General features: G+C 69.2%; 63 protein-coding genes and 1 tRNA gene (2 of these 64 cut by a window edge). 24 read left to right on the top strand and 40 right to left on the bottom strand.

What is annotated here, in order from left to right; genetic code table 11:
• The 3 genes in view from dacZ to BMW35_RS15760 are tightly spaced (at most 1 nt apart) and all read left to right on the top strand, a layout consistent with a single transcriptional unit that may run on beyond the window.
• On the top strand, positions 1 to 612 hold the 3' portion of the coding sequence (gene dacZ, locus BMW35_RS14295) for a diadenylate cyclase DacZ (protein ID WP_089670211.1). It extends 201 nt beyond the left edge of the window; 612 of the gene's 813 nt are visible here — the last part of the coding sequence; the start codon falls outside the window, past its left edge; its stop codon occupies positions 610 to 612.
• A gap of 1 nt (position 613) precedes the next feature.
• Positions 614 to 1,390 (top strand): mechanosensitive ion channel domain-containing protein, encoded by a 777-nt coding sequence (locus tag BMW35_RS14290; protein WP_089670210.1) that lies wholly within the window; start codon positions 614 to 616, stop codon positions 1,388 to 1,390.
• Positions 1,390 to 2,001 (top strand): hypothetical protein, encoded by a 612-nt coding sequence (locus BMW35_RS15760; RefSeq protein ID WP_089670208.1) that lies wholly within the window; start codon positions 1,390 to 1,392, stop codon positions 1,999 to 2,001. The genes BMW35_RS14290 and BMW35_RS15760 overlap by 1 nt, the downstream gene beginning before the upstream one ends.
• Here BMW35_RS15760 and BMW35_RS14280 read toward each other — a convergent pair.
• Together BMW35_RS14280 and BMW35_RS14275 are read right to left on the bottom strand one after the other, a co-directional pair.
• Positions 1,998 to 2,519 (bottom strand): acyltransferase, encoded by a 522-nt coding sequence (locus BMW35_RS14280; protein WP_089670207.1) that lies wholly within the window; start codon positions 2,517 to 2,519, stop codon positions 1,998 to 2,000. The genes BMW35_RS15760 and BMW35_RS14280 overlap by 4 nt on opposite strands.
• Positions 2,519 to 2,701 carry an HEWD family protein gene (locus tag BMW35_RS14275; RefSeq protein ID WP_089670206.1) on the bottom strand — a complete coding sequence of 61 codons (183 nt, stop codon included), beginning with the start codon at positions 2,699 to 2,701 and terminating at the stop codon, positions 2,519 to 2,521. The genes BMW35_RS14280 and BMW35_RS14275 overlap by 1 nt, the downstream gene beginning before the upstream one ends.
• Positions 2,702 to 2,777: 76 nt before the next feature.
• On the opposite strand from BMW35_RS14275, the gene BMW35_RS14270 reads away from it, so the two are divergent.
• Positions 2,778 to 3,752, top strand: coding sequence for a Gfo/Idh/MocA family protein (locus BMW35_RS14270; RefSeq protein ID WP_089670205.1), 975 nt, complete (start codon positions 2,778 to 2,780; stop codon positions 3,750 to 3,752).
• Positions 3,753 to 3,770: 18 nt separating this feature from the next.
• Here the strand turns inward: BMW35_RS14270 and BMW35_RS14265 are convergent, their stop codons facing one another.
• From BMW35_RS14265 to BMW35_RS14250, 4 genes are read right to left on the bottom strand one after another with little or no spacing between them, the layout of a single operon-like run.
• Positions 3,771 to 6,197, bottom strand: a complete 2,427-nt coding sequence (locus BMW35_RS14265; RefSeq protein ID WP_089670204.1) for an ATP-dependent DNA helicase — start codon at positions 6,195 to 6,197, stop codon at positions 3,771 to 3,773.
• Between the two features lie 51 nt (positions 6,198 to 6,248).
• Complete coding sequence (locus BMW35_RS14260; protein ID WP_089670203.1) at positions 6,249 to 6,692, bottom strand: hypothetical protein; 444 nt, start codon at positions 6,690 to 6,692, stop codon at positions 6,249 to 6,251.
• Positions 6,693 to 6,734: 42 nt separating this feature from the next.
• A complete protein-coding gene (locus BMW35_RS14255; protein ID WP_089670202.1) occupies positions 6,735 to 7,739 on the bottom strand; it encodes a DUF5784 family protein in 1,005 nt (334 codons plus the stop codon).
• Between the two features lie 41 nt (positions 7,740 to 7,780).
• Complete coding sequence (locus BMW35_RS14250) at positions 7,781 to 8,404, bottom strand: hypothetical protein (protein WP_089670201.1); 624 nt, start codon at positions 8,402 to 8,404, stop codon at positions 7,781 to 7,783.
• 105 nt (positions 8,405 to 8,509) lie between these two features.
• On the opposite strand from BMW35_RS14250, the gene BMW35_RS14245 reads away from it, so the two are divergent.
• Positions 8,510 to 8,594 (top strand) — tRNA-Leu (locus BMW35_RS14245).
• A gap of 195 nt (positions 8,595 to 8,789) precedes the next feature.
• Here the strand turns inward: BMW35_RS14245 and BMW35_RS15755 are convergent.
• A complete protein-coding gene (locus tag BMW35_RS15755) occupies positions 8,790 to 8,936 on the bottom strand; it encodes a hypothetical protein (protein WP_177170857.1) in 147 nt (48 codons plus the stop codon).
• A gap of 180 nt (positions 8,937 to 9,116) precedes the next feature.
• Between BMW35_RS15755 and BMW35_RS14240 the strand changes: the two genes are divergently transcribed.
• The 3 genes from BMW35_RS14240 to BMW35_RS14230 are packed head-to-tail and all read left to right on the top strand — an operon-like array spanning position 9,117 to position 11,580.
• Entirely contained in the window at positions 9,117 to 9,914 is a 798-nt protein-coding gene (locus tag BMW35_RS14240; RefSeq protein ID WP_089670200.1) for an inositol monophosphatase family protein, read from the top strand.
• A 34-nt stretch (positions 9,915 to 9,948) separates the two neighbouring features.
• Positions 9,949 to 10,398 (top strand): Lrp/AsnC family transcriptional regulator, encoded by a 450-nt coding sequence (locus BMW35_RS14235; protein WP_089670199.1) that lies wholly within the window; start codon positions 9,949 to 9,951, stop codon positions 10,396 to 10,398.
• Between the two features lie 39 nt (positions 10,399 to 10,437).
• Positions 10,438 to 11,580 carry a DUF63 family protein gene (locus tag BMW35_RS14230; RefSeq protein WP_089670198.1) on the top strand — a complete coding sequence of 381 codons (1,143 nt, stop codon included), beginning with the start codon at positions 10,438 to 10,440 and terminating at the stop codon, positions 11,578 to 11,580.
• Positions 11,581 to 11,919: 339 nt separating this feature from the next.
• Here BMW35_RS14230 and BMW35_RS14225 read toward each other — a convergent pair whose 3' ends face one another.
• The 5 genes from BMW35_RS14225 to BMW35_RS14205 are packed head-to-tail and all read right to left on the bottom strand — an operon-like array spanning position 11,920 to position 17,336.
• Positions 11,920 to 13,569 (bottom strand): tRNA uridine(34) 5-carboxymethylaminomethyl modification radical SAM/GNAT enzyme Elp3, encoded by a 1,650-nt coding sequence (locus tag BMW35_RS14225; RefSeq protein WP_089670197.1) that lies wholly within the window; start codon positions 13,567 to 13,569, stop codon positions 11,920 to 11,922.
• Between the two features lie 39 nt (positions 13,570 to 13,608).
• Positions 13,609 to 15,804 carry a DHH family phosphoesterase gene (locus BMW35_RS14220; protein ID WP_089670196.1) on the bottom strand — a complete coding sequence of 732 codons (2,196 nt, stop codon included), beginning with the start codon at positions 15,802 to 15,804 and terminating at the stop codon, positions 13,609 to 13,611.
• 51 nt (positions 15,805 to 15,855) lie between these two features.
• Positions 15,856 to 16,119 carry a hypothetical protein gene (locus BMW35_RS14215; protein WP_089670195.1) on the bottom strand — a complete coding sequence of 88 codons (264 nt, stop codon included), beginning with the start codon at positions 16,117 to 16,119 and terminating at the stop codon, positions 15,856 to 15,858.
• Positions 16,120 to 16,142: 23 nt separating this feature from the next.
• The gene (locus BMW35_RS14210; protein ID WP_089670194.1) at positions 16,143 to 16,745 is read right to left on the bottom strand and encodes a YIP1 family protein; all 603 of its coding nucleotides are present in this window, start codon (positions 16,743 to 16,745) and stop codon (positions 16,143 to 16,145) included.
• Between the two features lie 3 nt (positions 16,746 to 16,748).
• Positions 16,749 to 17,336: a thymidine kinase gene (locus BMW35_RS14205; protein WP_089670193.1), complete on the bottom strand. Its 588-nt coding sequence runs from the start codon at positions 17,334 to 17,336 to the stop codon at positions 16,749 to 16,751.
• A gap of 171 nt (positions 17,337 to 17,507) precedes the next feature.
• On the opposite strand from BMW35_RS14205, the gene BMW35_RS14200 reads away from it, so the two are divergent.
• A complete protein-coding gene (locus BMW35_RS14200; RefSeq protein WP_089670192.1) occupies positions 17,508 to 17,945 on the top strand; it encodes a universal stress protein in 438 nt (145 codons plus the stop codon).
• A 3-nt stretch (positions 17,946 to 17,948) separates the two neighbouring features.
• Here the strand turns inward: BMW35_RS14200 and BMW35_RS14195 are convergent, their stop codons facing one another.
• The 11 genes from BMW35_RS14195 to BMW35_RS14155 all read right to left on the bottom strand — a co-directional run bounded on the left by BMW35_RS14195 (position 17,949) and on the right by BMW35_RS14155 (position 25,595).
• Positions 17,949 to 18,260, bottom strand: coding sequence for a DUF7521 family protein (locus BMW35_RS14195; RefSeq protein ID WP_089670191.1), 312 nt, complete (start codon positions 18,258 to 18,260; stop codon positions 17,949 to 17,951).
• A gap of 26 nt (positions 18,261 to 18,286) precedes the next feature.
• Complete coding sequence (locus tag BMW35_RS15750; protein WP_177170856.1) at positions 18,287 to 18,439, bottom strand: hypothetical protein; 153 nt, start codon at positions 18,437 to 18,439, stop codon at positions 18,287 to 18,289.
• A gap of 130 nt (positions 18,440 to 18,569) precedes the next feature.
• Complete coding sequence (locus BMW35_RS14190; protein WP_089670190.1) at positions 18,570 to 19,577, bottom strand: sodium:calcium antiporter; 1,008 nt, start codon at positions 19,575 to 19,577, stop codon at positions 18,570 to 18,572.
• Between the two features lie 120 nt (positions 19,578 to 19,697).
• Complete coding sequence (gene trxA / locus BMW35_RS14185; RefSeq protein ID WP_089670189.1) at positions 19,698 to 20,057, bottom strand: thioredoxin; 360 nt, start codon at positions 20,055 to 20,057, stop codon at positions 19,698 to 19,700.
• A gap of 208 nt (positions 20,058 to 20,265) precedes the next feature.
• Positions 20,266 to 20,670 carry a helix-turn-helix domain-containing protein gene (locus tag BMW35_RS14180; RefSeq protein WP_089670188.1) on the bottom strand — a complete coding sequence of 135 codons (405 nt, stop codon included), beginning with the start codon at positions 20,668 to 20,670 and terminating at the stop codon, positions 20,266 to 20,268.
• Positions 20,671 to 20,779: 109 nt separating this feature from the next.
• Positions 20,780 to 21,808, bottom strand: coding sequence for a sulfite exporter TauE/SafE family protein (locus BMW35_RS14175; protein ID WP_089670187.1), 1,029 nt, complete (start codon positions 21,806 to 21,808; stop codon positions 20,780 to 20,782).
• Complete coding sequence (locus BMW35_RS15745; RefSeq protein ID WP_177170855.1) at positions 21,805 to 21,954, bottom strand: DUF7512 family protein; 150 nt, start codon at positions 21,952 to 21,954, stop codon at positions 21,805 to 21,807. The genes BMW35_RS14175 and BMW35_RS15745 overlap by 4 nt, the downstream gene beginning before the upstream one ends.
• Positions 21,955 to 22,125: 171 nt before the next feature.
• Entirely contained in the window at positions 22,126 to 23,301 is a 1,176-nt protein-coding gene (locus tag BMW35_RS14170; RefSeq protein WP_089670186.1) for an inorganic phosphate transporter, read from the bottom strand.
• Positions 23,302 to 23,306: 5 nt separating this feature from the next.
• A complete protein-coding gene (locus BMW35_RS14165; RefSeq protein WP_089670185.1) occupies positions 23,307 to 23,768 on the bottom strand; it encodes a YeeE/YedE family protein in 462 nt (153 codons plus the stop codon).
• A gap of 67 nt (positions 23,769 to 23,835) precedes the next feature.
• A complete protein-coding gene (locus tag BMW35_RS14160; RefSeq protein ID WP_089670184.1) occupies positions 23,836 to 24,393 on the bottom strand; it encodes a YeeE/YedE family protein in 558 nt (185 codons plus the stop codon).
• 8 nt (positions 24,394 to 24,401) lie between these two features.
• Positions 24,402 to 25,595 carry an MBL fold metallo-hydrolase gene (locus BMW35_RS14155; RefSeq protein WP_089670183.1) on the bottom strand — a complete coding sequence of 398 codons (1,194 nt, stop codon included), beginning with the start codon at positions 25,593 to 25,595 and terminating at the stop codon, positions 24,402 to 24,404.
• 246 nt (positions 25,596 to 25,841) lie between these two features.
• Here BMW35_RS14155 and BMW35_RS14150 point away from each other — a divergent pair, with 246 nt between their 5' ends.
• The gene (locus tag BMW35_RS14150; protein WP_089670182.1) at positions 25,842 to 26,087 is read left to right on the top strand and encodes a sulfurtransferase TusA family protein; all 246 of its coding nucleotides are present in this window, start codon (positions 25,842 to 25,844) and stop codon (positions 26,085 to 26,087) included.
• A 2-nt stretch (positions 26,088 to 26,089) separates the two neighbouring features.
• On the top strand, positions 26,090 to 26,659 hold the full coding sequence (locus BMW35_RS14145; protein ID WP_089670181.1) for a DsrE/DsrF/DrsH-like family protein: 570 nt from the start codon (positions 26,090 to 26,092) through the stop codon (positions 26,657 to 26,659).
• 145 nt (positions 26,660 to 26,804) lie between these two features.
• Here BMW35_RS14145 and BMW35_RS14140 read toward each other — a convergent pair whose 3' ends face one another.
• Entirely contained in the window at positions 26,805 to 27,023 is a 219-nt protein-coding gene (locus BMW35_RS14140; RefSeq protein WP_177170854.1) for a YgaP family membrane protein, read from the bottom strand.
• 135 nt (positions 27,024 to 27,158) lie between these two features.
• Here BMW35_RS14140 and BMW35_RS14135 point away from each other — a divergent pair, with 135 nt between their 5' ends.
• Positions 27,159 to 27,599, top strand: a complete 441-nt coding sequence (locus tag BMW35_RS14135; protein ID WP_089670179.1) for a DUF302 domain-containing protein — start codon at positions 27,159 to 27,161, stop codon at positions 27,597 to 27,599.
• A 40-nt stretch (positions 27,600 to 27,639) separates the two neighbouring features.
• Here the strand turns inward: BMW35_RS14135 and BMW35_RS14130 are convergent, their stop codons facing one another.
• Complete coding sequence (locus tag BMW35_RS14130; RefSeq protein ID WP_089670178.1) at positions 27,640 to 28,563, bottom strand: HhH-GPD family protein; 924 nt, start codon at positions 28,561 to 28,563, stop codon at positions 27,640 to 27,642.
• Between the two features lie 89 nt (positions 28,564 to 28,652).
• Here BMW35_RS14130 and BMW35_RS14125 point away from each other — a divergent pair, with 89 nt between their 5' ends.
• The 4 genes from BMW35_RS14125 (at position 28,653) to BMW35_RS14110 (ending at position 32,329) form a co-directional block, all read left to right on the top strand.
• Positions 28,653 to 29,378 carry a LolA-like protein gene (locus BMW35_RS14125; RefSeq protein WP_089670177.1) on the top strand — a complete coding sequence of 242 codons (726 nt, stop codon included), beginning with the start codon at positions 28,653 to 28,655 and terminating at the stop codon, positions 29,376 to 29,378.
• Positions 29,379 to 29,448: 70 nt separating this feature from the next.
• Entirely contained in the window at positions 29,449 to 29,763 is a 315-nt protein-coding gene (locus BMW35_RS14120; protein WP_089670176.1) for a ribbon-helix-helix protein, read from the top strand.
• A 1-nt stretch (position 29,764) separates the two neighbouring features.
• Positions 29,765 to 30,208, top strand: coding sequence for a plastocyanin/azurin family copper-binding protein (locus tag BMW35_RS14115; RefSeq protein ID WP_089670175.1), 444 nt, complete (start codon positions 29,765 to 29,767; stop codon positions 30,206 to 30,208).
• 132 nt (positions 30,209 to 30,340) lie between these two features.
• The gene (locus tag BMW35_RS14110) at positions 30,341 to 32,329 is read left to right on the top strand and encodes a methyl-accepting chemotaxis protein (RefSeq protein WP_089670174.1); all 1,989 of its coding nucleotides are present in this window, start codon (positions 30,341 to 30,343) and stop codon (positions 32,327 to 32,329) included.
• 19 nt (positions 32,330 to 32,348) lie between these two features.
• Here BMW35_RS14110 and BMW35_RS14105 read toward each other — a convergent pair whose 3' ends face one another.
• The gene (locus BMW35_RS14105; protein ID WP_089670173.1) at positions 32,349 to 33,725 is read right to left on the bottom strand and encodes a class-III pyridoxal-phosphate-dependent aminotransferase; all 1,377 of its coding nucleotides are present in this window, start codon (positions 33,723 to 33,725) and stop codon (positions 32,349 to 32,351) included.
• A 55-nt stretch (positions 33,726 to 33,780) separates the two neighbouring features.
• Positions 33,781 to 35,100 (bottom strand): MgtC/SapB family protein, encoded by a 1,320-nt coding sequence (locus BMW35_RS14100; protein ID WP_089670172.1) that lies wholly within the window; start codon positions 35,098 to 35,100, stop codon positions 33,781 to 33,783.
• Positions 35,101 to 35,224: 124 nt separating this feature from the next.
• Here BMW35_RS14100 and BMW35_RS14095 point away from each other — a divergent pair, with 124 nt between their 5' ends.
• Positions 35,225 to 36,475, top strand: coding sequence for an AI-2E family transporter (locus tag BMW35_RS14095; protein ID WP_089670171.1), 1,251 nt, complete (start codon positions 35,225 to 35,227; stop codon positions 36,473 to 36,475).
• Positions 36,476 to 36,485: 10 nt separating this feature from the next.
• Here the strand turns inward: BMW35_RS14095 and BMW35_RS14090 are convergent, their stop codons facing one another.
• Complete coding sequence (locus BMW35_RS14090; RefSeq protein ID WP_089670170.1) at positions 36,486 to 36,737, bottom strand: hypothetical protein; 252 nt, start codon at positions 36,735 to 36,737, stop codon at positions 36,486 to 36,488.
• A 1-nt stretch (position 36,738) separates the two neighbouring features.
• A complete protein-coding gene (locus BMW35_RS14085; protein ID WP_089670169.1) occupies positions 36,739 to 37,017 on the bottom strand; it encodes a PadR family transcriptional regulator in 279 nt (92 codons plus the stop codon).
• A gap of 143 nt (positions 37,018 to 37,160) precedes the next feature.
• Here BMW35_RS14085 and BMW35_RS14080 point away from each other — a divergent pair, with 143 nt between their 5' ends.
• Complete coding sequence (locus BMW35_RS14080) at positions 37,161 to 37,442, top strand: amphi-Trp domain-containing protein (RefSeq protein WP_089670168.1); 282 nt, start codon at positions 37,161 to 37,163, stop codon at positions 37,440 to 37,442.
• 230 nt (positions 37,443 to 37,672) lie between these two features.
• On the opposite strand, the gene BMW35_RS15740 is transcribed toward BMW35_RS14080, so the two are convergent.
• The 4 genes from BMW35_RS15740 to BMW35_RS14065 form a co-directional block, all read right to left on the bottom strand.
• On the bottom strand, positions 37,673 to 37,819 hold the full coding sequence (locus tag BMW35_RS15740) for a hypothetical protein (protein WP_177170853.1): 147 nt from the start codon (positions 37,817 to 37,819) through the stop codon (positions 37,673 to 37,675).
• 44 nt (positions 37,820 to 37,863) lie between these two features.
• Positions 37,864 to 38,775, bottom strand: a complete 912-nt coding sequence (locus BMW35_RS14075) for a DUF1028 domain-containing protein (RefSeq protein WP_089670167.1) — start codon at positions 38,773 to 38,775, stop codon at positions 37,864 to 37,866.
• Between the two features lie 31 nt (positions 38,776 to 38,806).
• Complete coding sequence (locus BMW35_RS14070) at positions 38,807 to 39,322, bottom strand: DUF7528 family protein (protein WP_245708180.1); 516 nt, start codon at positions 39,320 to 39,322, stop codon at positions 38,807 to 38,809.
• A 167-nt stretch (positions 39,323 to 39,489) separates the two neighbouring features.
• Complete coding sequence (locus BMW35_RS14065; protein ID WP_089670166.1) at positions 39,490 to 40,788, bottom strand: alpha/beta hydrolase family protein; 1,299 nt, start codon at positions 40,786 to 40,788, stop codon at positions 39,490 to 39,492.
• A 93-nt stretch (positions 40,789 to 40,881) separates the two neighbouring features.
• Here BMW35_RS14065 and BMW35_RS14060 point away from each other — a divergent pair, with 93 nt between their 5' ends.
• Positions 40,882 to 41,586, top strand: a complete 705-nt coding sequence (locus BMW35_RS14060; protein ID WP_089670165.1) for a DUF7117 family protein — start codon at positions 40,882 to 40,884, stop codon at positions 41,584 to 41,586.
• Between the two features lie 18 nt (positions 41,587 to 41,604).
• Here BMW35_RS14060 and BMW35_RS14055 read toward each other — a convergent pair whose 3' ends face one another.
• From BMW35_RS14055 to glyA, 3 genes are all read right to left on the bottom strand, one after another.
• Positions 41,605 to 41,787, bottom strand: a complete 183-nt coding sequence (locus BMW35_RS14055; protein WP_089670164.1) for a hypothetical protein — start codon at positions 41,785 to 41,787, stop codon at positions 41,605 to 41,607.
• 83 nt (positions 41,788 to 41,870) lie between these two features.
• On the bottom strand, positions 41,871 to 42,764 hold the full coding sequence (locus tag BMW35_RS14050) for a bifunctional methylenetetrahydrofolate dehydrogenase/methenyltetrahydrofolate cyclohydrolase (RefSeq protein ID WP_089670163.1): 894 nt from the start codon (positions 42,762 to 42,764) through the stop codon (positions 41,871 to 41,873).
• A 166-nt stretch (positions 42,765 to 42,930) separates the two neighbouring features.
• Complete coding sequence (gene glyA / locus BMW35_RS14045; protein ID WP_089670162.1) at positions 42,931 to 44,178, bottom strand: serine hydroxymethyltransferase; 1,248 nt, start codon at positions 44,176 to 44,178, stop codon at positions 42,931 to 42,933.
• Between the two features lie 100 nt (positions 44,179 to 44,278).
• Here glyA and BMW35_RS14040 point away from each other — a divergent pair, with 100 nt between their 5' ends.
• The 3 genes from BMW35_RS14040 to BMW35_RS14030 all read left to right on the top strand — a co-directional run bounded on the left by BMW35_RS14040 (position 44,279) and on the right by BMW35_RS14030 (position 48,664).
• Complete coding sequence (locus BMW35_RS14040; protein WP_089670161.1) at positions 44,279 to 45,976, top strand: CHAT domain-containing protein; 1,698 nt, start codon at positions 44,279 to 44,281, stop codon at positions 45,974 to 45,976.
• Positions 45,977 to 46,072: 96 nt separating this feature from the next.
• A complete protein-coding gene (gene tbsP / locus BMW35_RS14035) occupies positions 46,073 to 46,891 on the top strand; it encodes a transcriptional regulator TbsP (RefSeq protein ID WP_089670160.1) in 819 nt (272 codons plus the stop codon).
• 69 nt (positions 46,892 to 46,960) lie between these two features.
• On the top strand, positions 46,961 to 48,664 hold the full coding sequence (locus tag BMW35_RS14030; protein WP_089670159.1) for a YcaO-like family protein: 1,704 nt from the start codon (positions 46,961 to 46,963) through the stop codon (positions 48,662 to 48,664).
• A gap of 61 nt (positions 48,665 to 48,725) precedes the next feature.
• Here BMW35_RS14030 and BMW35_RS14025 read toward each other — a convergent pair whose 3' ends face one another.
• The 3 genes from BMW35_RS14025 to surE form a co-directional block, all read right to left on the bottom strand.
• On the bottom strand, positions 48,726 to 49,175 hold the full coding sequence (locus tag BMW35_RS14025; protein WP_089670158.1) for a TM2 domain-containing protein: 450 nt from the start codon (positions 49,173 to 49,175) through the stop codon (positions 48,726 to 48,728).
• A 99-nt stretch (positions 49,176 to 49,274) separates the two neighbouring features.
• On the bottom strand, positions 49,275 to 49,994 hold the full coding sequence (locus tag BMW35_RS14020; RefSeq protein WP_245708179.1) for a class I SAM-dependent methyltransferase: 720 nt from the start codon (positions 49,992 to 49,994) through the stop codon (positions 49,275 to 49,277).
• A 44-nt stretch (positions 49,995 to 50,038) separates the two neighbouring features.
• Entirely contained in the window at positions 50,039 to 50,818 is a 780-nt protein-coding gene (surE, locus tag BMW35_RS14015) for a 5'/3'-nucleotidase SurE (protein ID WP_089670157.1), read from the bottom strand.
• Between the two features lie 96 nt (positions 50,819 to 50,914).
• Between surE and BMW35_RS14010 the strand changes: the two genes are divergently transcribed.
• The gene (locus BMW35_RS14010; protein ID WP_089670156.1) at positions 50,915 to 51,721 is read left to right on the top strand and encodes a ZIP family metal transporter; all 807 of its coding nucleotides are present in this window, start codon (positions 50,915 to 50,917) and stop codon (positions 51,719 to 51,721) included.
• Between the two features lie 7 nt (positions 51,722 to 51,728).
• Here the strand turns inward: BMW35_RS14010 and BMW35_RS14005 are convergent, their stop codons facing one another.
• Positions 51,729 to 51,941 carry a DUF8141 family membrane protein gene (locus tag BMW35_RS14005; protein WP_089670155.1) on the bottom strand — a complete coding sequence of 71 codons (213 nt, stop codon included), beginning with the start codon at positions 51,939 to 51,941 and terminating at the stop codon, positions 51,729 to 51,731.
• Between the two features lie 309 nt (positions 51,942 to 52,250).
• Between BMW35_RS14005 and rqcH the strand changes: the two genes are divergently transcribed.
• A protein-coding gene (gene rqcH / locus BMW35_RS14000; protein WP_089670154.1) for a ribosome rescue protein RqcH crosses the window boundary here: on the top strand, positions 52,251 to 52,343 show its start. It continues 2,019 nt past the right edge of the window; the window shows 93 of its 2,112 coding nt (coding positions 1-93); it begins with the start codon at positions 52,251 to 52,253; its stop codon lies off the right edge, out of view.

Below are 52,343 nucleotides of genomic sequence, written 5' to 3'. Positions count from 1 at the left end.
CGGTTCGGCGTGGAGGGCGCGCTGTCCGAGGGCGTCGTGACGGACGGCGACGAACTCGGCTGTGCGGCACCGCTGTTCGGCGACGACATCGACACGGTGACGCGGACGCGCGCCGACGAGTCCAAGCAGTCGGGCGTCTACGACCTGTTCGCGAACTCGCGGAGCGACCCGAGCGTCATCCGGGACGTCTTCGAGGTTGTCATCGAACTCGGGCAGAAGGGCCAGAAGGGCAAGCCAGTCGGTGCGCTGTTCGTCGTCGGGGACGCCGGGAAGGTGATGAACAAGAGCCGGCCGCTGTCCTACAACCCCTTCGAGAAGAGCCACGTCCACGTCGGCGACCCCATCGTGAACGTGATGCTGAAGGAGTTCTCGCGGCTGGACGGCGCGTTCGTCATCTCGGACGCAGGGAAAATCGTCTCCGCGTACCGGTACCTGGAGCCGGGCGCGGAGGGGACCGACATCCCGAAGGGACTGGGCACCCGCCACATGGCGGCCGGCGCTATCACGCGAGACACGAACGCGGTCGCCATCGTGCTCTCGGAGTCCGACGGCCTGGTGCGGGCGTTCAAGGAGGGAGAACTCGTGCTGGAGCTCGACCCAGAGGAGTACTGAGATGCTGGCACCGATAGACGGGCTGACGGGCCCCCAGTTCCGGTCCGTGCTCGCGGTGGGCGTGTTCTTCGCGGGCATCGTGTTCGGCTACCTCGTCGGGCGCGTGAACAAGCGCCTGCTGTACGCGATGGACGTCGACGACGCCGTCGAGGGGACGACAGTCGAGCGCCTCGCGCGGCGTGCGGGGTCGACGACCGTGGACTTGATTGCAAAGTTCACGTCTTGGATGGTGTACGTCGTCGCGGCGCTGGTCGCGCTGGACGTCGCGCGGTTCTCCATCCGGAACCCGCTGTGGTACCCGTTCCTGAGCTACCTGCCGTCGGTCGTGCTCGCGGCTGGCGTGATGATGGCGGGCGTGCTCGTCGGCGACAAGGCCGAGTTGTACGTGAGCGAGCGCCTGCGGTCCGTGAAGCTCCCGACCCTTTCACTGGTGCCGCTCGCAGTGAAGTACACCATCCTCCTCGTGGCGGGGCTCGTGGCGCTCTCGCAGCTCGGCGTCGCGGTGAACGCGCTGCTGGTCGTGTTGTTCGTCTACGTGGGCGCGGTCGTGCTGTTCACGCTGGTGGCGACCCGCCAGCTGCTCACGTCGGCGGCCGCGGGCGTCTACCTCCTGTTGCGGCAGCCGTACGGCATCGGAGACCGGGTCGCAATCGGCGACCACGAGGGCATCGTTCAGGAAGTCGACGTGTTCGTGACTCACGTGGAGGCCGAGGAGCGCGAGTACGTCGTCCCGAACCACCTCGTGTTCAAGCGAGGCGTCGTCCTGGTGCGAGAATAATGGACTGGTTGTACACCACCGGCGGCGCGCTGGCGTTCGTCGCGCTCGGGTTCCTCGTCGCCGCCCTCGACGGGCCGCGGGCGTGGGCGGCGTCGTCGAGCGGCCGGTCGTGGACGCGCTGCGTCGGCGTGCTGGCCGTTCTGGTCGGCGGGCTGGCGACTTGCGTGTTCCCCTCGTCGCCGCGCCACGGCGTCGTGCTGTACTTCGCGGCCGGCGTGGTGGCGTTCGCCGCCGCGTCGCTCGCCGCAGCGGGCGCGGCGGGCACGACCGAACGCCGGACGCCGGAGTCGTTCGGCGCGAGCGTTCGGGTGTTCTGGCACGCCGCGGCGACAGAGCACCGCGTCACCCGGTACGGGCTGGTGGTCGCAGGTGTGGCGTTCCTGCTCGCCGCGGTCACGGGCGGCGTCTCGGTCGAACCGCTCCTGAGCGCGGTGGGGTCACTCTCTCAGGGCGGGCTGCTGGCCGTGGTCGTCGCCCTCGGCGCGGTTGGCGCGCTCGTCCCCGGCGGCAGCGGCGGTGGACGCGGGGACGGCGGCAGGGACCAGCAGAACGAGGACGAACTCGGCGGGTCGACCGACGGCGGGACGACCGGCCGCGACGCGGGCCTCTAGTCGCGGTCGACTGGCTCCGCGGGGACGCCGGCGACCGTCTCGCCGGGCGGCACGTCGTCGGCCACCAGCGAGTTCGCGGCGACCTGCGCGCCAGCACCGATTTCGACACCGGGGAGAACGACTGCGCCCGCGCCGACCATCGCGCGCTCGCCGACCACGACTTCACCCGTGCGGTACTCGTCCTGGAGGAATTCGTGGCAGAGCAGCGTCGCGTCGTAGCCGACGATGGCGTCGTCGCGGACGGTCACGAGCTCCGGCCAGAAGACGTCCGGCGTCGACTCCAGTCCCCAGGAGACTCCGTCACCGACGGTGACGCCGATGCTCGCGAGCAGCCAGTTTTTCACTGTCAGACTCGGTGAGATGCGGGCGAGGACGATGGCGACGTAGTTCAGCGCGACCCGCAGCGGGTGTTTGGCGTCGGTCCAGAACCACAGCGAGTTCCCGCCGGCGGGCGTCTGGTGTCGGTCGAGGCGGTCGTGGCGGGTGGGCACGCTCTCCGGTTCGCGCCCCGCCGTCATCAAGCCTCGTGGTCGGCGTCCCGGACGACCGTGTTGAACGACCCGGTCACGTCCCAGTCGTGGACGCAGTGGCTGTCGCCCGCCAGGTCGTCGATTCGCCACTGTACGTCGTCGTCGCTCCATCGTTCTCGTCGCCCGCAGCGCGTACACTCGCGCTCGGACGGCGTGCGAATTTGTGTCATGCCTCTCCCGAGTCGCCCGAGGGGCTTGAGGCCTGCGGTCCAAACAGTTAGGTGCGTGGCACGTCGTCGTTCAGTCGTGCGATTTGGCATTCTCTCGACGGCGAACATCGCGGACGTCGCGGTCGCTCCGGCCATCAGCGCTTCCGAACACGACCTCCACGCTGTCGCCTCCCGGGACCGCGAGCGCGCCGCGGCGTTCGCCGACCGCCACGACGTACCGGTCGTCTGCGACGACTACGACGCGCTGCTCGACGCCGACATCGACGCCGTCTACGTGCCGCTCCCGAACGCGCTGCACGCCGAGTGGACGTGCCGGGCGGCCGACGCCGGCCTCGACGTGCTCTGCGAGAAGCCACTCGCGAGCGACGCCGACGAGGCGGTCGAAATCGTCCAGCACTGCCGGAACGCCGGCGTCACGCTGATGGAGGCGTTCATGTACCACTACCATCCGCGGACCGAGCGCGCACTCGACGTCGCCGACCGACACCTCGGAGACATCGAGCACGTCCACGCGGCGTTCAACTTCCCACTCCCGGCGGACCGCACCGACGACGTGCGCCTCGACCCGGGCCTGGCGGGCGGCGCGCTGATGGACGTCGGCTGCTACGCCGTCAGCGCCGCGCGCCAGTTCCTCGGCGAGCCCGTCGCCGCCGACGCGACAGTGGACGACGCCCGCGACTCCGGCGTGGACACGAGCATCGCGGGCACTCTGGAGTTCGCGGACGGCGCGACGGCGACCGTCGAAGCGAGCTTCGAGACCCGGAACCACCAGACCTACCGCGTCGAGGGCACCGACGGCTGGCTGGAGGCCCGTGACGCGTTCAACCCCACCAGCGACGACGGCACCGTGCTGCGCTGGGGGACGGACGGACGGACCGTCGAGGAGCGCTTCGACCCCACCGACCAGTACCGACTGCAAGTCGAGCACTTCGCCGAGTGCGTCGAGTCGGGCGAACAGCCCCGGACAGACGGCGAGGAAGCCGTCGCGAACATGCGCGCCATCGACGCGCTCTACGAGGCCGCCAGAACCGACGCCTCCGTGCCGCTGTAGGGAGCGCGGCCGTCGCGGTCAGGACTGGTCTGCCCAGAAGGCGTCCAGTTGGTCGCCGAGGAACTCCGGCGTCATCCGCGTGAACTCCTCGCGCTCGCCCGGTCCGAGGTACGGGAAGACGGAGTGGCGAGCGCCCTCGACGTACCGGCCGTCGGCGAACACGCGCACGCCGACCTCTTCGGGTCCTCGAATCACGCGTCCGATGGCCTGCCGCGCGCGCCGGACCGCCGGCACGGTCAGCGCGTACTCGAAGGCGTGGTCCTCGCCGAAGGCGTCGGCGTACGCCCGCCGGACCGCCCGGACGCGAGGCGAACCGACGTTCACGAGCGGGACGCCGACAACCAGACAGGCCGCCAGTTTCTCGCCGTCGTAGTCGACGCCCTCTGTCAGTGTCCCGCGCGTGCTCGTCACGAGCACCTTCCCGTCGCCGCGGAAGAACTCGGCTTTCAGGTCGTCGGTGGCCTCGTTTGACGACGACTCGTCGACGAGCACGTCCTTCTCGACGATGCCCTCCTCGCCGAGGTAGTCGGCGGCCCACGCCGCCTCCCGGTAGTTCGGCATGCAGACGAGGACGTTCCCGGGCTGGCGGGCGACCGTCCGCAGCACGTAGCGGTACTCGTCGCGGGTGCGGTTGTCGGCGGCGTCGGCCGGGTCGCCGCGGTTGTGGGCGGTGAACGGCGCGGCGTCGACGAGGAAGCTCGCACGCTTCTCGCGCGGGAACCGCAGGTCGTAGCGGCGCTCCACCACGGGGCGAGGGTCACCGTCGCCCGCGCCCGCCTCCAGGCGGTCGAGGCCCGACACTTCCCGGAAGACGTCGAGCGGTTCGAGGGTCGCGCTCATCAGCACGCCGCCGCCCACTTCGGAGAGCGTCTCGCGGAGCGCGCGCGCCGGCATGCAGTTGAACATCACGAGCGCCGGCGTGTAGGCTTCCGCCCACTTCGCGCCCGCCCGCCCGGAGTCCTTCGGCGCGTGCTCCAGTTCGATTTCGCGGAAGTACGTCGCGTGGCCGCGCTCCCACCACCGCTGGAGCGTGATGCCGACCGGGCCTGCCACGGCGGAGCGGTCGCCCTCGTCCTCCAGAATCGCCTGCACGGCGCTCCCGACGGCGGCCAGCGACCGCCACGTGTCGCCCGTGTGGCCGTTCTGTTCGGCCCACTGCGTGAGGTCGTCCGGGCGTTCAGTCTCCGGCTCCCGGAGCGAAATCTCGTGGTCGCGCTCCGGCAGCGACCCCGGGAAGTCCGGGTCGAACCCTTCCGCGACGAGGTACTGCGCCACGCGGTCGTCCAGCCAGTCCAGCACGTCGCCGAGGAAGTCTATCATCACTTCGACGGCGTCCAGCGAGAGGTCGTGGCTCGCGAGCTGGTCGGCGACCTGCTGGCGGTTCGACTCGCTCTGCTTGGCCTGCGTCAGGAGCGTGCGGCAGTCGTTCCGGGCGCGAGCCAGCGTGTGCCGCCCCACTCTGTCCGAGAGCAGGTCCCGGACGCGCTCCTCCAGACGGTGGGCCTCGTCAACGACGACGAACGTCGAGTCGTCGACGAGGTGCTCGGTGAGCCCCCGGGTCTGCGGGTCGAAGAGGTGGTTGTAGTTCCCGACGACGACGTCCGCGTGGTCGAGCATGACCTGCTGGACGCGGTGCGGACACGTCCCGTGCTCCACGCTCGACGGCAGCACGTCCTCGCTCGTGACGACGTTGTGGCGGCCGGCCTCGAATCCGACCGGCGAGCCCTTGTTCCGGCCGTACCAGTCGGCCTCGAACGGACAGAACAGCGGCGGGTCGCCGTCGGCCACGTCCTCGGGCGCGGTCGGCTGGTGCGGGACGTACGGCGAGTCCGCGCCGTCCGTCCGCAGGGGAGTCTCGGAGAGATTGTGGCTCGCGTCGGCGCGGGCCGACCGCGCGAGTTCGCGGCCCTGCACGGGGTCCCACCACGGCTCGTCGAGCGCGTCGGCCGCCCGGAGTTCGGTGAGTTCGCGGGCGTCCTGCCCGTCGAACTCGCCGCCCTCGCCGCCGGCGTCCACGAGGCCGGCGGTCGACTCGCGGAGGTCCTCGCAGCGGTCGTGGACGCTCGCGTCGTCCGGGAACTTCCCCTCTCGCTCGTACGGACAGAGGTCGCGCTTTCCGACGAGCGCCACGCCGTCCAGCGGGTCGTCGAGGCCGGCGTTCATCGTCCGGAGGTCCGCGACGAACTGATCGAGTTGCTGCTTGACCGGCGTCACGACGAGCACGCGCTCGTAGCTGTCGGTGTTCCGCACGAGGTGCGCGCCAGCAGTCAGCGCGGCCATCGTCTTCCCCGTCCCGCAGGGCCCCTCCATCGCGAGGAAGCCGTCGCTGTCACCGGCTTCGACGGCGGCCTCGATGGCGTCGGCCTGCTGGTCGTACGGGGCCTCGAACCCGAAGAACTCGCGCCACGGCTCCCCGGCGTCGGCGGCGTCGGCGGCGTCGCCCATTCGGTAGTCGGTGGGGCGGCCTCGGGTAAGAACCCTCGGAACCCGGGTCGGTCAGTGGCCGTGCGCGTCGTCGCCAGTCACGTGGGTGCGCTCCCGGTGCCGGACGTACCGTGCAGCGACGCAGAACGAGAGCGCGACGGTGCCGAGCCTGACGGCCGCGTTCACCGGCGGGTCCGACGGCAGACCGCCGTCGCCCGCAGCGAGCAGTCCGAAAGTGACGAACGCCGCGACGGCGAGCCACGTGAGGACGGCGGCCAGCGCGAAGTCGGTGAGTTTCGCCAGCGGCCAGTCGCCCGCGACGAACGGGTACGCGCCGCCGAGGGCGACGACGAACACGAGTAGTCCGACGACCCGTCCGGGCAGCGGCGTCCCCAGTAGGCCGTTACCGATGGAGAGCGGGATACCGACCACGAGCGCGATAGCGACGACCGCCGACGCCACGTCAGCCGTCGCGGCGAGGAAACCGGAGTCGCCAGTGGCTCCGCGGAGGGACATGTCGAGCCGTACGTACACCGCCCGGAAAATGCTTTCCGCGGCTCACTCGAACTGCGGGAGGTCCAGCGGCACCGACCCCTTCGTGTAGCCCTCCACGCGGCCGTCCGGCCGCAGCCGGAACACGACTGCCGGCCGGTGGTGAACGTCCGGCTGCTCGCCGCGAATCCGGTGCCACTCGTCGTCCGGGAACGACGAGCAGTCCACGAACAACACCGCGCCACCGCCGTGCTCGCTCAGTTGGCCGTCGGTCTTCGTCGCCGCCGTGTCCCGGATGGCCGCGATAGGCGTACTCGCCGCGCGGTCGTTGGTCGGGACGGGTCGAGTGACCTCCACGAGGACGCCCTGCTCGCCCGGGCGGTCGGCGCGGAAGTCGAGGCTGTGACCCGTCGACACCTCGATTTCGGGTATCACGTCGTAGCCGGCTTCCCGAAGCAGCCACGCCGCGTGGAACTCGCTCATCGCAGAACTCGACCGCGTCACGTCCAGATACTCCGAGGTCCCGAGTTTGCCCGCCATCTCGTGTCGGTGGTCGTCGAAGACCCCCGTCTGCAGGAACGACTCGTAGAAGTCGAGGGCGTCCTCGTACGCCGCGTCCGGGAACCCCGCGGCGTGCTCGCGGAAGAACGCCCGAGTGGTCTCCCGGCCGTCCTTCGAGCAGAACACCGGCAGGAAGAACCACGACACGTAGGGGTACGGCTCCAGCCACGGTGCCTGCTCGTGGAGCTCCGCCGTGAACTCCCGTTGCGCCCACCGACTCAGGTCGAAGGGAGCCTGCTCGAACGTCTGTTTGTCAGTCCGCCACAGCGGCGACGGCGTCTCCGTGTTCCCCAGCCACCAGCCGCCGCCCTCCCCGTCGCGCCACGCGAACAGCGCCGTGTCGCCGTTGTCCACGTCGAACCGCACCGCCTCGTAGCCCGACGGGGACTTGAACCACGGCGACCCCATCGTCGCGCCGAGGTTGTCGTCGAGTTCCCGGTGGAGGTCGCGGGCGACGCGGTCGCTGTCCCAGCGCTCGCGCGACTGCCGGAACCGGAGGGGTTTCGCCACACTCGACGTACTCCCGCCGCGGCCATACCGCTTTCGTCACGTCAGGTGATGCGGCTCTCGAACGCGTCGGCGCGCCAGCGGAACACCGCGCCGTACTCTTCCCACTCGTCGCGTTCCGTCAGCCGGTACTTCGCGAACGCCGGATTCCGGACGAGTTCGAGTTCGGAGATGTGTAACCGAAGCGGCTTCTGGAGCCCCCCGAACGGAGACACCGTGCGGTCGGTCCGCTTGCTGTCGTCGTTCGGTTCGAAGCTCGGTCCGTCGATAGGGTCGACAGTCACGTGCCCGAACTGGTACCGCTGCCAGATTTTGTACTCGCCGTACGGGACCGTCTCGGTCGGCGGCCCGTCCCGGACGAGCTGGAGTTTGAACCGCCGAGCCTGTCCCGGGTCGTCGGCCCGCCACAGCAGCCCGCGGACGTGGAGTTTCAACGTTCTGTCGCCAGTGACGCCGGCGTTCACGACGTACTCGCCGGAGGTGTACTCGACGCCCTCTACCTCGACGTCCGAGAGGGTCCCGTCGAAGCTTCGCTGCTCACGGTACTGGAAGGGGAGCGAAACCTCGTGGGCGCGCTCGACGGTCGGCTGGATGCGGTCAGGGAGCGACTCCTCGGGGTCTCGGCCCCAGCTAGACCGGGAGTCGTGTGGGTCAATCCAGGCGGTCACGGGCGGCTCACGACCGCACTTCGCACCGCTCCCGAATAAACTTTCACCGGCGCGTGACCCGATTCGCAACGCCTAAACGACCCACGCGCCGACTGTCGGACGCGTGCGAGGGTAGCCAAGCTCGGCCAACGGCGACGGACTCAAGATCCGTTCTCGTAGGAGTTCGAGGGTTCGAATCCCTTCCCTCGCATCGCATCGCGCCGGCGCGGCGCGAACGGATGCGGGAAGTCCGCGAGGCGGACTTCCCTCGCAAAACTACACCTCACATCCGACAGCGACGCGTCTCTCCAGTCTCGGGGTCTGTTTCGCGTTTTCGACGCCGCCGCGGTCGAGACGCTAGTCCGACCACAGGCCCCGTAGATATATCGTGATTGCGCGACGGTCGTTACTCTCCGATGTCTACGACCCGCGGCCCAATCCACAGCGCGACACCGGCGAGGAAGAAGGCCACACCCGTGACCGGTCGACGCTGCCAGAGGTCGTAGCTCTTGTAGCTGCCTGTGAAGAAGACGATGCCCATCGCCACTAGCATGAGCGGAATCCGTCGAGCGAACCCTTTGCATCACGAGACGACGTACTCGCGTATCGAACCCATGCTACCGGGTCAATCAGAAATATTATTTAGGTTTTTTGATTAAATGCAACATCAAATCAACTGCACGCTATCCGGGGAACCGACGCTCCTTTGACCGGATAGCGAGTGTGCCCGAGCATGAACGAAGACGACGACCACGTCTCTGTCGCCGAGCGTGCCGCCCGCGCCGGCGGTGAGGTCGCACTGGACGCCTTCCGCACCGGTATCGACGTGGAGACCAAGTCGGGGAAGACCGACGTGGTCACACAGGCCGACCGGCTCGCACAGCGCCGCGTCATCGAGGTCATCCGGGAGACGCACGTCGAGGACGCCGTCGTCGGCGAGGAGGAGGACGAACTCAAGACCGTCCCCGACGAGGGTGACGCCTGGGTCATCGACCCCATCGACGGCACGAACAACTTCGTCCGGGACACCCAGATATGGGCGACCTCGGTCGCGGCCGTCGACGACGGCGAACCCGTGGCTGCGTGCAATCACTTGCCCGCGCTCGGCGACACGTACGTCGCGGGCGACGACGGCGTCACGCTGAACGACGACCCCGTCACGGTCAGCGAGAAAACCGACCCGGAGACGTTCGTGGTCGCGCCCACCATCTGGTGGGACTTCGACCACCGCGACGAGTACGGCCGCGCCTGCGCCGCAATCGTCGAACGGTTCGGCGACATGCGGCGGTACGGCTGCGCGCAGGCCGTGCTGTCGATGGTCGCCAGCGGCCAGCTCGAAGCCACCATCACGAACGTTCACCCCAACCCCTGGGACAGCGTCGCGGGCGTCCACCTCGTCCGGCAGGCCGGCGGCAGAGTGACCGACATCCACGGCGACCGCTGGACGGCCGGCAGTGAGGGGCTCGTCGCCTCCAACGGCGAAGCCCACGACGACGTGCTCGCAGCGGCCCGCGAGATTCGCCCCGAGTAGTAAGGTATTGGGTCTGTCACCCGATACCGCGGATATGGACCTCGACGAGACGGACCGCGCCATCCTGCGCGCGCTCCAGGCCGACGCCCGGAAGCCGTTCAGTGAGATCGCTCGCGAGATAGAGATGTCCTCCGCGACCGTCCACGACCGCGTCAACCAGATGGAAGACGCCGGCGTCATCCGCGGCTACCACGCCGACGTCGACCCGAAAGCCGTCGGCTTCGGCACGTCCGCGTTCGTCGGCCTCCGTGTCGAACAGGGCCGAGAAGACGAAACCCTCGACCGCCTCACCGGCATCGACGGCGTCCAGGAAGTCAACCTCACCACCGGTGAATGGGACATCATCCTCCGCGTCGTCGCCGAGAACACCGACCACCTCCGCGAACTCATGTTCGAACGCATCGCCGACATGGACGGCTTCGCGCGCTCCCAGACGATGGTCGTCCTCGGCACCGAGTACGAGTCCGCCGAACTCCCGCTGTAGACCGCAACCGTAAAACCCAGTCCGCACACGCGTACGGACATGACCTCCTTCCCGGAGACCAGCGCCGAGCGCACGTGGACCGCGGTCGTCGGCGCGGCGCTGCTCGCGCTCGTCGGCGGGTCGGTGCTGTTCACCGACGCCGTCTACGGCAACTTCGTCTGGCACTACTTCTGGGGGCCCGTGTACGCCGACGCTCAGGGCGCGCAGTGCGCCGTCTGGAGCGCCGGTACCGCCGAACTCCTCTACAGCAACGCCGCCTGCGCCGCCGCCAGCGAACCGGTCGCGTACCCCGGCTACACGCTCGTCTCCGAGGCCGGCTACGCCATCACGCTGCTGACCGCGCTCGTCGGCGTCCACTTCATGCTGAACCGCCTGCGCATCGGGCAGCGCCTCGAACTGCTGTACGCGCTGTTCCCGTTCGTCCTGCTCGGCGGCACGCTCCGCGTGGTCGAGGACGCCAACAACGCCGCCGAGACGTTCGGGAACGTCGAACCGTTCATCAGCTACCCCCTGAACACCCTCATCATCAGTCCGATCATCTACTTCGTCATGTTCGGGGTCACCCTCGTTGCACTCGCCGGTAGCGTCGTGCTCGCCCGCCGCACCGGGGTGTTCGACGACTACCTCCGGCCGCTCGCAGCCACCGGCACCGTCATCCTCGCCGCGAACGTCCTCGGCCTCGGCTACCTCGCCGCCACCCGGGACTACGTCGAGTTCCTGCCCGTGTTCACGGTGGTGACGGTCGTTCTCGCGACGGCCATCACGGCCGTCGTCTGGTGGGGCGTCCGCCGCTGGCTCCCCAGCGTCACCGACGGCACCGAAACCGCCGGCGCGCTCATCCTCTGGGGGCACGCCATCGACGGCGTCGCCAACGTCATCGGCCTCGACTGGGGAGCCGAACTCGGCTACCCCCGTGGCGACCTCGTCTCCAAACACCCACTCAACCAGTACATCGTCGACGGCACCCACGCGCTCCTCCCGGAGTCGGTCATCCACTACACCGGCGACACCTGGCCGTTCATCCTCGTGAAAGTCGCCGCTGTCCTCCTCGTCCTCTCACTGTTCGACGAAGAACTCCGCGAAGAGGCCCCCCGCTACACCACCCTCATGCTCGTCGCCGTTCTCGCCGTCGGCCTCGGCCCAGGGACGCGTGACATGGTGCGAGCCACGTTCGGCATCTAAAACGTACCTTTTGCGCTGTCACGGAAAGAGCGCGCAGCGCTCTTTCCAGAGCGGGCGAACGCGCAGCGTTCGCCGCTCTCGCTCGGCAAAAGCTACGCTAAAAGCACTCCTCGCTCCCTACGGTCGCTCGTCGGCCCGAGCGCTCCCGGTGGTCGCGCTCGGTGAACCGCTTCGCTCGGGTCGGTTGGACCGCTCGCTCGCGGATGCTAGTCACTACCTGCTGCGTAGGTTCAAGTACAAGACCGGGACCATCCCGGTGCGTGACCTGACAGCCGGCCGGTGCGTGCGGACGCGGAACGGCGGCACCACGCACCGGCGCAGCCGAGCCGCCTGCACGCCCTAGTCGAGGCGCTTGCTGACGTACGGGCCGTCCTGGTGGTAGCCCAGCTTCTGCTTGTAGTACTGGCGCGCGCCGATGCCGGAGATGACGGCGAGTTTGTCGTAGCCGGCGTCGGCGGCCATCTCCTCGGCGCGCTCCATCAGCCGCCGGCCGTACCCCTGGTGCTGGTGCTGGCCGTCGGCCGTGTCGTCGCCAACCGAGACCTCGCTGCCGTAAACGTGGAGCTCTCGCAGGAGCGCGGCGTTGTCCAGCTCTTCTCGCACCGTCTCGTTCGGGAACCGCAGCCGCGCGAACCCGACCAGGAGGTCCTTCTCGAAGTCCTCGAAGCTGATGAAGTGTTCCGTGCCGCCACCCGCCTCGTACGTCTCCACGTCGAGTTCGACGTTCTCGGGGTCCTCGTCGTTCATCCCGGCCTCCCGGCAGCGAATGCAGTCGCACGTGTAGCCGTGCTCGTCCATGCGCTGGCGGGCGAGCTGCCGCAGGTTCGACTTCCAAACGCCGGCGTCGATGAAGTCCGCCGGGATGTCCCGCTGGACGCGCTGCAGGCGCGTGTACCGCGGAATCATGTCCTTGATTTCGGCGACGAGGTCGGCGGCCTCCTCGTTCTGGAGCGGCTCGAACTCGCCGTTGCGCCACATGTCGTACGTGATGGTGTCGCGGACGACGAGCGTCGGGTAGATTTTGAGGTAGTCGGGCTTCCAGCGGCTGTCCTCGAACAGCCGCCGGAAGTCCTCTAGGACCATCTCCTTGCTCATCCCGGGCTGGCCCGGCATCATGTGGAAGCCGACCTTGAACGCAGCGTCGCGCAGCCGGCGGTTCGCGTCCACCGACGCCTGCACGCCGTGCCCGCGGTGCATCTCGCGGTTCACGCGCTCGAAGGTCGTCTGCACGCCCACCTCCACTTTCGTGCCGCCGAGGTCGAGCATGCGGTCGACCTGCTCGGGGTCACACCAGTCCGGCTTCGTCTCGAACGTCGTCCCAATGTTCCGAATCGCCCCGAACTCGTTGTCGGCGACGACGTCCTCCAGATACCGGAAGTCGTACTCCTCGGGGTCCTGCGCGAACGACTCGCTCTCGCTGGGCTGGGGGTCCTGACCGCGGTCGTAGTCGTTGAGCGCCTGAAGCGCGCGCTTCACGAACCACTCCTGGTAGTCGTGGCTGCGCGCCGTCATCGTGCCGCCCATGAGGATGAGTTCGACCTTGTCGATCGGGTGCCCGATCTCCCGGAGCTGGTGGAGACGAAGCGTCACCTGTCCGTAGGGGTCGTAGTCGTTCTGCACGCCGCGGGCCGCTGCGGGCTCGTGGCCGGTGTAGGACTGACTGGACGTGAACTCGCTGGCCGGCCCGCCGGGACAGTAGAGGCACTTGCCGTGCGGGCACGTGTGCGGGCTCGTCATGATTGCGACCGGCGTCACGCCTGACGCGGTCCGCACGGGCTTGCGCTGGAGGACTTCTTCGAGTTCCTCGCGGCGGCCGTCGGGCGCGAAGTCCAGTAGCTCGGAGTGCTTCGGTACTTTCGGCGCAGAGTACTCCGAGCAGACGTCGAGTTTCGCGCTCTCGATGTCGTCCTCGCCGACGTCCTCCGCGAGGATACGGTCGACGAGCTCCTCGCAAGCGGCCTGGAACGCACCGTCGGCGTCACTACTCATTACCGGAACAGAAGCGACCGAGCGCGAAAAAGCGTGTCGTTAGGCCAGCTGGTCGGCGAGCGCGTCGACGGCGGCGTCGACGACGGCGTCGCGTTGGCCGGAGAGGAACTCGATGCGGCCGTCTTTCGCGCCTCGCGGCGTCACGCCGGCGTTCGGGAGTTCGTCGGCGACGGCGTCCGCGATGGCATGGACGTCGACGGCGGCGTCACTGCGGACGCGCAGTTCGTCCTCGTGGACGCCGAGCAGGACGTCCGCGCGGTCGTCGCGGCGGTGGAGCGCGTCCAGCAGCAGGTCGACCGGCGGGAAGTCGTACTTGTGGGTGTAGGCGGCGACGTCCAGGGTCTCGAACGCGACGCCGTTCTCGCCGCGCACCGAGAGGTGGGGTTCGGCCGTGGAGAGTTCGGTGTCGAGGCGCTCGCGGAACTGGGTCGCGACGTGGTCGACGAGGTCGTGGTCGGCGTCGCCCCAGAGGAGGTCCGAGATAAGTTCGCGTTTGTCCTCGTAGGACTGGTAGAACGCTTCCAGCGCGATGGCGTCACGGAGCTGTTCGAGGGTCTCGCGGTCGTAGTCCGTGGCGTCGGCGAGGGCCGCGTACGCGTCCGGGAGTTCGGCCCAGTACGCGACTGCGGGGAGGTGCTGGAGGTCCTCGCGGACGTCGCTGTTGACGACGGCGGCGAGCTGCGCGCCGAGCGCGCCCGTGTTCACGGGGTCCTCGCCGGCCGCGGTCGGGGAGACGAGGACGTCCATGCCGGCGGCGTCGTCGGCGTAGCCGCCGTCGACGACGACGGTGTCGGCGTCGTAGATGTCCAGCAGGTCGAGGGCGTCCGTGGACTCCGTGGTGGAGCCCGCGCCGACGAGCACGAACAGCGGGTGTTTCTCGTCGTGGCGCTCGGCCGCTTCGAGCATGTCGGTGACGTCGCCGGTCGCGTCGTCGATGGTGTAGAAGGCGTCGTCGAGCGGGCGGCGGTCGACGTAGTGGTACTCGGCGTCTTCGCGGGCGTGCTCGTCACGGATGAGGGGGAGGAGCGCGCGTTCGACGGCGGTGCCAGCGACGTAGCCTTCGACCGTCGTCGGGTGGCGGACGATGACGGGGCGGGCGTCGATGACCGCGCGCCGGATGGCGGTCGCGGCGTCGACGATGTCGTCGTGGACCGCTTCCACGGCGGCATCGTCTGCGAGCACGGCGGTGGTCTCGGGGGCGGCGCGCTCGTCGAGCGCGGCGTCCATACGCTGGCGGACGGCGTCGGCGGCCTCGCCGTCGAGTTCGGTGAGGGTCTCGGTCTCGACCTGGAGTTCGCCGCGGCGGCGCTCGACCGTGCCCTCGATGCGGACGACGTCGCCCGTGCCGGTCTCGGGGTAGGCGCGGACGCCGGCCTCCTCGAAGGCGGCGGCGTCGACGACGCCGGTCGCGTCGGCGAGCTCGAAGACGGTCGGGCCGCTGGTCTGGCGGGCGCTCGCGATTTCGCCCTCGATGGTCACCGTCTCGTCGACGTGGTCGCCGAGGTCGCCGACCGGCACGGTCGCGTCGTCGGACTCGTCCGTCTCCTCCTCGTCGCTGGTCCCGTCGGCGTCGGCTTCGCCGCTGGAGTCGTCGTTCTGACTCTCGGCGGCGCGGGTGGCCTCGACGTGCTCGGTGGCCGCTTCGGTCGCGGACTGCTCGTCCGCGTCGTCGTCGGAGTCGCCGCCCGCGAACTCGAAGCTGGCGTCGTCGTTGACGGACTCCTCGACGGGTGTGCCGCCGTCGGCAGTGCCGGAGTCGTCGGACGCGTCCTCGGTCTGGGCAGGCTCCGCGGTCTGGTCGACAGACTCGGTCTCGTTGGACTCCTCTGTGGTGTCGGCGTCGTCCTCGTCGGGGAGTTCGGCGTCCGAGTCCCGGGAAGGGTCGTGGACGAGTTCGCCGCGGAAGTCCCGCAGGGACTCGCGAATCGACCAGCCGAGGTCGATGTTGCCGTTGTCGTGGACGTCCGTCACCTGGACGAACACGTCGTCGCCGGCGTCCCAGTCGAGGGACTCGACGCGGCCGGGAATCTCCGAGCGGTGGAGCAGCCCCGTGACGGCGTCGCCGACGTCGACGAAGACGCCGAACTCGGCGAAGCCGTCGACGGTGCCGCGGTAGAAGCGTCCGGCGGTGAGTTGGTTCGGTGAGTTGCCTCGGAAGTCGAACACGACGTCCTCCTCGTGGGTGGCACAGATGTGCCCGTCAGAGGCGGAGCCGCAGACGATGCAGGTACCCATTTGCATCAGAGGAGCGGTCGCTACCCTAAACGATTATCGAAACGGCGGCGGTCACTCGAACACGCGGCTGTCGTCTTCGAGTGCGTCGAGGTCCTCCCGGACGGCCTGTGCGTCCTCGGGGAACAGCGACACCTGCACTTCGTTGCCGGACTCGTCGCTGAAGACGAGCTTGACGCGTTTGTCGCCGAACTCGCGGGCTTCGGCCGCTTCGACGTCGAAGAGCTTCGCTTCGGCGTGCTTGTTCGCGGGACCGACGTTCTTGATGGAGCCGTCTTTCAGCTCCACCATGAAGTCGGAGAGGTTGATGTTGAGCACACCGACGCTTGGCGGCCCGCCGCCTAAAGTGCGAGCCCTGCGCCGGCGGCGACCGTCTGGATGGCGGGCCAGGCCCCGAACCCGCCTCCGAACGCTAACACGCCGGGGGCGAACGCGGCGAGGAGGGCTCGCAGCCAGGAGATGTCGTGGACGACGCGCGTGCCGACGACGAGCAGCGCGAACGCCCACAGACCGGCGAGCGCGGTGACAACGGGGACGCCGAGTCCGGCGACGACGCAGGGCGCGGCGGCGTACGCGATGACCTGAACGGTCTCGCTGACACCAGCTCTGGAGGGCGCGACGACGACGAGCGCGAGCGTCTGGAGCGCGGACAGCGCGTGGATGGCGGCGGGCGTGACGAGCATGACGACGAGCGCGGCGGTGAGCACGACGCGGAGCCAGCCGGCAGCCGGGAACGCCAGTGGCTCGGTCGGCGTCAGCGTCAGTCGCGTCGCGGCGGCGACGAGCACGACGGCCATCCCGAAGACGAGTCCGGGTGCCTGGTCGCCGGGCGAGACGGCCTCGTCGAAGAACGACACGGGACTCAACAGGACTTGCGTGAACGACTTCGCGAGCCCTTCGAGGCCGCGCTCGCGGCCGCCCTCGGGTTCGACCCAGGTCGTCATCGGTCAGTCCCGCCGGACGACGTGGCAGTTCCGGCACCGGGCCTCGTAGGACTCCTCCGCGCCGACCATGATGGTCGGGTCGTCGTAGTGCGCGGGTTCGCCCTCGATGAGCCGCTGGTTCCGGGTCGCGGGCTCGCCGCACTCCGTGCAGATGGCCTGCATCTTGTCGGCGTACTCGGCGACCGCCATCAACTCGGGGACGGGCTGGAACGGCTCGCCGCGGTACGTCTGGTCGGTGCCCGAGATGACCACGCGGCGGCCGTCCGCGGCGAGCGTCTGGACGACTTCGACGAGTGCCTGCGGGAAGAAGTTCGCCTCGTCGACGGCGACGACTTCCTCGCCGTTCAGCTGCTCGGGGATGGACTTGACGCCGTCGGCAGTCGTGTCGACGACGGTCGCCTCCCAGGAGCGGCCGGCGTGCGAGCCGAGCGTCGCTTCCCCGTAGCGGTCGTCGATGGCGGGCGTGAACGCGGCGACCTCCTGGCCCGCGATTTCCGCGCGCCGCAGTCGACGGAGGAGTTCCTCCGTCTTCCCGGAGAACATCGACCCCGTGATGACTTCGACCCATCCGGAGTTCGTGATGGCGTGCATGCCTCGGAGGGAGGACGGGGACAGGAAAACGCTTGCTCTTCCGCCGCCGCGCCGGTCCCTCGCGCGGTGAGACGGTGGCGCGCTGTCGACCGCGCCGGCGCGGCCCCGGTTCGTGCCCACGGCGCTGGAGTCTGCGCGTCTTTTTAGGGGCGGCAGTCAGAAGGTGTGGGCGTGTACGACGACATTCTCCTGCCGACCGACGGGAGCGACGCCGCGGACGCCGCCGTGGACAACGCGCTCTCGCTCGCGGCGAAGTACGACGCGACGCTGCACGTGCTGTACGTCGCGGACACGACCGAGTACAGCACCGTGACGTTCGAGGACAGCGTGGTCGACCCGCTCCAGCGCGAGGGCGAAGACGTCGTCGACGGCGTCGTCGAGCGCGCGGACGCCGAGGGCGTCGCGGCGAAGGGCGTGGTGATGCAGGGCGGCGTCTTCGAGACCATCAAGGACTACGTCGCCGACGAGGGCATCGACGCCATCGTGATGGGGACGCACGGGCGGCGCGGTCTGGGTCGCGCGCTCCTCGGCAGTGTCACCGAGCGCGTCGTCCGCACGAGTGACGTGCCCGTGTTGACCGTCCGGCAGACCGACACCGAAGCGGAGTAGCGGTCAGTTCTCGTCGTGAGCCCGGCGCTCCGGCCGCGGTCGGTCGCTGCCGTAGAGCGCGACCGCCAGCACGACGAAGCCGGTGGCGGTGACGACACTCCCCGCCAGTCCGGCGAGTGCCGCGTCGACGCCGAGCAGCTGGTCGGCCGCGCCGAGCGCCGAACCGGCGACGACGAGCACGAGCGCGGCGGACAGCGAGCGCAGGCCGGCGAGGTCGGTGCGGCGGTACGCCCGGTAGCCCAGCCGGGCGACGGCGAGACCGAGGGCGAGCGTGACGGCCGTGGCGAACAGGACGAGTGGGGTGAAGTCGGGCATCTGTGTCCCTCCAGTTCCGACGCCGGTCACCCCAGCAGTGACCGGAGCCGCCGCAGTTCGGTCGGGGCGGTGCTGTACGCCGTGGTGTCGTCGACTTCGTTCTCGTCGCAGTCGGCCGGGTCGTCTGGCGTCGACGGGTCCGGTGTCGACGAATCGGGGACTGGTGCTGTCGGGGTCACGGAGAGTCACCCTGCGTGTCGATGTTTCGCGTGATTCGTCCTAAACGGGGTTCCCGATTCCCACGCGGTAACAATCTGTCCGGCGCGGCAGCGGACAGGTGGGGCAGTCGACCCGCTTAGCTGGGCCTCCTCAGATTCCCTGGACGGTCTCGATAGCGCCGACCGATTCGAGGGATATCCAAAGGAGGAACAGGACGTAGAGAGCGAGGAAGCCGATAGCCTCCACGTTCGTGAGCTCGAGGTTCGTCCGCGTGAACACGACGAACACGAGCGTCGCGAACGCGAGGAAGCCCATCGTCGGGACGGCGACGAGGAAGTTGATGGTCGCGGTTCCGGCGAGCAGGACGCCGACTGGGATGGCGACGAGGAGATTGAAGGTGTTGCTGCCGAGGACGTTCGTGAGGCTGGTGACGTCGTCGTCGTTCCGCGCGGCGTTGATGCTCACGAACGCGTCGGGGAGACTGGTCCCGGCGGCGATGACCGTCAACCCCCAGAGGAACGTCGGCGTGTCGAAGATGTCGCCGAAGGCGAGCGCCGAGCGCACGATGCCCTCGACGCCGAGGGCGATGACGACCAGTGCGGCGGCGAGGACGCCCCACTCCCGGAGCGGGTCGACGTCTCGGACTTCGACGGCGTCGTGCTCGCTGGCGTCCTGCTGGTGGAGGAAGACGTAGACGCCGTACGTCGCGAGCGGGAGGACGACCAGCGGCCGGGTGAGAATGGCGGCGCTGTTGGTGCCGCCGGGGACGTACGTCGCGCCGAGCGCGAACACGATGAACAGGACGAGGACGCTGATGATGTAGAACTGGGCGTCCTTGTGGACGATGTCGCGGGTCGCTTCGAGGTCTTCGCTGGTGAGCGCGGAGAGCGCGGGGATGACGAGGAGGTTGAAGATGGCGCTGCCGACGATGGCACCGACACCGAGAGAGAACTCGCCGTGGACGACCGTGCTGATGACGATAGAGCTGATTTCGGGGAAGCTCGACCCGACAGCGACGACGATGGCACCGTGGACGGCCACGGGCAGGCCGTAGTGTCTGCTGAGACGCTCCGCCGCGCGCTCGAAGTACGTGCTTCCGGTGTAGATGACGACGACGGCGACCGCCGCGAGCGCGAGCGAACCGAGTAATCCGGGCATTGGTTCCCGGTTTGCGGGGGAGGGAGAAAGGCGTGGCTCAGTCGCGTGCTGTGCAGGCGCGGCGAGCGTCGGTCGAGACGACAGTCACGTGGCGAGTCGAGACACTGCAGGCCCGGCCGGTTACTCCGTGTAGGAGTCGACGATTGCTCGGAACTCCGCTTCGCCCTTGACGCCGACGACCTCCTCGGTCTGCTCGCCGTCGGCGAACACGACGACTGTCGGGACGCCCCGGACGCCGTAGGCGCTGGCGAGTTGCTGGTTGGCGTCCACGTCGACCTTGGCGACGGCCGCGTCGGTCTCGGCGGCAATCGTCTCCACGACCGGTTCGAGCATCTTGCACGGACCACACCAGTCGGCGTAGAAGTCCACGAGGACGACACCGTGGTCGGTGACGACGTCGTCGAGTTGGGACTGGCCGTCGACGTGAATCGGTTCGTTCGCCGTCGCGGCCCCGGCGTCGGCTGCAGTATCAGTTGCCATCACCAGCACGTACGAACCAGCCCCAATTAAGAGTTTTGGGTAGAAAACACAATACTAGGAAGTACTGGTTACCGAGCCGGCACCGCGACAGTAGCTGTGGGAGGGAGCCGAACATCCGGTCCGCTGGCGAGCGGGACAGAGTGCGACGAAGTGCGAGAAGAGAGAACCGAGAGCGGAGAGCGGAGGGAAGAGGAGGAAAGCGCCGGAGTTAGCTCTCGGCAGTGGGGGCCGCTCCTTCGGACTGTTCGTACTTGTTCTCGAACTCCTGGATGAGTTGCCCCATCTTCGCGTACCAGTCGTTGAGCATGCGCTGCATGTCGTCCGCAATCTGCGACGGGTCCGTCGGCGCGTAGACGTGGTAGTAGCCCCCCTGGTCGTAGTTGATCTGCTCTTTCTCGATGAAGCCGGTCTGCAGCAGGCGCTGGACCGCGCGGTAGGCGGTCGAGCGCTCCCGGTCGACCGCGTCGGCAATCTCGTCGACGGTCAGCGGCTCGTCGGCCTCGACGAGCGCGCGGAAGCACTCCTTGTCGAGTTCTTTCAGCCCGTGGAAACACTCCAGGAGCCCCTCGCACTCCATGTCCCGACGGAGCTGTTCGGACATCGAATCAGGCATCGGTATCACCGTTCTGTTGCCGCTACGCGGTTAAAAGACTTGTGTACAAGTCACACAAATGCACGCACGAGTCCGCCGAACTATCCGTCCAGACAGGCACCGGCTGACGTCAGTCGGCCGCGCTGGCCGCAGGCGCGTTCCCCGAGCGCAGGGCTCGAATCGAACTGACGACGACCGCACCTGCGACGAGCGTCGCCGCACCGAGGATGATGACCAGCGAAACCGTCTGAAGGACGGGGACGTCCGCGACGTTCCCGACTTTGCGGACCGCGACCGCGAGCGCGCCCAGCAGCAGCATCACGCCGAAGTACACTTTGATTTCGTCCTCGTCGACGAGGCTGGTCGCCGCGGCACCGAGCCGCGCGCCGAACGCGCTCCCGGCGAGCAGCGGGACGACGATGGAGAGGTCGACCGCGCCGTCCATCGCGTACAGGAAGCTCCCGATACCGCCCGAGAACACGATTTCGAAGAGGTCCGTGCCGACGGCGACGGGGACCGGGACGCCGATGAGGTAGAACAGTGCGGGCATCCGGATGAAGCCGCCGCCGACGCCGAGGAACCCCGAGAGCAGTCCCGTGGCGAACGCGACGACGAGAATCAGCCACAGCGAGACGGTGATGCCGCCGCGCAGCTCCATCATCGGGGGCACCCGGTAGGACTGAATCTGCTTCGCGACGTCGGGGATGTCGTCGGCGTCGGCCTCGGTGTCGTGGCTGATGCCGCCGTCACCGCCGCCTCGGGTCGCCCGGTAGGTGATGAACGCGCCGATGCCACCCAGCAGCCCGACGTACACGATGCTCACGACGGTGTCCGCGAGCCCCATCGCCTGGAGCGCGTGGAGGCCGAGTTTACCGACCTCGATGCCGGCCGTCGTGCCCGCAATCATGAGCACACCGAGCTTGTAGTCGACCTGCCCGAGGTCGCGGTGTTTCAGCGTCGCGATGACGGAGGTCGCGAACACGAACGCGAGCCCGGAGGCGACCGCCACGTCGGTGTCGTAGCCCATCACCATCAGCGCGGGCGTGACGAGGAACGACCCGCCCATCCCGAAGAACCCGAACAGCAGGCCGATGAGGACGCCGAATCCCGCGAACAGCGCCAGCAGGGGGCCGGCGACGCCGAACAGCTCGGCAGTCATCGTCCGCGGAGCGCGCCGACGACGCTCGGCCCGAAGACGCGCTCGAGCAGCCCGTAGCCGGCGTAGAGGAGGATTGCTTCGACGAGGACGACACCGACGACGAGAGCCGCACCCTCGACACCGCTGGCGTTCTCAAGCCCGAACATCGACCACCACTCCGAGTAGTATTGTGGATTCCATGAGTTTCTACTCGGGTCGGCATACCCGGCCACCTTACGTAACGTTTTTGGGAATACTACACAATTCTACTCGACAGCACGTCGTCCAGTTCGTGGAACACTCTCGTCGCAGCCTGCCGGCGGACGCGCCGGGCCGACTCACAGCAGGGAGGCGGCCGCGACGTACGCGAGCGTGAACGAGAGTACGAACGAGCCCGCCCACGCGCCGACGGTGACGAGTATCTTGCGCGCGTCGACCGCCGCCCGCCCGCCGACCGCGGCCCCGCTCCCGATGATGGCGCTGACGACTATCTCGTTGAAGGAGACCGGCACCCCGAGCAGGACGGCCAGCTGCGCGATGAGAAACGACGGCACGAGCGCCGAGATGGAGCGCCGCGGGCCGAGCGACGAGTAGTCCTGCGCGAGCGACTTGATCATGCGGGGCGCGCCGGTCCACGACCCGACGAGCATCCCGAGGCCGCCGCCGACGAGCACGGCGAACACCGAGAGCCCGCCCACCTCGTCGAGCAGCGGGAGCAGCGGCCCGACTGCGAGCCCGACCTGGCTCCCGCCCGCGGAGAACGCCACGAGGGAGCCGAGCGCGAGCAGCACGCGCCGCAGTCCACCGCGCTCGTCGCGGCGGACGTCCCACCAGACGACGACACCGACGGCCAGCGCCGCGATGCCGGTGACAGCCGCCGCCGCAGTGGGGCCGCCGACTGGGAGCGCCTGCCGGCCGAGGCTGCGGACGCTCCCCGAGGACGCTCCTCGGCCGAGGAAGCTGAACTCGACGTTCGCGAGGACGGCGGCGACGAGGCCAGCGAGGACGGGGACGCTGTACCGCTCGGGGACGCCGGGGCGCGGGAGGACGCTGGCGATGGCGAACGCGATGCCGCCGCCGACGAACGGCGTCAGCGCCCACACGGCCGCAATCTGTCGGTACTTCGGCCACACCGGCGTTCCGCCGAGCGCGAGCCCGACGCCGATGACCGCGCCCGTGACGGTGAACGCGGTCGCAATCGGGTACCCGGTCTGGATGCCGACAGCCATCAGCCCGGCACCCAGCAGCAACACCAGGATGACGCCGGCGACGGGCAGGCTCGCGCCGCCGACGAGCCCGCCCCCGATGGCCTCGGAGACGCTGCCGCCCTGCGTGACGGCACCGGCGAACCCGAAGAGTCCGACGACGAACGCGGCGCGCATCGTCGCGATTGCGTTCGCCCCGACGGCGGGTGCGAACGGCGTCGCGCCGCTCGACCCGGCCCCGATGACCCACGCCATGAACAGGCTGGCGAGCGCGGCACCGACGAAGAGGGCGGCGAGTGCGGGGTCCATGGGGGTCAGTCTGCGCTCGTCGCTGCGGGGTCGCTGGCTCGGCTGCGGCTCCGCCAGTAGCCCTGGGCGTACGCGCCGAGGAACATCCCGGCGAGCGCCCAGAGGATGGTGACGTTACCGACACCGAGGCTCGCGTACGCGGCTCCCGGACAGATGCCGGACAGCCCCCAGCCGACGCCGAAGACAGCGCCGCCGACGAGGACGTTCCGGTCGAAGGACTTGAGCCGGCGCTCGTACGGCGACCCGGTGAGCGGCGCGGCGTCGCGGAGTCGCGGCATGACTGCGAAGCCGACGCCGGTGACGACGGCCGCGCCGAACATGACGAACGGCAGCCCGAGGTCCTCGAACTGCAGGAAGTGCAGGACGACCTCCGGGCGGGCCATGTGGCTGAAGCCGAGCCCGAACCCGAATATCAGACCACCGACGAACACCAGCGGTTTGAACAGCGGCTGTCGGTCGCCGCTCACGTGTCGCTCCCTCCGTTCGCTCCCGTTCGCGCGGTTCGAGACTCTCGGGTCCCTCGGGTCTCGCGCACTACGGGCTCACCCCCAGTGCGGCGACGACCTGCGCAGTCCCGATAGCGACGGTGAGGAAGGTGGCGACGCCGACCAGCGAGGTCTTCGACGCCGAACCGACGCCGCAGACGCCGTGACCGGACGTACAGCCCTTGCCGACGCGCGTGCCGACGCCGACGAGGATACCGCCGAGGAACAGCCGCCACGGCTGGACGCCCGTCGACCAGAGCGTCACACCGCCGACGTCGTACAGTTCCCCAGTGCTGCCGGCCGCGTACAGCGAACTGGTGACGACGCCGGACTGCACCGTCGCGGCGAACAGCGTGCCGCCGAGGACGATGCCGAGCGTGAACAGCACGCGCCAGTCCCGGGAGCCGACGTAGCGCTGGAACCGGGACTGCCCGGAGACGTACGACAGCGTCGACTCGAGGAACGTGCTCGCGCCGGCGGGGATGCCGGTGCCGACGTAGATGACGAGCGCGCCGAGGCCGACCAGCAGGCCGCCGACGGCGTACCGGCTGACGCCGTTCGGGAACAGCTCTGCGGCTGACAGCAGCGGGACTGGGTCAGCGACCATCGGCGGGGTCAGTCACCCGCGAGCGAGTTCTGGCTCGCGGCGCAGTTGTTCGGGCCGAGTTCGAGCGCGAACGCCTCCTCGTCGTCGACGGACTGCTGGCCGAGGTTGGTCGCGATGATGTCCTCGTAGTTCGCCGGGCGCGGCGGCATGTCCGCGAGGACGAGGTCCACGAAGTCGTCTTCGTCCATCGTGAGCGCGTCCATGTCCTCGACGAGGTCGCCGATGGGGGCAGTGTAGGTGCCGTCGTCGGCCGCCTCGGCCGCGTCACTGAAGTGCGCGCCGCCGACGAGCGTGTCGTCGGGCAGCGCGAGCACGCGCTCCTGGAGCGACTCGTAGAGCTGGCGGGCGGCAGCGGGCGCGCCCTCGTCGCCCGCTTCGAGGTCGGGGCGGGCGACGCTCTCGACGAACAGCCCGTCGCCGGTCGCGAGCAGGCTGCCACCGAGCAGGTACGAAGTCATCCCGGAGGTGTGGCCGGGCGTGGCGACGGTCTCGACGGTGGCGTCGCCGACCGCGAAGGTGTCGCCGTCGGCGGCCGTCGTGAGGTCGTCCGCGTACGTGACGCCGCGGTCGGCGGCGGCCTCGGGGATGACGCCCTCGACTCCCTCGTCGTCGAGCGCGCGGACGCCGGAGATGTGGTCGGCGTGGATGTGCGTGTCCAGCGCGTACTGGAGGTCGACGCCGAGGTCGGCGGCGTCGTCGAGGTAGCGGTCGGTGAACGCGCGCAGCGGGTCGACGACCGCGGCCTCGCCGTCGTCGTAGAGGAGATAGCCCAGACAGCCCGAGGACGGGCGCTGGTACTGGAGGAGCGTTCCGGAGCCGTCGTAGCGCTCGACTTCGACGGCGTCGTAGATGCTCGCCCAGCCGTTCATGCCGTCCTCGAGGTGGTCGACGTCGTAGCCGCGCTCCGCGAGCGTGCCCGCGACGTACTCGCTGGCCCCGCCTTTCGCGCACAGGACCGTGACCTCGCGGTCGTCGGGAATCTGATCGAGGACGTCGTCGTCGATGTCCTCGTCGAGGAACTCGAAGTACGGGGCGTTGATGGACGTGACGGACTCGCCGTCGACGTGCCACTGCTCGTACTCCGACTGCATGCGCGCGTCGAGGACCGTGACGTCCTCGCTGGCGTCGATGCGGTCCTTGAGCGACTCGGGGTCGACGGATTCCACGTCGACGTCGGGCGTCGGGAAGTCGTCTGGGTTCATTGTGTGCAGTCCGCTGTACCGGTTCGACGCACAAAAGATTTTAGATGGTATTCCCAATCCTCCACAATACTACTGGGCAGGATTTCTCGCAAGAGCATAGAAGGCGGCACAGAAGCGCATTTTACTAGCTCTCTCCCCAAGGAGCACGAGTAGAGTAATTTGCAGTGGTTACAATAACCGACAATCTTTTACTCGGGCATAGGGTATTGTGAGTTAGCTCCAATACAGACGCTGGAGCGGATTCCAATGAGTACCGAATTCGACATCACCGAGACGCTCGACGTGAAAGGCGCATCGTGTCCCATGCCGGTCGTGAAGACGAAGTCCGCCATCGACGACCTCGCTGGCGGCGACGTGCTGGAAGTGCTCGCGACCGACGCCGGGAGCATGAGCGACATCGAGGGCTGGGCGGCCGGCACCGAGGGCGTCGAACTCCTCGACCAGAGCGAGGGCGACGACGTCTACAGACACTACGTCCGCAAGACGGAGTGACGATGAGCACGGACACTCCCGACGCGGCCGACGACGCCCCCACGCGTGCGGAACTGGCCGCGCGGGTGGGCGAACTCGAGGACGCGCTCGCCGACGCCACCAGCGACGACGGCCAGAAGCAGATGAGCATCATCGCGACGAAGGGCACCCTGGACATGGCGTACCCGCCGCTCATCCTCGCCAGCACCGCGGCCGCGTTCGGCTACGACGTGACCGTCTTCCACACGTTCTGGGGGCTGGACATCCTCCACGAGGAGAAGTCCGGCGACCTCCAGTTGAGTTCGGTCGGCAACCCCAACATGCCGGTCCCGAACGTCGTCGGCGCGCTCCCCGGCATGGACCGCGTCACCACCTCGATGATGGAGAAGCGAATCGAGGACAACGACACCGCCACCATCGAGGAACTGCTGGAGACCAACCTCGACATGGGCGTCGAGTTCCAGGCCTGCCAGATGACCATCGACCTGCTGGACTACGACGAGGACGACTTCTACGACGGCGTCACAACCGGCGTCGGCGCGGCCACCGCGCTCCAGGACATGGCCGACGCCGAGATCCAGTTGCTCGTCTGAACGCCGCCGACGAGCGCATCGCGTCCACGGTCGTGTCGCCTGTTAGCCGGAGCGCTGTCGACGGACCGCGCGGCTCGCCCGGCATCGACCAGGGGCCCCGACTGTCCCCAGTCGCGCTGGCCGGCGTTCTGAAACTGCGTCACGCTCACCGAGTGTCGGACGTATCGACGCCGAGAACGCGATACACCAGACAGACCCGGACGAGTCCGGTGGCGATCAGGACGACGCCGACGAGCGACAGACCGGCACCGACCGTCGTTCCGAGGCCGAGCAGGCCGCCGAGGGACGCGAGTCCTGCGACCAGCAGCAGTACACCGACGACCAGACGAGTCTGTCTGTCGGCAGCCCCAACGTTGTTCTTCATACCCACAACTACACAACACATTCACGTAAAACTTACCCGTTCACGCCCGCCAGGCGCGACGAGTGCCACACCCGACTCGGTCGGTCGGCCACATCCGGAAGAGACTTTGCACTACGAGCACAATACAGCGCACGAATGACGCTCCCAATCGACCCGCGCAAGCTCGACCCGGAGGACTTCGGCGAAGCACAGGCGACCCTCGATATGGACCACGAGGCGGCAATCGAACACGTCCGTGACGTGTTCACCGACGCCGGGTTCGGCATCCCCGTCGAGTTCTCGCCGTCCGAGATGCTGAACGAGAAAGTCGACGCGGACCGCGACCCCTACTACGTGCTGGGGGCCTGCAACCCCGAGGTCGCCGACCGCGCGCTCGACGCGACCGACAACAAACTCGGCGCGCTCATGCCCTGCAACGTCGTCGTCTGGGCGGAGGAACCCGGCCGGCAGCGCGTCTACCACGTCTCCATCATGCGCATCGCGCGGCTCGTCGGGATGGCTCCCGACGACGACGAGATGGCGGACATCGTCGCCACCACCGGCGAACTCGTCGACGACGCGTTCGAGAACCTCTAGTCCGGACGCTGCCGGCCGTCGCCGCCGACACGCGCTGTGTTCACTCCTGCAGTCGGGCGACCGTCGACCCGCTCCCGTCGGCCACCTCGACCATCCCGTCGTCCGCGAGGTCGTCGAGCAGCCCCCGGAGCCAGTCTCGGCCGTAGCTGCCGTCCGGCGCGTAATCCACGCGGATTCGCGGCCCCAGCTCGTCCAGCGCCAGCTCGCCGTGTTCGCTCAGCGCGCGGACCACCCGGCCGCGGAACTGCCGGCGGCTCCCCTCGAAGTCCGGCTGGGTCGGCACGTCCGGCGCGGTGAAATCCCCGGTCTGGTAGGCGTCACACCACTCCCGCCACGGACAGCCGGCGGCGTCGCAGTCCGGCGACTTCCCGCAGGCCACGCCGCCGAGTTCCATCACGGCGTTGTTCCAGACGCGGGACTCGCCCTCGGGCATGAGGTCGTTCGCGGCCGCCTCGAACGCCGCGTCGTCGTCGGGGACGCCGAAGACGCGGTAGAGCACGCGCTTGACGTTCGTGTCGACGACGGCGTCCCCGTTGTCGAACGCGAACGACGCGACGGCGTTCGCGGTGTACGGCCCGACGCCCATCAGCTCCGACAGCTCCTCCGGTGTATCCGGGAACTCGCCGTCGTAGTCGCTCTCGACCTGCTGGGCGGCCTCGTGGAGGTACTTTGCGCGGTTGTTGTACCCGAGGCTGTGGTCGGACCAGAACCCCACGACCTCGCCACGCTCGGCCGCCGCGAGGTCGGTCGTCGTCGGCCACTGGTCGAGGAACGCGTGCCAGGCGTCCTCGACGCGGGAGAGCTGGGTCTGCTGGCTCATCACCTCCGAGACGAGAATCTCGTAGGGGTCGGTGGTCTCCCGCCACGGGAACGACCGGTGGTCGGCCTCGTACCACTCGACCAGCGCCGCGCGCACGTCCTCGGTGTCCTCGGGGAGCGCCCACTCCCCGTCCCCGTCGGTCATGGCCGTCCGTTCGCACGCAGCGGCCTTGGCGGTGGTGGTTCGTGCCACGGAAGCGCACGTACTAAGTCCTGTCACGTGAACTGTCACGTATGCGACGACGAGCCCTCGTTGCGGTCTGTGTCGCCCTCCTCGTGGCCACGGCTGGCTGCAGCGCGCTCGGCGGCGGCGACGGAGCGCAGCCGACCGAGTCCGAGCAGTCCGTCCACGAACGCGTCGCGGCCGCCACGCAGGACGTAGCGACCTACGGCGTGGAGTTCCGGATGAACATCACCGCGAACGGCGAGACCCTCCAGCTCACTCAGGAGGGCGTCTACAACAGGACCAGCGAGCGCGCCCGGCTGAACATGTCGGTCTACGGGACGCCCGCCACGTCGTACTTCGACGGCGAGACGGCGTACGTCACCTCCGGCGGCCAGTGGCAGGTCCAGAATCTCTCCGGAAGCGGCCTCTGGGCCGAGAACGGCACGCTCGCCCGCCAGCGTACGCTGCTGGACGTCGGGAGCGTCTCCGTCGTCGGTAACGAGACCGTCGACGGCGTCGAGACGACGGTGTACGCCGTGGACGCCGACCCCGAGGCGTACCAGTCGCTGCTCGGTCAGCAGGTGGGCACGACCGAGAGCGTCGGCATCCAGAACGCGACCTACCGGCTGTACGTCGCCGACGAGACCGACCGGCCGCGGAAGGCCGAACTGTCCATGACCGTGGCCACCCGGGGACAGTCCTCGCAGGCGAACGTCACCATCCTGTTCTCGGAGTACGGCGAGCCGGTTCGCGTCACCATCCCGGAGGACGCGCCGACGGACGAGTCCGCCTGACCGGACTGCCGCCTCGGCCCGGGCTCGGCCCGACGAAAGGCGTATGCCCCCGGCGAGGCTTCTCTCGGGTATGAGCCTGGACGACCTCCAGACGGACGTCGAACTCGCGTACGAGGACCTCGACGACTACGCGTTCCTCGACCGGGAGAGCCGCCAGGAACTCGCGATGCTGTCGGCCGCCCTGGACGCCGACACGGACGAACTGCTGCGGCGGGCGGTCCACCTCCTGTTCCAGTCGACGACCGACACGGGCCGCCTGGACTTCCACCTCCGGGGGGCCTACGACGTGACCTACGACGAGTACCTGACCGGCGTGACCTACGACGAGATGGCGGGCGCACAGGCACCGCCGGAACCCGACCAGGACCGCCGCTACCAGTTCTAGCGTGGAGCCGCCAGCGACGAGTGGTCTAACGCGGCGGGACGTTCTGCGCGGCGCGGCGAGCGCTACCGCACTCGGGCTCGCGGGCTGTCTCGGCGGAGGCGGCTCGGAGTCCAGCGACGCGAGCGGGGACATCGCGGACGCGCTCGACGCTCCCGACGGGACCGAGGTGGTCGAGGTCGGGCCGGACGACGAGTACGTGTACGCGCCCGACGACCTGACTGTCGCACCCGGGACCGCGGTCCGGTTCGTGTGGCTGTCGAGCGGCCACGACCTCAACGTGAAGCGCCAGCCCGCCACCGCCGACTGGACGGGCGTCCAGAAGCTGGCGTCACGGGGGGCGACACACGAGGTGACCTTCGACGCGACTGGGGTCTACGAGTACGTCTGCACGCCCCACGCGAGCTACGGGATGCGAGGGCGAGTGCGAGTCGACCCCGACGCGTGACCGAATACGTAACAAACAATCATTTCAATTTAGTGTTTCGGGCAGTTCAACGGCGATATCACGATTTTTCGCTCTCTGAACCGACGGGAACGCCCATCGGGTTTTTGCCCTAGTAGACGAAAGGGGAGCGCCATGGGCGCGACTGGTACGGCGGACAGCGGCAGGGGAGAACAAGTCGGCGGGTGGCAGCGGGCCATCGAGGACGTCGTGAAGTACACACCGAGCGGGGACACGATTCCGGACGAGGCGTGGCGACGGCGTCACCGCAACATCATCGTGCTGTTGCTGGCACACGTCCCGTTCCTGCTCGCGCTGGGACTCTACGAGGGCACGGAGTCGGTGGTCACGGGGGCGACCATCCCGGCGACGCCGCTGCCGCTCGTCGCGCTCGAACTCGGCATCCTGCTGGCGTTCGCGGGACTGGCGAGTGTCTCACGGTTCCCCCGGCGCGCTCGCACGGCGCTGGCGTCGACCGGCATCCTGGCGGCGTCGGTCGTGCTCGTGCAGTTCTCCGGCGGCTACATCGAGGCCCACTTCCACTTCTTCGTCGGGATGGCTATCATCGCCATCTACGAGGACTGGCTGCCGTTCGCGCTCGGGCTCACGTACGTCGTGTTCACGCACGGCGTCTTCGGGATGATAAACCCCGAGCGCGTCTACAACCACGCCGCGGCCATCAGTAACCCCTGGGTGTGGGGGTTCATCCACGGCGTGTTCGTGTTGATGCTGGCGAGCGCGCTGATGACGAACTGGTACTCGACGGAGAAGTCCCGCGAGCAGTCCAGACAGCGCCTCCAGGAGGCCCGCGAGAAGGCCGACGAGGTCGAGAACCTCGAGGAGAAGCAGGCCGAAATCGAGGCCGAGAAGGCCGAAGCCGAGCGCGTGAAGGCCGAAGCCGAGGAGGCGAAGGCCGAGGCCGAGGCGCGCCAGCAGGAGGTCGCGGAGCTCAACGACCACCTGGAGGAGACGGCCAGCGCGTACAGCGCCGCGATGCGGCGGGCGGCCAACGGCGACCTCGGGGTTCGCGTCGAGTCCGACCCCGAGAGCGAGGCGATGGCGGAGATCGCCGCGGCGTTCAACGAGATGATGGTCGAAACCGAGGGCGCGATGCGGGAGATTCAGACGTTCGCGGACACGGTCGCGGCGGCCAGCGAGGAAGCCGAAGCGGGTGCCGACGAGGCCGAACGCGCGAGCGGCGAGGTCAGCGAGTCCGTCCAAGAGATTGCGGGCGCTTCCGACGAGCAACGCGACATGCTGGAGACCGTCACCGGCGAGATGACCGACCTGTCGGCGGCCATCGAGGAGGTGGCGGCGTCCGCGGACTCCGTGGCCGAACACTCTCACCAGACCGCCGAAATCGCGAAGGCCGGCGAGTCGACGGCCGAGGACGCCATCGAGAACTCTCGCGAGGTCCAGACCGCGGTCAATCAGACGGTCGACAACGTCGAGGGGCTCGACGAGCAGATGGCGGAGATCGGCAACATCGTGGAGCTCATCGGCGACATCGCGGAGCAGACGAACATGCTCGCGCTGAACGCGAACATCGAGGCCGCCCGCGCAGACAAGGACGGCGACGGCTTCGCGGTCGTGGCGAACGAAGTGAAAGACCTCGCGGAGGAGACCCGGGAGTCCGCTGAGGACATCGAGACGCTCATCGACGACCTCCAGGCCCAGACGTCGACGACCGTTAAGGAGGCGCAGGCGGCCGAACGCTCGATGGTCGCCGGCATCGAAGCTGTCGAGGAGGTCCGGGACGCGTTCTCGGAGGTCTCGGACCACGCCGAGGAGACGGACACCGGCGTCCAGGAGATCAGCGAGACGACCGACGACCAGGCGGCGAGCACGGAGGAGGCTGTGTCGATGGCCGAGGAGGTCGCGGACCTCAGCGAGTCGACCGCCACCGAAGCCCAGAACGCGTCGGCGGCCGCCGAAGAGCAGGCGGCGTCGATGTCCGAGGTCAGCGGGAACGTCGCGTCGCTCAGCGAGCAGGCCGAGCGACTCCAGTCGCTGCTGTCCGACTTCGAGGTCGGCGCGGGCGACGCGCCGGAGGAAGCGACGACGCTGACGGACGGCGGCGAGTTCGTCGCTGCGGAGCGACGGACCGACGGCCGGCCGGAGTAGCCGGCTGAAACGCTCGTTTTTACGCGGGGTTCTCGGCGTCGACCTTCGAGGTGCCGGCGTGGCGGACCTCGGGGTCGTCGAGGGCTTCGAGGAAGATGTCGAGCGCGAGGTCGATTTCGCGCTCGGTGACGTCCAGCGGCGGGAGCAGCCGGACGGTCTTGTAGCCGCAGCCGAGGACGAGCAGCCCGCGTTCGAGACACGCGTGGACGACGGCCTCGCGGCGCTCCTTCGTGTCGAACTCGACGGCGAGCATCAGGCCGCGGCCGCGGACGTCCTCGACGAAGTCCGGGTCGGCGTCGTGGAGGATGTCGTTGACCTGCTGACCGCGCGCCTCGACGTTGTCGAGGACGCCGTCGCTCGTGATGGCGTCGATGGTGGCGACCCCCTGCGCGGCGGCGACGATGTCACCTGCTCCCCACGTCGAGGACAGCCGGCCGGTCTCGCTCGGGAAGAGGTCCTCGTTGGCGATGGTAGCGCCGACTCGCAGGCCCTTCGCGGACGTGATGACGTCCGGCTCGATGGGCGTGTGGTCGATGCCCCAGAGTTCGCCGGTGCGGCCGAGTCCGGCCTGAATCTCGTCGCTAATGACTTTGAGGTCGTACTCGTGCTGGAGGTCGACGATGTCCTCGGTGAACGACTCGTTGGGGACGCGGTAGCCGCCCTCGCCCTGCTGGGGCTCCATGATGAGGTAGGCGACCTCCTCGGGGTCGACGACGCCGCGCTTCGGGTGGAGTTTGTCCGCGATGACGTTCCCGCCGGGGCCGTTGGTCTTCCAGCCACACGTGCATTCGCCGTCACAGGCGCAGTACGGTACGGAGACGACGCCGCCGAGTTCGGGGTAGCCCTTGCGGTGAACCCTCTTCGAGCGGTTCAGGGAGAGCGCGCCGAGGGTGCGGCCGTGGAACGCGCCGTCGAACGTGAACGCACGGTGGCCGCCGTTCGCGTAACAGATTTTGATGGCGTTCTCGACGGCCTCAGCGCCCGTGTTCGAGAGGAAGACGGTGTCGAGGTCGTAGTGCTCGGTGATGTCCGTGAGCCGGTCGAGTAGCTGCGTGGACGTCGGCGTGTCGGGGTCCTCCGGGCTGCCGCCGCCGCTCGCGTAGAAGTCCTGGCCCGCAATCTTCAGCGGGTCGACGAGGTCGAACTTCTCGAGGCGGTCCATGATTTTCGGGTTGTTGTACCCGAACGGTGCCGCGGCGACGTGGCTCGTGAAGTCCATGAGGACGTTGCCGTCGACGTCCGTGCAGAACGGGCCGATGGCGTCCTCGGTGATGTCCCAGACGAACTCGTAGACGTACGTGGAGGGTGCGGCGTGCTCGTGGTGGTGGCTCGCCCACTGCTCGGCCTTCTCCCCCGGCATGCTCCGGACGTTCGGCTCGGCGGTTTCCCGGTCCATGCAGGGAGTTGGCACCGCCCCCAGTAAAAGTCGTTCGTTCCGGTCGGTGCAAGTATTACAACGCGACGGCGACTGCCGTGACTGCGCCCGCAGCCAGCAGTCCAGCACTGTAGCCGGCGACGCGGACGGCGAACGACCGGTTCGGGCTGGTCCCCGACAGCGCCACCTTCACGCCGATGGAGCTAGCGGTGGCCAGTAGCACGGCGATGGTCGCCGCGCCCGCAGATATCGCGCCCGTCCGGTAGAGGACGACTGCGGACGTCGTCGCGCCCGCGCTCGACACCAGCCCGGAGACGACCGCCGTGACGAACAGGCCGGCGGACCCGAACTGGGTCTCCGCGAGCCCGCCCGCGACCACGACGACGAGGAACATCGCGCCGAAGCCGAGCGCGTTCCGCATCGAGAACGGGCTCTCGAGGTCCATCTCGACGTCTTTCGTCCAGTCCGCAGTCAGCCCGGCGACCGCGACGCTCCCGACGACGATGGTCAGCAGGGGGATGGTGCCCTCAAGCAGCACGCCGGCCGACAGCGTGAACACGACGACGATGAGGAGGTTCCGGAGCGCCATCGCGGCGTTCGCCAGCAGCACGCCCGCGACGGCGTAGGCGGTGGCGTCCGAGCGCTCGTCGACGTGGTCGAGCATCGTCCCGACGACCGCCGTCGAGGACGCCAGCCCGCCGAAGAAGCCCGTGACGGCGATGCCGCGGCCGCCGTACGTCTGCACGACGACGTAGTTCACGATGCCGATGCCGGCGACGAACACCACCATCAGCCAGACGACGCGGGGCTCGACTTCGACCGCCCACGTGCCGGACCCGAGCGTGACCGACCCCGCCGGCAACACCGGATAGACGACGAACGCGAGGATGGCGAACTCCGTCGTCGAGCGCAGTTCCTGGCGGGACAGCCCCCACGCGAAGTCGTGGAGTTCTCGCTTGAACACGAGCAGGATGGAGCTCGTCACGGCGACGACGGTCGCAGGCAGCACGGCACCGAGCGCGACGAGCACGCCGACGCCGTACGCGACCACCATGCTGACGGCCGTCGTGAGGTGGAGGCTCTCGTCGTCCTCGCGCATCCCCGAGAACATCAGGACGCCCGCGAGCACGATGACGAACAGCGACCCCATGCCGGAGAGGATGGGCGAGCACGCGCCGGCCGCCTCCGTGCAGCGCTCCGTGTCCACCATTGTGAAGATGGTGCCGAGGACGCTCACGAGCGCGAACGTCCGGATGCCGGCGGCCTTCTGTGACCACTCGCGCTCCAGCCCGAGGAACAGCCCGAGCGCGACGGCGACGGCGATGCGGACGACCTGGCTGTCGAGCGGCGCGGCGGTCAACGTCTCCACTGTCGGGCCCACTCCCGAGACGTACATAGTGATATATATAAACGCTTGGGCGGCCGAGTACGTCCACGACCCGTCGCCACTTCGATAGCCGCCGCCTACCGCGCCGGACGCGGGCGAGTATTTTTGCGTCGGGGTGCCGTCGTCCGAGTGAATGGCACGCTTCGACGACCTCGACCGCGGGCGCGCCACTTGGTGGGTGGCTGCCGCCGTCCTCGCAGCCGTCCTCGCGTTCGTCGTCTACACGTTCGTGGGGACGTTCGTCCTAGGGTTCTTCCTCTACTACGCTACCCGCCCGGTGTACCGCCGACTGAAGGGCCGCCTGGGCCCGTCGTCGGTCGCCGCAATCGTCTCGCTGGTCATCCTCGCGCTGCCGGCCATCCTCCTCGTGGCCTACACGACGGCCGTCGGCCTCCAGGAGCTGAACGCCGTCCTGGACGCGCAGGGCGCTGACCTCGGCCAGCTCGAGGCGCTGCTCGCGCCGTACCTCGACGTCTCCCAGGCGGTCGAGGACCCCCAGTCACTGCTTGATCAGCCGTCCGTGCAGTCCGCGCTCAGCACCATCGCCGAGAACGCCGCCGGCTACCTCGGCCTCCTCACGACGGCGTTCATCCACCTGTTCGCCGTCATCACCATCGCGTTCTACCTGCTGCGGGACGACCACCGGCTCGCGGACTGGTTCCGCCGCCGGTTCGCGGACGACGACGGCGTTCTGGCCGCGTACACGGACGCCGTCGACCGCGACTTCTCGAACATCTTCTTCGGGAACATCGTCTTCGCGTTCATCACGGGCGTCGTCGCCGCCGTCTCCTACAACGCCCTGAACGCCGTCTCGCCGGCCGGCGTCGGTATCCCGTACCCGACGCTGCTGGGGATGCTGACGGGTGCCGCGAGCCTCATCCCCGTCGTCGGCATCAAACTCGTCTGGATACCGCTGGCGGGCTGGCTGGCGTTCTCGTCGTTTCAGGGCGACGCCGGCTTCCTGTTCGTCGTCGTGTTCGTCGCCGTCGCCGCGGTCGTCGTGGACTTCATCCCGGACCTCGTGGTGCGGCCGTACGTCTCCGGACGGGACCTCCACCTCGGGCTCGTGATTCTCGCGTACGTGTTCGGGCCGCTCCTCTGGGGCTGGTACGGCCTGTTCCTCGGCCCCATGGTGCTCGTGCTGGTCGTCCACTTCGCCCGGCTCGTGCTGCCCGAACTCGTCGCCGGCGTGGAGATCGACCCGGTGCCGAACGGGGAGACCCACGGGCCGGCCGCGCCGAGCGACGACCCCACGTACTCGGCCGCAGCGGCGGAGGCAGACACCGTGAACGACCAGCGGACTGACGGCGACGCGTCGGTGGACGACGGCACCGGAGACACGACCGACGGAGCGACGGGCGACGATTCAGCCGGGACGCGCTGACCGCGAGGCGTCAGTTCTCCCGCAGCCGCGTGCCGTCCCGCGGGCAGTGCTCGAACGACGGGTTCCGGGTCCGGAAGCCGCACTCGGGGCACGAGCGAACAGACGGCCGGTCGTCGTCCCCGCCGCGACTCCTGAAGAGGAACGGGACGAACGGGACCGCGAGCAAGAACAGCGCGACGTCGAAGTACCACCAGAGCACGGCGCTGACGGCGAGGCTGACGACGACGCCGGCAGCGGCCGTCGCGAGCCGCGAGGACACCATCCTACGACAGGTCGGCGTACTGGGCCTCCCAGTCGCGGCGCGCCTCCAGTTCGCGGGTGCCGCGGCGGGTGAGCGTGTAGTAGTTCGTGCGCTGGTCGAGTTCGCCCTTGTCGACGAGGCCCTTGTCGACGAGTGTGTCGAGGTTCGGGTAGAGCCGGCCGTGGTGGATTTCGGACTCGTAGTAGTCTTCGAGTTCCTCCTTGATGGCGAGTCCGTGCGGGTCGTCGAGGCCGGCGACGACGTAGAGCAGGTCTCGCTGGAAGCCTGTCAGGTCGTGCATATGTCTCGTACTCGGTATAAATTACGTGCCGGCGAGCATAAGTGTGGTGGCAGGAACGTGGCAGAGCGCCCGCCCACACCGATTCTGCGAACGTGACATGTCCGCCCAGCGTGCTTATGTGTGACTCCCTCGTACTGTGGTGTATGCCAGAAGAAGTGCTGTTCGAGAGCGAACTCCGCCAGGACCGCAGCGACGTGGCCGACTACCTCCGCACCGTCGCCGACAAACTTGACGCCGGCGAGCCGCTGACGCTGTCGGCGGGCGGCGACTCCCTCACCCTCGACCCGCCGGCCTCTGTCACGTTCGAGGTGAAAGCCGAACTGGAGACGGGCAGCGGACCCGACGAACACAGCGTCGAGTTCGAACTGGAGTGGGACGAGGGCGACGCCGACGGCAGCGACGCCACCGGCCTCGACATCTCGTAGCCCGACGGCTCGCAGACCCACCGCTGTCTGCTCACTGACGAACCACCGGTATCGACGCACAGCGGCCGCTGTCGAACGTAGTGCAACGGAAAAGGATGCGAGGCCGGAAACTCCGGCCCCGCAGCCGCCCTGAATTGGTCCCCGCTGACGCTTCGGCCCTCCAAGCGAAGCGTCACCTGAGTCAAGACGGGGCAACGTAATAAATCTATCTCCCAGCGAAAGAGCTGCCGCTACATGTGCTCTTCTTCGAGCACCCAGCCCAGCGCCCGCCGGTAGTACGTGAACATCTGCCTGACGCCCTCGTGGTTCATGTCTTCGGAGTCCAGTTCCTCGACCAGAAACTCGTACTGCTCCCGTATCTCCTCCTCGTCGCGCATGCCTCACGCTACCCGCTCCAGCGGTAAGAAACGCCGCCCTCCGGCTACTTCCGGTCGAGCCGCGAGATGCCGTGCCAGATGGCGTTCACGACCCGATCCTCGCCGTCGCCGTCCGCGTCGCTCCAGCCGCGAGCGAGCGCGTCCTCGAGCGCGTCGAGGTCGTGGTTCTCGAAGTTGTTCATCCCCCGGAACTCCTCTAACGCCTCGCGCTCGGCCTCGCCGAACTCGTCGGACGGCTCGTCCTCGTAGAACCCCAGCTCCGACAGCGTCGCGAGCACGGACTCGGCGGTTTCTCCCGAGAGCTCGCGGTACTCCTCGGGGTCCTCGCGTTCGAGCAGCGTGATGTCGTAGATGCGGAACACCCGTTCGAGCTCGTCGATTGGGTGTTCGTGGTCGTCGACGCGCACGTCGACCCAGCGGTCGTTCCCACCGTCGTAGCCGCCCTCGGGCTTCGCGACGTACAGAGCCGCGCCCTGCTCGCCGCGCTGGTCGCCGCCCGCCTCGTTGCCGGCCTGGAGCGCCGCCAGCAGCTTCTCGGGCAGCCCGCCGTCGGTCGCCTCGAAGGCGTCGCCCATCGCGTCCACGGTCTCCCGGTTCTCCAGGATGTTGCCCTGCACGGTGTAGTGGTCGCCCTGCCGGTCGCTCGCGTGGTCGAAGCACTCCTCTCCCGTGAACGCCGCCACGGAGCCGTCCTGCCCGACAATCCCGACCTGTCGCTGCGGGGCCTCGTCGTCCGCGCTCGTCAGTTCCTCGACGACCTCTTCGGCCGAGTGTCCCTCCCGGAGCAGGTCGAGCCCTTCGGGTCCGTAGGCGACGTTCGCGAAGCTCTGCGTGGCGATAGCGCCGGCGTCCGCGCTCGCGAACGGGACGACGGACCCGACGGCCACGAACTTCGACTGGACGGCGACGCCGACCGCGTCGGTCTCGGGGTCTCGCGCGACGATGGAGAACGTCATGCGGAGACGGTCGCCCGCGCCGGGCAAAAGACTACGGCTCGGCCACCCCCGTTGCCGTCTTCTCCCCGTCCTGCCGGGTGCTTCGACCCGCGTCGTCGCCGGCCGTCTTCTCGGCGGTCAGCGGCTGCCGGCTCGCCAGCGCCACCGGGAACGCGGGGTGTTCGACGAGGTGCCACAGCACCATGTGACGGCGGCCGGCTGTCAGCCCCGTTGCAGAGAGGTCTTCGGCGGTGAACGTCTCGGGGAGCCGCCGGCAGCGCCGCCGGAGCGCGTCGAAGCTCTCGAAGACCTTGCGGTTCCCGGCGGAGTCCGCGCCCCGGCGCTCGACGACGTAGCTGCCGTCGGGCCGGCGCACGCCCGCCGTGTTCACGAACGACTCGCGGGCCGTCAGCGCGTCGGTCAGCGAGTCGCGTAGCTGTTCGGCGTCGTCCGTCGAGAGGACTAGTTCGTCGGCGTCGTCGTCACAGTCGAGCGCGACGACGACGCGGTCGCCGCGGCGCTCCGCCCGCAGGTCAGGCGAGCCGGAGAATTTCTCGACCAGCCGCATCGCTGCGGCTTCGGGTATCCTCGGCGGCCGGAGTCTGTGTGTAACTCGGCATCGTGCCAGTGAATTGCCGCGATGTCAGCATAAGTCCGGTGGTGGAACAGACTAGGTCTGTCAGACCGCACCCGTGAGGCGTGGCGCTCCGGCGCTGGGCGTCGGGGCTGTCGGAGTCAGGTGTCGGCGACGCCCCGGACCCAGTCGGCGACGTCCAGCACGGCGTGCTCGGCGACGTTGTCCGCGAACTGGAGGTGCGTCATCGTCGACGGCTCGTGGCCCGTCTGGAAGTAGTGCCCGAGGCCGTCGTAGAACTCGACGCGTCCCGCCTCGCCGAGGTCGAGGTCGCGCCAGTCGTCCAGCATCTCACGGTGCATCTCGACGAGCTCGGGCTGCACCTCGGGGTCGGCGCGCCCGGTCTTCAGCGCGAACACCGGCGCGTCGATGGATTCGGCGAGTCCGCCCGGGTTGTAGCCCAGCACGCTGTCCCACCAGCGACCCGGCTTGTCCCGGAGCACCTCGTCGGGCTCGTAGTCTCGGTCGACCAGCCGCCGGGCAGTCTCCTGCTGCTGGGCCAGCAGGGCTTCCTGGTCCTCGTCGAGGTCGCCGTCCGGTTCGAGGAAGTACCGGAGGTGCCGGGCGTCGTCGGGGTCGGGCTCCGTTTCGCTCGGGCCATCGAGGGACACGACGCCCGCGACGTTGCCGTGTCTGTCGGCGATTCGGGGCGCGGCCAGCCCGCCCTGACTGTGGCCCGCGACGAACAGCGCGCCCTCGTCGACCGCGTCGGTGTCCGCGAGTTCGTCGAGGGCGGCGACCGCGTCGTCGACAACGACGGTGTCGAGCGTGTAGTCTTCTGGGTCGACGTCGTGGTCGTGCAGGCGCTTCTCGTATCGGAGGACGGCGACGCCCTCGGTCGCCAGCCCCCACGCGAAGTCCTGCAGAATCTTGGATTCTCCTGCGGTCCCGTCGCTGTCGTGGATTCCGGACCCGTGGACGAGCACCACGCCGGGGAACGAACCCTCGCCGTCGGGGACCGCGAGCGTGCCGTCGAGGGCCACGTCGCCGGCGTCTACGGTCACGTCGCGCTCGGTGAACGCGTCGGCCTCGGCGTAGGCCGGTGGTTCGTACTCGCTGGGGAGCGCGAAGGCGGAGACCTCGCCGTCGGCGACGCGCAGGTCGAGGCGCTGGCTGCCGTCGGCGAACACCAGTTCGACGGACACCTCGTCGCCGTCGACGGTCACGTCGCCGACGCCCTCGGCCCCGCCGTACTGGCCGTAGAGCCCGTACCAGAACTCTTCGAGGGCGTCTTCCGCGTCCAGTTCGCCGAACTGGACCCCCTCCGGGAACGCGTCGAGGACCGCCTCGCGTCCGGTCTCGGAGAGCAGTGCGGCGGCCTCGGTGGCGGCGGCCGCGTCTTCGGCCGCGAATCGGTCGGCGAACTCGGTGGCCGCCGCGCCGGGGTCGCTGTCAGACATGCACAGGGCTTCCCGACGCCGCGGGAAAGAGGTTGGTGGTCTGTCAGCCGACGAGCCACGGGAGTTATGCCGTCACCGGGCCAACTCCGGGGCATGGACGTGCGCGGCGAGCGCGAGTGCAAGTCGTGTGGGACGCGCTGGTCGTACTTCGAGACCGGGAGCGTCGAGTGCCCGAGTTGCGGGAGCCTCCGGAGCGTCGGCGTCGGCGAGCGCAAACTCCACACCGACGCGGGCGGCGACCTCGACCTGACCGCGGCCCGGCAGGCCGGCGCGGACGACGTGCTGGACGCCCTGGAACCGGCGAAGGAGGCCTGCCGCGAGTACTGCCAGTCCCGGGGGTTCGTCGCGGGCGGTGACCTGCTGGACTTAGACGACACCTACCTCGCCGCCCAGGAACTCCGGCGCGCGGCGGTCCTGCTCGCCGGGAAGCTCCGGGTCGGCGAGGACGAACAGCGGTACGTACTCGCCCTCCTGAACGGTGCAGACGACGGCGAGCGCCCGGCTTCGGAGGACGTGCCAGCGTCGATGTGGGCGGCCCGCGGGCTCGCGTACGCGGCGGCCGTCGACGCCTACCGGGCGGCGCTCCGCGAGCACGCCGACGGGAGCGTCCCCGACCCCGAAGGCGGGCTGCTGGCGCAGGTACGCGACCACAGCAAGCGCGTGGAGGCCCTCGACGGCGATGTCGACCCGGCGGACAGCGAGCGTCTCGTCGCCGCCGTGCGTGCGGTCGCGGACGCCTACCGCGGCGACGACGCCGGCGTCGAGCGAGCGCGCACGAGACTGGACGCGCTCGCCTGAGGCCGGAGCGTCCGGCGGCTACTCCTGCGGTGCGGCCCATCCGAGGAACCACTCGAAGCCGGCGAACGCGACGAGGAAGAACGCCGCGAAGACGACCCACCGGAACAGCGAGAACGACCCGGTGAACGCGAGGACGTTGAAGACGTACGCGAGCGACGCTGCGACGAATCCAGCGACGTAGAGATCGCGACGAGTGTGCATGCGGTGACAGACGGCTGACGCGCCGATAGTCGTGTCGGCGAACCCCAGATTTTGTCCCGGGACCACCGAGAAGCCGGCGGCGGTCAGGGCAGCGTGACGTCGACGCCGGTCTGTTCGCCGGCGGCCTTCAGAGTGTTGTACAGCAGCATCGCGCGAGTCATCGGGCCGACGCCGCCGGGGACGGGCGTGATGGCGCTCGCTCGCGCTTTCGCGCTCTCGAAGTCGACGTCGCCGACGAGCTCGTAGCCCTTCTCGGTGTCCGCGTCGACGCGGTTGATGCCGACGTCGATGACGACCGCGCCCTCGGAGAGCATGTCGCCGTCGACCAGTTCGGGGACGCCGCAGGCCGCGACGACGACGTCCGCGCGGCGGGTGTGGGCGGCGAGGTCGTCGGTGCGGCTGTGACAGACCGTGACCGTGGCGTTGCCGCCGTCGGCCTTCTGCACGAGGAGGTTCGCGAGGGGTTTCCCGACGATGTTCGACCGCCCGACGACCACGACCTCCGCGCCCTCGGTGTCGACGCCCTGGTGGGCGAGCAGCTTCTGGATGCCGTGGGGCGTGCAGGGCTTGAATCGGGCGTTCCCAGCGACCAGCTTCCCGACGTTCTCGGGGTGGAAGCCGTCGACGTCCTTCGCGGGGTCGACAGCCGACAGCACGCGCTCGTCGGGGACGTGGTCGGGCGTCGGGTCCTGCACGAGGATGCCGTGGACGTCGTCGCGGGCGTTCAGGTCGGCGACGGCGTCGAACAGCTCCTCGGCGGGCGCGTCCGCGTCGATGCGGACGTCCTCGGCGGCGATGCCGAGCTCCTCGCAGTCCCGCTGTTTCATGGAGACGTACGTCTCGCTGGCCTGCTTGTCGTTCATCAGCACCGTCGCGAGCCGCGGGGTGACGCCGGCGTCCTCGAGGGTGGCGACGGCCCCCGAGAGGTCTTCGCGCACCTCGGCGGCGACGGCCTCTCCGTCGATGAGTTCAGTCATGTCTCCACCTCCTCGCGCCGCCGACTTGTACTTGGCGCTATGTGCATAGTTCTGATTCAGGGGAATAGATTATGGACACAAACGTGTTCACTTACGTCGTCTCCGTCGCTAGGAACCGGTCGACCCTTTCAGGGTCCGGCGACCGACGGAGTCCCGGCACACACCGTCATTCGTACAGGGGGAACCGGTCGGTGAGGTCGTCGACCTCGGCCGCCACGTCGGCGTACACCTCCTCGTCGCCGAGGTTGTCGACGACGCGCGCGATGCAGTCGGCGACCGTCTCCATCGCCTCGGCGTCGAAGCCTCGCGTGGTGAGCGCGGGTGCGCCGATTCGGATGCCCGACGGGTCGAACGCCGACCGGGTCTCGTCCGGGACAGTGTTGGCGTTCAGGACGATGCCGACGTCCTCCAGTTCCTCCTCGACGTCGCCGCCGGAGACGTCCGGGTGTGACTCCCGGAGGTCGACGAGCACGAGGTGGGTGTCGGTGCCGCCGGAGACCAGCGAGAAGCCGTGTTCTTGGAGTCGCTCGCCGAGCACCTCGGCGTTCTCGACGACCTGCTCGGCGTACTCCTCGAAGTCGGGCTGGAGCGCCTCGTGGAAGCCGACCGCCTTCCCCGCAATGTTGTGCATCAGGGGGCCGCCCTGTGCGCCCGGGAAGACCGCGGAGTCGATGTCGTCGGCGTACTCGTCGTCGCACATGATGATGCCGCCGCGACCCGCGCGGATGGTCTTGTGCGTGGAGCCGGTGACGAAGTCGGCGACGCCGACCGGCGAAGCGTGCTCGCCCGCCGCGACGAGCCCCGTGATGTGCGCGATGTCGGCGGTGTGGAGCGCGCCGACGGCGTCCGCCGCCGCCTGGATGCGCTCCCACTCGACCTCCCGGGGGTACGCCGAGAACCCGGAGACGACCATGTCCGGCTCGAACTCCTCGGCGAGTTCGCGGAGGCCCTCGTAGTCGAGGCGACCCGTCTCCGGGTCGACCTCGTACTGCTCGACCTCGTAGAGCTGGCCCGCGAAGTTCGCGGGGTGGCCGTGGCTCAGGTGGCCACCGTGGGTCAGGTCCAGCGAGAGAATCTTGTCGCCGGGATTCAGGGTGGCGAAGTAGACGCCCATGTTCGCCGACGACCCGCTGTGGGGCTGGACGTTCACGTGGTCGGCTCCGAACAGCTCTTTCGCGCGCTCGATTGCGAGTTCCTCGACGTCGTCGGCGTACTCGCAGCCGCCGTAGTACCGGGAGCCCGGGTAGCCCTCGGCGTACTTGTTCGTGAGTTCGCTGGACTGGGCCGCCATGACGGCCTCGCTGACGTGGTTCTCGCTCGCAATCATCGCGAGCGTGTCCTCCTGTCGCTCGCGTTCGCCCGCGAGTGCGTCTGCTACCGCCGGGTCGACCTCCCGGACCTCCTCGTAGCTCATGGTTCAACGGGCCGCCGCGCGCGGCATAAGTCTACCGCGACCTAATTCCCGGCAACCGCACGACAGAAATATATGCCCCCTCGGTGTATGCCGACGGTACGTGACCGAGCGGGAGCGACCGGCCGGGGGGCCTACCAGCGACGACGCGACCAGCCTCGGGACCGTCACGGTCCCGCGCACGCCGGCCGGCGTCGCAGCGGCCGTCACCCACGCCGCGGCCGCCCACGACACGACGGGAGTCGGTCGGAGCCTCCGAGCCAACCGGAGTCGGCCGCCGGCCGTCGAGTTCGGGGACCGTCTCGCCGTCCCCACCGCGGTCGCTGCCGAGACGCCCGAGACGGGCATCGAACTCCGGCTGCCGGCGTCGCTGCGGTCGGTGTTCGTCGGCGCACCGCTCGCGTTCTACCTCGGTGCCGACGTGTCGGTCGTCGACGACGCGACACCCCGACTGCTGGCGTCCGCGACGGGCGTCGACCGCGAACTCGGCGACCTGACTTCGGACGTCCCCGACCTCCTGGCCCGGGCGTTCTGGCTCGACTGCCTCATCCGGGAGGCGTCGACGGGTGCGGAACTCGCGGAGGGCGACGCGCTCGACGCTCTCGGGCTGGACCCCGACCGGCTCGTGGCGCAGTCGCCGGCGGACCGGCTCGCGGCGTACCTCGATGCGCCCTTCGAGCGCGTCGCCGACCGGTTGCCCGAGTGGCACCTCGCGATGCACGTCGCGCCGACCTACGACCACGCGACCGCGCTGCCGTATCTCCTCGACCGGCTCGCGTTCGTGTTCCCGCCGGAGACCGCGAGCCTCGACCGCCAGGAGCTCGTCTCGCGGTCGCTGGACGACTTCTACCGCGGGGCCCCCGGCCCCGTGGCGAGCGTGGAGATGCTCGACCCCGTCGACCGTCCCGGCCGCACTCAGGGCTGGCTCGCCGACGGCACGCCCGTCGACGCCTTCAAGACCCAGCCGGTGGCGTACCGGAACCACGACCGCTACCGCGCCGCCGACCGCGACGGCATGTCGGTCGCGGTGGTCCTCAACGACCGCGGAATGGCGGGCGAACACGACGCCGTCGCGGACATCTACGAGACGCGGGCGAGCGACCTGCCGATGGACGTCAGCTTCCACGAGCGGCTCACTCGGCGGGAGCTCGCAGACCTGCTCGCCGACCACCACGAGTTCGTCCACTACATCGGGCACTGCGAGGTCGAGGGGCTGCGCTGCGCGGACGGCCACCTCGCCGCCAGCGACCTCGGCGAGACGAACGTGGAGACGTTCTTCCTGAACGCGTGTGGCTCCTACCACGAGGGCACGGCGCTCGTCGAGGCCGGGAGCGTCGCGGGTGCCGTCACCCTCCGGAAGGTGCTCGACGAGCAGGCGGCGAAGGTCGGCACGGCGTTCGCGCGCCTCCTGCTCGCCGGCTTCCCCATCGTCGCCGCGCTCCGGCTCGCTCGCCGCCGCATCCGAATGGGGAAAGACTACGCTGTCGTCGGCGACGGTACGCAGACGCTGGCGGCGACGGACGACCGCGACGCCCGCGTCGCCCACGTCGAGCGCCTCGACGACGACCGCTACCGGGTGGCCTGGGAGCACCAGTCGCTCACTCGCCACGGCGACGGCTTCACCACGCCGACGCCCGGCGACGGCCGCCGTCGGCTCTGCGGGAACCCCAGCACGACCACCACGGACGGCACCAGTCTCGCCAGCGCGCTCGCGGACGCCGACGCGCCCGTGGTCCTCGACGGCCGGTTCCACTGGGCCGACGAGGCCGCCGCTGTCGTCGACCCCTCCCGTCACCCGTAACGCCCGCTCGTCGGCCGCATGGAGTCGAGAACCGGCGTTTTACACTTACTCGTCCCGGTAAAATTAAATAGCCACACACCATACCGGTGGACAGAGATGACATCGAATCTACTCGGCACGTCCGTCGCTGACGTCCTCGACGAGGTGTTCGGCGACGACCCCGCCGAGCTCTTCGTCGTCGACCCGAGCGCGCGAGCAGTCGAAGCGCTCGTCGACGCGGCCAACGACTACGACGGCGACCTCCCCTCGATCCGCGTCCTCGGCGACGAGCGAACGCTGAAGGACGTGACGGGGGACTTCATCGTCGCGAGCAACGCCGCGAACCTCGTCGAGTCCGGCGACCTGGAGCTCCGGACGTTCGACGGTGACGGCCGCTCCTCGATGCTCGTCACCCAGAACCGAACGGTCGCGCTCGTCGAGACCGGCGGCCTCGTCGCCGGCCTCGCCACCGACGACGACGAGTTCGCGGGCACCGCGTACGACGCCGCGACCGCCGACTGGGCGGACGCCGAGGCGTTCACGCTTCGGACGCCCGCCATCGACCGCGTCCGGTCGTCGCTCGACGACGACATCGGCACCGAGGTCGGCGACGACTTCGACGACGTGCTGGCCTCGCTGGAGACCGCTCGCGGCGACGGCGACGGTCTCGACGAGGTCACCATCAGCCTGCTCGTCGCGGCGAAGAACCGCGAGCTGCTGTACGACATCAGCAAGTGGGGCGAGGACGTCGGTATCGCGTCGAAGGCGACGTTCTCCCGGACGAAGACCAAGCTCGAGGACCTCGGTCTCATCGACACCGAGAAAGTCCCCATCGACGTCGGCCGTCCGCGCCTCCGCCTGAAGCTCGCTGACGACCGGCTGGAGGACGCGCCGGCCGGCGACTTCGCGAACGTCGCGGAGTCGATGCTGGCGTAGAGCGACCGAACCCCGTACTGTTTTGCGTCCGTCCCGCCTCCCCGTAGCCATGCTAACGGAGGCCGTGTTGTGACTGTCGCGGTGGTCGGCGACGGCCCCGCGGTCGACGCCGTGGAGGCCGCGCTCGCGGACGTGGACGCGCCTGTCGAGGCGACGGACGTGGCGGGCGTCGCGGACGCCGACCTCGGTGTGGTCGTCGGGGTCGCGGGCGCTGGCGGCTTCCGCGCCGCGAACGAGGCCGCTCGCGAGGGCGGGACGCCGTTCGTGACCGTCGAGGTGGGTGGACTCGGCGGCCGGCCGCTCGCGGACGTGGACGCCGGCGTCGCCGTCCTCTCGCCGGGGGGGCCGTGTTTCGAGTGTCTCACGGGCCGGGTGGAGTCGACCGGTCAGGAGCCCGCCGACTCGCCGTCCGCGGCCCGGTCGACGGTCCGGCTGGCGGGTGCCCACGCCGGCCGGCTCGCTGTCGACGCCCTCCGCGGCGAGGCCGCGCCGGGGACCGTCGTCGAACTCCCGCACGCCGAGCGGTCGGTCGCGCCGCTCCCGAACTGCGACTGCGGCGAGCGCCCCGACCGCGACCTGCGGCGGGGCGACGAGGGGCGGTCGCTGGACGCTGCGCTCCGGGCGGGCGAGGCGCTGGTCGACGACCGGGTCGGCCTCGTCACGGCCGTCGGCGAGCGCGAGTCGTTCCCGGCACCGTACTACCTCGCGAGCGTCAGCGACACCTCGGGGTTCAGCGACGCCGAGGCCGCCCAGCAGGCGGCCGGCGTCGACCCGGACTGGAACGCGGCCTACATGCGCGCCGTCGGTGAAGGCCTCGAGCGGTACAGCGCGGGCGTCTACCGCGAGGCCGACTTCGAGACCCGACCGGTCGACCACGAGGACGCCGTCGCTCCCGCGGCGTTCGTGCGGCCCGACGGTGAGTCCGTCGCTGGCTCCGAGTCGCTCGACTGGGTCCGTGGGGAACACTTGCAAACCGGGGGTGACGCACTCCTGCCCGCGGACCGCGTCGTCTTCCCGCCGCCCGACGACGCCTCGGGGCCCGCCATCACGACCGGGCTCGGCCTCGGAAACACCGGGACCGAGGCGCTGCTGTCCGGGCTGTACGAGACCGTCGAGCGGGACGCCACGATGCTCGCGTGGTACTCCACGTTCGAACCGCTCGGTCTCGGCGTCGACAGCGAGGCCTTCGCTGAACTCCGGAAACACGCCCGCGCGGAGGACCTCACCGTGACGCCGCTGCTCTGCACGCAGGACGTCGACGTGCCCGTCGTCGCCGTCGCCGTCCACCGCGAGGACTGGCCGCGGTTCGCGCTCGGCTCCGCCGCCGACCTCGACCCCGAGGCCGCCGCCACCGACGCGCTCGCCGAAGCCCTCCAGAACTGGATGGAGCTCCGCGCGATGGGGCCCGACCGCGCCAGCGACGAGAGCGGAGCCATCGGCAAGTACGCCGACTTCCCCCGCGAGGTCGAGGGGTTCATCGACCCCGACACGACCGTTCCCGCCAGCGACGTCAGCCCGGCAGAGGCACCCGAGGGCACCGCCGAACTCGACGGCGTCCTCGACGCGCTCGCGGACGCCGGCCTCGACGCCTACGCCGCCCGCATCACCCCCCGCGACGTTGAACAGGCGGGCTTCGAGGCCGTTCGCGTGCTGGTCCCGGACGCCCAGCCGCTGTTCGTCTCCGAGCCGTTCTTCGGGGAGCGAGCCCGCGAGGTTCCGCGAGAACTCGGCTTCCAGGCGCGACTCGACAGGCCGTTCCACCCGTTCCCCTGACCGCGGTCACGCACCCGCCCGGTACCACACCGGTGCGGTCGCGTCCCCTGTTCGCCGCCGGTCACCCACCGACCGACGACCCGAGAACGCCGCCGTCTGCGTACTTCGTCTCGTACGCCCGCTCGTCCGCGAACAGCATCAGGACACCCTCGGCGAACGAGACGACGGCCGGAACGAGCGTCCAGCACAGACAGAGGTAGAGAAGACCGAGCGCGACGTTGTTTTGGTAGAACTTGTGCGCGCCGAAGCTCCCGAGCAGGACAGCGAGCACGCCGGCGGCGACCCGTTCGGCGTCCCCCGAGCCGTTCGATAGCGACCGCTGCTCGACCCGACAGTCGGGACACGTCTCGGCCCGCTCGTCGACGAGTTCGCCGCAGTGCAGACAGTACTTCTCGCCGGCACCGCGGTCCCCGTTCCCGCCGGTGAGGGGTTTGGTCTGGTTGACGCCGCACTCGAGGCAGAGTTCGGCGTTCGGGTCGATGTCCGCACCGCAGTTGATGCAGTACTTCATCCCTCGACTCGGCGAAACAGCGGCCACCCAGTTCTGTATTGCGGGCGTTCGCTCGCCCTGAATGTCTCGACCGTCACCGGCAGACGCCACGAACCGCCCCTACTCCGAGAGTGACGCCCTGATACAGAGGAACGTCGGGTACCGCAGCCGCTTCTCGTACGATTCGGGTTTCTCGTCCTCGAACGTGGGGCTGGGCGTCGGTTCGACCAGCTCGTCGAGTTGGAACCCGGTTTCGAGGAGCGGGTTCACGGCCTCGGCGAACGGCCGGCGGTAGAACGGTACGTCGACCTCGCCGTCGGCGGCCGGCCACGTCATCGTCTCGCGCTCGACCGCGAAGTAGTCCTCGGCCTCGAACGCGACGTACTCGTCCACCGGGTGCTGGGCGGAGAACGCGAGAAACCCGCCCGGCGCGAGGATTCGAGCGAACTCCGCGAACGGCTCTCGCCAGTCCTCGACGTAGTGCAGCGAGAGCCCGCAGACGACGCCGTCGAACTCGCCGTCGTCGGCGAACGCCAGCGGCTCCGTGATGTCCGCTCGGTGTAGCGCCACCCGGTCGCCGACTCGCCGCTCCGCGCGGTCCAGCATCTCGGCGTTCTCGTCGACGGCGACGACGTCCGCGCCGCGGTCGGCCAGCCACTCGGCGTACCGGCCGTGGCCGCAGCCCGCGTCGAGGACGCGCTTCCCGGCCACGTCGGGCACGAGGTCCGTCATGGCGGGGAACTCGAAGTCCGCGCAGTAGGGGTCGTCCTCCTGTCGCTCGTAGGTCGCCGCCAGTCTGTCGTACGCTGCCTCCACCGTCGGGGTCTCCTCGGGCGGCACGAGCTACCGGTCCGGCGGCCCACAGAATAACCGTTGGGGTCGGGCTACAGCAGCCCGCCCACGGTCGCGCCGTCGGCGACGGAGTGCGGGACGGTGAGCGGGGAGATGGAGACTTCGTTGTCGACGCAGTGGTACCGGTCGGTGCCGCTGGGGTCGGGGACGTCGCGATCGAGGAACTGGTACCAGAAGCGGTCCTCGACGTCGACGCCGTCGCCAGTGAAGTTCGCCTGCAGTTCGTACTCGCGGGTGGGTCGGGTGACGCGCATGACCGGGTCGTCGGCGTGGCGGGCGGCGGGCGCGTTCACGGAGAGGTAGTCAGCGGTCGGCAGCAGCGAGCCGTCGACGAAGTCGGGGACGATGTCGGCGGCCGTCTCGGCCGCGGTGTCGAAGTTCTCGTACTCGGGCTCCCAGCCGCCAGCGGGGTCGAACTCCCAGTCGTACATCGAGACGGCGACGGCGGGCAGCCCGAGGAACGCGGCCTCCATCGCAGCGCCGACAGTGCCCGAGCGTGCGAGGATGTGCGCGCCGAGGTTCGGGCCGTCGTTGCAGCCGGAGACGACGACGTCCGGCGAGATGTCGAGGCCGGCGACGGCGACGCCGACGCAGTCGGCGGGCGTGCCGTGGACCGCGTACCCGCCGTCGTCGCGGTCCTCGTAGTCCAGCACGTCGAAGGTCCGGGTCTGCCCGGAGCCGGACTGCTCGTCGGCGGGCGCGACCACCGTGACGTCGTGGCCGTCGTCGGCGAGCGCATCGCGGAGGGCGCGTATCCCCGGGGCGTCGATGCCGTCGTCGTTCGTGAGAAGGACGGACAGCGAGTCACTCATCGGCTGGCGTTTCGCGCCGGCGAGGGTAGGCGTTGCGAAAGCGGACTGCGGCCCGCGTCGGCACGGACTTATGTGCCGGCTCCGATTGGTGGCCGTATGCTGGAAACGTGGTTCCTCGACGTCGCGGGGACCGATCCCCTGCTGCAGGCGTTCGTCGGGGGGCTGGTGGTCGCCGGCCTGAACCTCGTCGGCGCGCTCGCGGTAGTGGTCTGGCGCGACCCGAGCCAGCGGTCGCTGGACGGCGCGCTCGGGTTCGCGGCGGGCGTGATGCTCGCGGCGAGCTTCACGAGTCTCATCCTCCCCGGCATCGAGTTCGGCGGCCAGAACGGCCTGCTGGAGGTCATCGCGGGCATCGTGCTCGGCGTCGTCCTCCTCGACCGCGCTGACCGCTGGGTGCCCCACGTCCACGTGCTCATCACGGGCCGGGAGCGCGCCGACCAGACCGTCTCGCAGGCCGACCTCGCGCCGCTACTGCTGTTCATCGTCGCCATCACCATCCACAACATGCCAGAAGGCTTGGCGGTCGGTGTCGGCTTCGGCAGCGGGAACGTCAGCGAGGGACTGTCGCTGATGCTCGCTATCGGCCTGCAGAACATTCCGGAGGGGCTGGCCGTCTCGGTCGCGGCCGTGAACGCGGGCTTCGACCGGACGACGTACGCGGCCCTCGCAGGAGCCAGAGCGGGCCTCGTGGAGATTCCGATGGTGGTGCTGGGCGCGCTCGCTGTCAGCGTCTCCAGCGCCATCCTCCCGTACGCGATGGGGTTCGCGGCGGGTGGGATGCTGTTCGTCATCAGCGACGAAATCGTCCCCGAGACCCACTCGAACGGCAACGAGCGCGCCGCCACGCTCGGCCTGATGGCGGGCGTCATCGTGATGCTGTACCTCGACGTGACGCTGGCTTGACGCGCCGTCAGGCTGCGGACGCCTCCCGGAGCACGTGCAGCGACGTCGGGATGCTGGCAGCCACCACGCCGAAGACGGCACCGAAGAGCGGTTCGAGACCGACCGACGGCGCGAGCAGCCAGCCGCCAGCGAACCCGAGCGGGTCGAACACGAGCGCGAGCACGATAATCTGCTGTGCGAACGACAGCGAACCGAACCAGCCTGCGAGCTTCGAAGCCATCACCTACCCTGTCGGCCCCGGCCCCGCCTAATACGTCGGTGGCAGTTGCAGCCGCGGAGAATCGTGGCGCGGCGCTGCCGCGCCACGCGGCTCGCAGGTCGCCTCTCCCCGCTCGCGCAGTCAGTGGCCTCGCTGCGCTCGGCCACTGGCTCACGCGTCGCTGCGCTCCGCGTTCCAGTCCGGTGTCTCCCTGCGGTCGGCACCGCCGCTCACGGCTCCCGGTGGTCGCCGTTCGCTCGAACGTGGCGCGGCAGCGCCGCGCCACGCGGACCGTAAGGCAGAGGGGTGGCGGCCGACAACGGAGTTGGCATGGACCAGAAGCGGGAGGTGACGAGCGTCGACCTCGTCGCCCTCACGGCGGAACTCAACGAGTACGCGGGGGCGAAAGTCGACAAGGCCTAC

Source organism: Halobacterium jilantaiense, assembly GCF_900110535.1.
Lineage (GTDB): Archaea > Halobacteriota > Halobacteria > Halobacteriales > Halobacteriaceae > Halobacterium > Halobacterium jilantaiense.
Note: the sequence above shows the minus strand (reverse complement) of the source record. Positions and strands in the feature narration are given on the sequence as shown.

What these genes read in the sequence shown, in the direction of transcription:
- trxA (WP_089670189.1), bottom strand. Translation starts at nt 20,057, where the DNA reads ATGGCAACTGATACTGCAGCCGACGCCGGGGCCGCGACGGCGAACGAA.
- BMW35_RS15745 (WP_177170855.1), bottom strand. Translation starts at nt 21,954, where the DNA reads ATGTTCGGGCTTGAGAACGCCAGCGGTGTCGAGGGTGCGGCTCTCGTC.
- BMW35_RS14010 (WP_089670156.1), top strand. Translation starts at nt 50,915, where the DNA reads ATGCTGGAAACGTGGTTCCTCGACGTCGCGGGGACCGATCCCCTGCTG.
- BMW35_RS14140 (WP_177170854.1), bottom strand. Translation starts at nt 27,023, where the DNA reads ATGAAGAACAACGTTGGGGCTGCCGACAGACAGACTCGTCTGGTCGTC.
- BMW35_RS14275 (WP_089670206.1), bottom strand. Translation starts at nt 2,701, where the DNA reads ATGACACAAATTCGCACGCCGTCCGAGCGCGAGTGTACGCGCTGCGGG.
- BMW35_RS14190 (WP_089670190.1), bottom strand. Translation starts at nt 19,577, where the DNA reads ATGCCCGGATTACTCGGTTCGCTCGCGCTCGCGGCGGTCGCCGTCGTC.
- BMW35_RS14235 (WP_089670199.1), top strand. Translation starts at nt 9,949, where the DNA reads ATGGACCTCGACGAGACGGACCGCGCCATCCTGCGCGCGCTCCAGGCC.
- BMW35_RS14160 (WP_089670184.1), bottom strand. Translation starts at nt 24,393, where the DNA reads ATGGTCGCTGACCCAGTCCCGCTGCTGTCAGCCGCAGAGCTGTTCCCG.
- BMW35_RS14260 (WP_089670203.1), bottom strand. Translation starts at nt 6,692, where the DNA reads ATGTCCCTCCGCGGAGCCACTGGCGACTCCGGTTTCCTCGCCGCGACG.
- BMW35_RS14085 (WP_089670169.1), bottom strand. Translation starts at nt 37,017, where the DNA reads ATGCACGACCTGACAGGCTTCCAGCGAGACCTGCTCTACGTCGTCGCC.
- surE (WP_089670157.1), bottom strand. Translation starts at nt 50,818, where the DNA reads ATGAGTGACTCGCTGTCCGTCCTTCTCACGAACGACGACGGCATCGAC.
- BMW35_RS15760 (WP_089670208.1), top strand. Translation starts at nt 1,390, where the DNA reads ATGGACTGGTTGTACACCACCGGCGGCGCGCTGGCGTTCGTCGCGCTC.
- BMW35_RS14230 (WP_089670198.1), top strand. Translation starts at nt 10,438, where the DNA reads ATGACCTCCTTCCCGGAGACCAGCGCCGAGCGCACGTGGACCGCGGTC.
- BMW35_RS15740 (WP_177170853.1), bottom strand. Translation starts at nt 37,819, where the DNA reads ATGCGCGACGAGGAGGAGATACGGGAGCAGTACGAGTTTCTGGTCGAG.
- BMW35_RS14125 (WP_089670177.1), top strand. Translation starts at nt 28,653, where the DNA reads ATGCGACGACGAGCCCTCGTTGCGGTCTGTGTCGCCCTCCTCGTGGCC.
- BMW35_RS14060 (WP_089670165.1), top strand. Translation starts at nt 40,882, where the DNA reads ATGGACGTGCGCGGCGAGCGCGAGTGCAAGTCGTGTGGGACGCGCTGG.
- BMW35_RS14090 (WP_089670170.1), bottom strand. Translation starts at nt 36,737, where the DNA reads ATGGTGTCCTCGCGGCTCGCGACGGCCGCTGCCGGCGTCGTCGTCAGC.
- BMW35_RS14070 (WP_245708180.1), bottom strand. Translation starts at nt 39,322, where the DNA reads ATGCGGCTGGTCGAGAAATTCTCCGGCTCGCCTGACCTGCGGGCGGAG.
- BMW35_RS14005 (WP_089670155.1), bottom strand. Translation starts at nt 51,941, where the DNA reads ATGGCTTCGAAGCTCGCAGGCTGGTTCGGTTCGCTGTCGTTCGCACAG.
- BMW35_RS14120 (WP_089670176.1), top strand. Translation starts at nt 29,449, where the DNA reads ATGAGCCTGGACGACCTCCAGACGGACGTCGAACTCGCGTACGAGGAC.
- tbsP (WP_089670160.1), top strand. Translation starts at nt 46,073, where the DNA reads ATGACATCGAATCTACTCGGCACGTCCGTCGCTGACGTCCTCGACGAG.
- BMW35_RS14075 (WP_089670167.1), bottom strand. Translation starts at nt 38,775, where the DNA reads ATGACGTTCTCCATCGTCGCGCGAGACCCCGAGACCGACGCGGTCGGC.
- BMW35_RS14080 (WP_089670168.1), top strand. Translation starts at nt 37,161, where the DNA reads ATGCCAGAAGAAGTGCTGTTCGAGAGCGAACTCCGCCAGGACCGCAGC.
- BMW35_RS14135 (WP_089670179.1), top strand. Translation starts at nt 27,159, where the DNA reads ATGACGCTCCCAATCGACCCGCGCAAGCTCGACCCGGAGGACTTCGGC.
- BMW35_RS14050 (WP_089670163.1), bottom strand. Translation starts at nt 42,764, where the DNA reads ATGACTGAACTCATCGACGGAGAGGCCGTCGCCGCCGAGGTGCGCGAA.
- BMW35_RS14145 (WP_089670181.1), top strand. Translation starts at nt 26,090, where the DNA reads ATGAGCACGGACACTCCCGACGCGGCCGACGACGCCCCCACGCGTGCG.
- BMW35_RS14210 (WP_089670194.1), bottom strand. Translation starts at nt 16,745, where the DNA reads ATGACGACCTGGGTCGAACCCGAGGGCGGCCGCGAGCGCGGCCTCGAA.
- BMW35_RS14180 (WP_089670188.1), bottom strand. Translation starts at nt 20,670, where the DNA reads ATGCCTGATTCGATGTCCGAACAGCTCCGTCGGGACATGGAGTGCGAG.
- BMW35_RS14175 (WP_089670187.1), bottom strand. Translation starts at nt 21,808, where the DNA reads ATGACTGCCGAGCTGTTCGGCGTCGCCGGCCCCCTGCTGGCGCTGTTC.
- BMW35_RS14225 (WP_089670197.1), bottom strand. Translation starts at nt 13,569, where the DNA reads ATGAGTAGTGACGCCGACGGTGCGTTCCAGGCCGCTTGCGAGGAGCTC.
- BMW35_RS14065 (WP_089670166.1), bottom strand. Translation starts at nt 40,788, where the DNA reads ATGTCTGACAGCGACCCCGGCGCGGCGGCCACCGAGTTCGCCGACCGA.
- BMW35_RS14025 (WP_089670158.1), bottom strand. Translation starts at nt 49,175, where the DNA reads ATGAAGTACTGCATCAACTGCGGTGCGGACATCGACCCGAACGCCGAA.
- BMW35_RS14220 (WP_089670196.1), bottom strand. Translation starts at nt 15,804, where the DNA reads ATGGGTACCTGCATCGTCTGCGGCTCCGCCTCTGACGGGCACATCTGT.
- BMW35_RS15755 (WP_177170857.1), bottom strand. Translation starts at nt 8,936, where the DNA reads ATGCTAGTGGCGATGGGCATCGTCTTCTTCACAGGCAGCTACAAGAGC.
- BMW35_RS14110 (WP_089670174.1), top strand. Translation starts at nt 30,341, where the DNA reads ATGGGCGCGACTGGTACGGCGGACAGCGGCAGGGGAGAACAAGTCGGC.
- BMW35_RS14195 (WP_089670191.1), bottom strand. Translation starts at nt 18,260, where the DNA reads ATGCCCGACTTCACCCCACTCGTCCTGTTCGCCACGGCCGTCACGCTC.
- BMW35_RS14100 (WP_089670172.1), bottom strand. Translation starts at nt 35,100, where the DNA reads ATGTACGTCTCGGGAGTGGGCCCGACAGTGGAGACGTTGACCGCCGCG.
- BMW35_RS14155 (WP_089670183.1), bottom strand. Translation starts at nt 25,595, where the DNA reads ATGAACCCAGACGACTTCCCGACGCCCGACGTCGACGTGGAATCCGTC.
- glyA (WP_089670162.1), bottom strand. Translation starts at nt 44,178, where the DNA reads ATGAGCTACGAGGAGGTCCGGGAGGTCGACCCGGCGGTAGCAGACGCA.
- BMW35_RS14055 (WP_089670164.1), bottom strand. Translation starts at nt 41,787, where the DNA reads ATGCACACTCGTCGCGATCTCTACGTCGCTGGATTCGTCGCAGCGTCG.
- BMW35_RS14290 (WP_089670210.1), top strand. Translation starts at nt 614, where the DNA reads ATGCTGGCACCGATAGACGGGCTGACGGGCCCCCAGTTCCGGTCCGTG.
- BMW35_RS14170 (WP_089670186.1), bottom strand. Translation starts at nt 23,301, where the DNA reads ATGGACCCCGCACTCGCCGCCCTCTTCGTCGGTGCCGCGCTCGCCAGC.
- BMW35_RS14265 (WP_089670204.1), bottom strand. Translation starts at nt 6,197, where the DNA reads ATGGGCGACGCCGCCGACGCCGCCGACGCCGGGGAGCCGTGGCGCGAG.
- BMW35_RS14105 (WP_089670173.1), bottom strand. Translation starts at nt 33,725, where the DNA reads ATGGACCGGGAAACCGCCGAGCCGAACGTCCGGAGCATGCCGGGGGAG.
- BMW35_RS14280 (WP_089670207.1), bottom strand. Translation starts at nt 2,519, where the DNA reads ATGACGGCGGGGCGCGAACCGGAGAGCGTGCCCACCCGCCACGACCGC.
- BMW35_RS14095 (WP_089670171.1), top strand. Translation starts at nt 35,225, where the DNA reads ATGGCACGCTTCGACGACCTCGACCGCGGGCGCGCCACTTGGTGGGTG.
- BMW35_RS14205 (WP_089670193.1), bottom strand. Translation starts at nt 17,336, where the DNA reads ATGCACGCCATCACGAACTCCGGATGGGTCGAAGTCATCACGGGGTCG.
- BMW35_RS14130 (WP_089670178.1), bottom strand. Translation starts at nt 28,563, where the DNA reads ATGACCGACGGGGACGGGGAGTGGGCGCTCCCCGAGGACACCGAGGAC.
- BMW35_RS14240 (WP_089670200.1), top strand. Translation starts at nt 9,117, where the DNA reads ATGAACGAAGACGACGACCACGTCTCTGTCGCCGAGCGTGCCGCCCGC.
- BMW35_RS14150 (WP_089670182.1), top strand. Translation starts at nt 25,842, where the DNA reads ATGAGTACCGAATTCGACATCACCGAGACGCTCGACGTGAAAGGCGCA.